At 38.5% G+C, this 57671-nt stretch carries 48 protein-coding genes and 2 tRNA genes (2 of these 50 running past the window's edge); 22 read left to right on the forward strand and 28 right to left on the reverse strand.

Annotated features, from left to right (window positions below):
* A protein-coding gene (locus CZ225_RS21370; RefSeq protein ID WP_077155422.1) for a porin family protein crosses the window boundary here: on the forward strand, nucleotides 1-726 show its 3' portion. Its footprint begins 63 nt before the window's first position; only the last 726 of its 789 coding nucleotides appear in the window; its start codon lies beyond the left edge, outside the window; its stop codon occupies nucleotides 724-726.
* Nucleotides 727-1347: 621 nt separating this feature from the next.
* On the opposite strand, the gene CZ225_RS21375 is transcribed toward CZ225_RS21370, so the two are convergent.
* The 4 genes from CZ225_RS21375 to CZ225_RS21390 form a co-directional block, all read right to left on the reverse strand.
* Entirely contained in the window at nucleotides 1348-2706 is a 1359-nt protein-coding gene (locus CZ225_RS21375) for a transposase (RefSeq protein WP_077155210.1), read from the reverse strand.
* Nucleotides 2707-3216: 510 nt separating this feature from the next.
* Entirely contained in the window at nucleotides 3217-4752 is a 1536-nt protein-coding gene (locus CZ225_RS21380) for a PCMD domain-containing protein (RefSeq protein ID WP_077155930.1), read from the reverse strand.
* A gap of 243 nt (nucleotides 4753-4995) precedes the next feature.
* Nucleotides 4996-6354, reverse strand: a complete 1359-nt coding sequence (locus CZ225_RS21385) for a transposase (protein ID WP_077153452.1) — start codon at nucleotides 6352-6354, stop codon at nucleotides 4996-4998.
* A gap of 445 nt (nucleotides 6355-6799) precedes the next feature.
* Nucleotides 6800-8323, reverse strand: a complete 1524-nt coding sequence (locus CZ225_RS21390) for a PCMD domain-containing protein (protein ID WP_077155423.1) — start codon at nucleotides 8321-8323, stop codon at nucleotides 6800-6802.
* A 429-nt stretch (nucleotides 8324-8752) separates the two neighbouring features.
* Between CZ225_RS21390 and CZ225_RS21395 the strand changes: the two genes are divergently transcribed.
* Both CZ225_RS21395 and CZ225_RS21400 read left to right on the forward strand, forming a co-directional pair.
* Complete coding sequence (locus tag CZ225_RS21395; protein ID WP_077153107.1) at nucleotides 8753-9115, forward strand: ISAon1 family transposase N-terminal region protein; 363 nt, start codon at nucleotides 8753-8755, stop codon at nucleotides 9113-9115.
* Nucleotides 9116-9140: 25 nt separating this feature from the next.
* Nucleotides 9141-10094 (forward strand): ISAon1 family transposase, encoded by a 954-nt coding sequence (locus CZ225_RS21400; protein ID WP_449374845.1) that lies wholly within the window; start codon nucleotides 9141-9143, stop codon nucleotides 10092-10094.
* A gap of 132 nt (nucleotides 10095-10226) precedes the next feature.
* Here CZ225_RS21400 and CZ225_RS21405 read toward each other — a convergent pair.
* The 7 genes from CZ225_RS21405 to prmC all read right to left on the reverse strand — a co-directional run bounded on the left by CZ225_RS21405 (nucleotide 10227) and on the right by prmC (nucleotide 14398).
* Nucleotides 10227-10310: transfer RNA gene (locus tag CZ225_RS21405), tRNA-Leu, on the reverse strand.
* A 14-nt stretch (nucleotides 10311-10324) separates the two neighbouring features.
* A tRNA-Gly gene (locus CZ225_RS21410) sits at nucleotides 10325-10397 on the reverse strand.
* Nucleotides 10398-10489: 92 nt separating this feature from the next.
* Nucleotides 10490-11830: an argininosuccinate lyase gene (gene argH, locus CZ225_RS21415; RefSeq protein WP_077155424.1), complete on the reverse strand. Its 1341-nt coding sequence runs from the start codon at nucleotides 11828-11830 to the stop codon at nucleotides 10490-10492.
* A 23-nt stretch (nucleotides 11831-11853) separates the two neighbouring features.
* Nucleotides 11854-12264, reverse strand: coding sequence for a polyketide cyclase (locus tag CZ225_RS21420; protein WP_077155931.1), 411 nt, complete (start codon nucleotides 12262-12264; stop codon nucleotides 11854-11856).
* Nucleotides 12265-12364: 100 nt separating this feature from the next.
* A complete protein-coding gene (gene pyrE, locus CZ225_RS21425) occupies nucleotides 12365-13003 on the reverse strand; it encodes an orotate phosphoribosyltransferase (RefSeq protein ID WP_077155425.1) in 639 nt (212 codons plus the stop codon).
* 79 nt (nucleotides 13004-13082) lie between these two features.
* A complete protein-coding gene (locus tag CZ225_RS21430; RefSeq protein WP_077155426.1) occupies nucleotides 13083-13565 on the reverse strand; it encodes a regulatory protein RecX in 483 nt (160 codons plus the stop codon).
* Entirely contained in the window at nucleotides 13562-14398 is an 837-nt protein-coding gene (prmC, locus tag CZ225_RS21435; protein WP_077155427.1) for a peptide chain release factor N(5)-glutamine methyltransferase, read from the reverse strand. The genes CZ225_RS21430 and prmC overlap by 4 nt, the downstream gene beginning before the upstream one ends.
* A 51-nt stretch (nucleotides 14399-14449) precedes the next feature.
* Between prmC and ribD the strand changes: the two genes are divergently transcribed.
* The 8 genes from ribD (at nucleotide 14450) to CZ225_RS21475 (ending at nucleotide 22904) form a co-directional block, all read left to right on the forward strand.
* Nucleotides 14450-15496 (forward strand): bifunctional diaminohydroxyphosphoribosylaminopyrimidine deaminase/5-amino-6-(5-phosphoribosylamino)uracil reductase RibD, encoded by a 1047-nt coding sequence (ribD, locus tag CZ225_RS21440; RefSeq protein ID WP_077155428.1) that lies wholly within the window; start codon nucleotides 14450-14452, stop codon nucleotides 15494-15496.
* A 133-nt stretch (nucleotides 15497-15629) separates the two neighbouring features.
* Nucleotides 15630-17114, forward strand: coding sequence for a BamI family beta-barrel-assembly machinery protein (locus tag CZ225_RS21445; RefSeq protein ID WP_077155429.1), 1485 nt, complete (start codon nucleotides 15630-15632; stop codon nucleotides 17112-17114).
* 14 nt (nucleotides 17115-17128) lie between these two features.
* On the forward strand, nucleotides 17129-17863 hold the full coding sequence (locus CZ225_RS21450; protein ID WP_077155430.1) for an isoprenyl transferase: 735 nt from the start codon (nucleotides 17129-17131) through the stop codon (nucleotides 17861-17863).
* A gap of 30 nt (nucleotides 17864-17893) precedes the next feature.
* Nucleotides 17894-20536 (forward strand): BamA/OMP85 family outer membrane protein, encoded by a 2643-nt coding sequence (locus CZ225_RS21455; protein WP_077155431.1) that lies wholly within the window; start codon nucleotides 17894-17896, stop codon nucleotides 20534-20536.
* 25 nt (nucleotides 20537-20561) lie between these two features.
* Nucleotides 20562-21077 (forward strand): OmpH/Skp family outer membrane protein, encoded by a 516-nt coding sequence (locus CZ225_RS21460; RefSeq protein ID WP_077155432.1) that lies wholly within the window; start codon nucleotides 20562-20564, stop codon nucleotides 21075-21077.
* A gap of 56 nt (nucleotides 21078-21133) precedes the next feature.
* Nucleotides 21134-21649 carry an OmpH/Skp family outer membrane protein gene (locus CZ225_RS21465; RefSeq protein WP_077155433.1) on the forward strand — a complete coding sequence of 172 codons (516 nt, stop codon included), beginning with the start codon at nucleotides 21134-21136 and terminating at the stop codon, nucleotides 21647-21649.
* 104 nt (nucleotides 21650-21753) lie between these two features.
* Nucleotides 21754-22596 carry a glutamate racemase gene (gene murI, locus CZ225_RS21470; protein WP_077155932.1) on the forward strand — a complete coding sequence of 281 codons (843 nt, stop codon included), beginning with the start codon at nucleotides 21754-21756 and terminating at the stop codon, nucleotides 22594-22596.
* Between the two features lie 74 nt (nucleotides 22597-22670).
* Entirely contained in the window at nucleotides 22671-22904 is a 234-nt protein-coding gene (locus CZ225_RS21475; RefSeq protein ID WP_077155434.1) for a DUF2007-related protein, read from the forward strand.
* Here CZ225_RS21475 and CZ225_RS21480 read toward each other — a convergent pair.
* Nucleotides 22870-24024, reverse strand: coding sequence for a pyridoxal phosphate-dependent aminotransferase (locus tag CZ225_RS21480; RefSeq protein WP_077155933.1), 1155 nt, complete (start codon nucleotides 24022-24024; stop codon nucleotides 22870-22872). The genes CZ225_RS21475 and CZ225_RS21480 overlap by 35 nt on opposite strands.
* A 105-nt stretch (nucleotides 24025-24129) precedes the next feature.
* On the opposite strand from CZ225_RS21480, the gene proB reads away from it, so the two are divergent.
* The gene (gene proB, locus CZ225_RS21485) at nucleotides 24130-25212 is read left to right on the forward strand and encodes a glutamate 5-kinase (RefSeq protein ID WP_077155435.1); all 1083 of its coding nucleotides are present in this window, start codon (nucleotides 24130-24132) and stop codon (nucleotides 25210-25212) included.
* Between the two features lie 135 nt (nucleotides 25213-25347).
* On the opposite strand, the gene CZ225_RS21490 is transcribed toward proB, so the two are convergent.
* A complete protein-coding gene (locus tag CZ225_RS21490) occupies nucleotides 25348-26367 on the reverse strand; it encodes a YitT family protein (protein ID WP_234983089.1) in 1020 nt (339 codons plus the stop codon).
* A gap of 768 nt (nucleotides 26368-27135) precedes the next feature.
* Between CZ225_RS21490 and CZ225_RS21495 the strand changes: the two genes are divergently transcribed.
* The 4 genes from CZ225_RS21495 (at nucleotide 27136) to CZ225_RS21510 (ending at nucleotide 30993) form a co-directional block, all read left to right on the forward strand.
* Nucleotides 27136-27690, forward strand: coding sequence for a LemA family protein (locus CZ225_RS21495; RefSeq protein WP_077155436.1), 555 nt, complete (start codon nucleotides 27136-27138; stop codon nucleotides 27688-27690).
* A gap of 14 nt (nucleotides 27691-27704) precedes the next feature.
* Nucleotides 27705-28619: a DUF3137 domain-containing protein gene (locus tag CZ225_RS21500; protein ID WP_077155437.1), complete on the forward strand. Its 915-nt coding sequence runs from the start codon at nucleotides 27705-27707 to the stop codon at nucleotides 28617-28619.
* Nucleotides 28620-28714: 95 nt separating this feature from the next.
* Nucleotides 28715-29968: a glutamate-5-semialdehyde dehydrogenase gene (locus CZ225_RS21505; RefSeq protein ID WP_077155438.1), complete on the forward strand. Its 1254-nt coding sequence runs from the start codon at nucleotides 28715-28717 to the stop codon at nucleotides 29966-29968.
* A gap of 68 nt (nucleotides 29969-30036) precedes the next feature.
* A complete protein-coding gene (locus CZ225_RS21510) occupies nucleotides 30037-30993 on the forward strand; it encodes a Rossmann-fold NAD(P)-binding domain-containing protein (RefSeq protein ID WP_077155439.1) in 957 nt (318 codons plus the stop codon).
* Between the two features lie 142 nt (nucleotides 30994-31135).
* Here CZ225_RS21510 and CZ225_RS21515 read toward each other — a convergent pair whose 3' ends face one another.
* The 7 genes from CZ225_RS21515 to rpmH all read right to left on the reverse strand — a co-directional run bounded on the left by CZ225_RS21515 (nucleotide 31136) and on the right by rpmH (nucleotide 36723).
* Nucleotides 31136-31531, reverse strand: a complete 396-nt coding sequence (locus CZ225_RS21515) for a rhodanese-like domain-containing protein (RefSeq protein ID WP_077155440.1) — start codon at nucleotides 31529-31531, stop codon at nucleotides 31136-31138.
* Nucleotides 31532-31545: 14 nt separating this feature from the next.
* Nucleotides 31546-32262 (reverse strand): NigD1/NigD2 family lipoprotein, encoded by a 717-nt coding sequence (locus CZ225_RS21520; RefSeq protein WP_077155441.1) that lies wholly within the window; start codon nucleotides 32260-32262, stop codon nucleotides 31546-31548.
* Nucleotides 32259-33407: an acyltransferase gene (locus CZ225_RS21525; protein ID WP_077155442.1), complete on the reverse strand. Its 1149-nt coding sequence runs from the start codon at nucleotides 33405-33407 to the stop codon at nucleotides 32259-32261. The genes CZ225_RS21520 and CZ225_RS21525 overlap by 4 nt, the downstream gene beginning before the upstream one ends.
* Nucleotides 33408-33416: 9 nt before the next feature.
* Nucleotides 33417-34391: a D-alanine--D-alanine ligase gene (locus tag CZ225_RS21530; RefSeq protein WP_077155443.1), complete on the reverse strand. Its 975-nt coding sequence runs from the start codon at nucleotides 34389-34391 to the stop codon at nucleotides 33417-33419.
* Nucleotides 34388-35461 (reverse strand): RluA family pseudouridine synthase, encoded by a 1074-nt coding sequence (locus CZ225_RS21535; protein WP_129585844.1) that lies wholly within the window; start codon nucleotides 35459-35461, stop codon nucleotides 34388-34390. Before CZ225_RS21535 ends, CZ225_RS21530 begins: the two co-directional genes overlap by 4 nt.
* A gap of 25 nt (nucleotides 35462-35486) precedes the next feature.
* Complete coding sequence (locus CZ225_RS21540) at nucleotides 35487-36131, reverse strand: PASTA domain-containing protein (protein ID WP_077155936.1); 645 nt, start codon at nucleotides 36129-36131, stop codon at nucleotides 35487-35489.
* A 430-nt stretch (nucleotides 36132-36561) separates the two neighbouring features.
* A complete protein-coding gene (rpmH, locus tag CZ225_RS21545; protein WP_025073940.1) occupies nucleotides 36562-36723 on the reverse strand; it encodes a 50S ribosomal protein L34 in 162 nt (53 codons plus the stop codon).
* 193 nt (nucleotides 36724-36916) lie between these two features.
* Here rpmH and efp point away from each other — a divergent pair, with 193 nt between their 5' ends.
* The 3 genes from efp (at nucleotide 36917) to CZ225_RS21560 (ending at nucleotide 38655) form a co-directional block, all read left to right on the forward strand.
* Complete coding sequence (efp, locus tag CZ225_RS21550) at nucleotides 36917-37483, forward strand: elongation factor P (protein ID WP_025073941.1); 567 nt, start codon at nucleotides 36917-36919, stop codon at nucleotides 37481-37483.
* A gap of 85 nt (nucleotides 37484-37568) precedes the next feature.
* The gene (locus tag CZ225_RS21555; RefSeq protein ID WP_083714688.1) at nucleotides 37569-38096 is read left to right on the forward strand and encodes a hypothetical protein; all 528 of its coding nucleotides are present in this window, start codon (nucleotides 37569-37571) and stop codon (nucleotides 38094-38096) included.
* Nucleotides 38080-38655, forward strand: coding sequence for a PepSY-associated TM helix domain-containing protein (locus tag CZ225_RS21560; protein ID WP_077155444.1), 576 nt, complete (start codon nucleotides 38080-38082; stop codon nucleotides 38653-38655). The genes CZ225_RS21555 and CZ225_RS21560 overlap by 17 nt, the downstream gene beginning before the upstream one ends.
* A gap of 90 nt (nucleotides 38656-38745) precedes the next feature.
* Here the strand turns inward: CZ225_RS21560 and CZ225_RS21565 are convergent, their stop codons facing one another.
* The 6 genes from CZ225_RS21565 to CZ225_RS21590 are packed head-to-tail and all read right to left on the reverse strand — an operon-like array spanning nucleotide 38746 to nucleotide 49365.
* Nucleotides 38746-39813: a BACON domain-containing protein gene (locus tag CZ225_RS21565; protein ID WP_083714689.1), complete on the reverse strand. Its 1068-nt coding sequence runs from the start codon at nucleotides 39811-39813 to the stop codon at nucleotides 38746-38748.
* 35 nt (nucleotides 39814-39848) lie between these two features.
* Nucleotides 39849-42452, reverse strand: a complete 2604-nt coding sequence (locus CZ225_RS21570; protein ID WP_077155446.1) for a zinc-dependent metalloprotease — start codon at nucleotides 42450-42452, stop codon at nucleotides 39849-39851.
* A gap of 43 nt (nucleotides 42453-42495) precedes the next feature.
* Entirely contained in the window at nucleotides 42496-44037 is a 1542-nt protein-coding gene (locus tag CZ225_RS21575; protein ID WP_083714690.1) for a PKD-like family lipoprotein, read from the reverse strand.
* A gap of 10 nt (nucleotides 44038-44047) precedes the next feature.
* Nucleotides 44048-44848 (reverse strand): DUF4843 domain-containing protein, encoded by an 801-nt coding sequence (locus tag CZ225_RS21580; protein ID WP_077155448.1) that lies wholly within the window; start codon nucleotides 44846-44848, stop codon nucleotides 44048-44050.
* Nucleotides 44849-44860: 12 nt separating this feature from the next.
* Nucleotides 44861-46309 carry a RagB/SusD family nutrient uptake outer membrane protein gene (locus tag CZ225_RS21585; RefSeq protein WP_077155449.1) on the reverse strand — a complete coding sequence of 483 codons (1449 nt, stop codon included), beginning with the start codon at nucleotides 46307-46309 and terminating at the stop codon, nucleotides 44861-44863.
* A gap of 14 nt (nucleotides 46310-46323) precedes the next feature.
* Nucleotides 46324-49365 (reverse strand): SusC/RagA family TonB-linked outer membrane protein, encoded by a 3042-nt coding sequence (locus CZ225_RS21590; protein WP_234983102.1) that lies wholly within the window; start codon nucleotides 49363-49365, stop codon nucleotides 46324-46326.
* 296 nt (nucleotides 49366-49661) lie between these two features.
* On the opposite strand from CZ225_RS21590, the gene CZ225_RS21595 reads away from it, so the two are divergent.
* Nucleotides 49662-51062, forward strand: coding sequence for an alkaline phosphatase (locus CZ225_RS21595; protein ID WP_077155450.1), 1401 nt, complete (start codon nucleotides 49662-49664; stop codon nucleotides 51060-51062).
* A gap of 69 nt (nucleotides 51063-51131) precedes the next feature.
* On the opposite strand, the gene CZ225_RS21600 is transcribed toward CZ225_RS21595, so the two are convergent.
* Nucleotides 51132-52727 (reverse strand): DUF6377 domain-containing protein, encoded by a 1596-nt coding sequence (locus CZ225_RS21600; protein ID WP_077155451.1) that lies wholly within the window; start codon nucleotides 52725-52727, stop codon nucleotides 51132-51134.
* Between the two features lie 243 nt (nucleotides 52728-52970).
* Here CZ225_RS21600 and CZ225_RS21605 point away from each other — a divergent pair, with 243 nt between their 5' ends.
* Nucleotides 52971-54821 carry a glycoside hydrolase family 13 protein gene (locus CZ225_RS21605; protein WP_077155452.1) on the forward strand — a complete coding sequence of 617 codons (1851 nt, stop codon included), beginning with the start codon at nucleotides 52971-52973 and terminating at the stop codon, nucleotides 54819-54821.
* A 257-nt stretch (nucleotides 54822-55078) separates the two neighbouring features.
* The gene (locus CZ225_RS21610; protein WP_077155453.1) at nucleotides 55079-57286 is read left to right on the forward strand and encodes a glycoside hydrolase family 97 protein; all 2208 of its coding nucleotides are present in this window, start codon (nucleotides 55079-55081) and stop codon (nucleotides 57284-57286) included.
* A gap of 222 nt (nucleotides 57287-57508) precedes the next feature.
* Here the strand turns inward: CZ225_RS21610 and CZ225_RS21615 are convergent, their stop codons facing one another.
* Nucleotides 57509-57671, reverse strand: the final stretch of a protein-coding gene (locus CZ225_RS21615; RefSeq protein WP_073349188.1) for a UDP-2,3-diacylglucosamine diphosphatase. 602 nt of this gene lie beyond the right edge of the window; 163 of the gene's 765 nt are visible here — the last part of the coding sequence; its start codon lies beyond the right edge, outside the window; the stop codon is at nucleotides 57509-57511.

Genomic DNA, 57671 nt, shown 5'->3' on the forward strand with positions numbered 1-57671 from the left:
CAGGCACAAGAAGAAAGAACAAGAAGTCTTGTTTGGATGTATCTGCACGGATGGGAATATGAGATCAAAGCTGGTTTTAATATAGGTGGCACTTCTCCCCTTCCTTTGCCTAATGAAATCCGTAAAATAGACAGCTATGCTCCTGGCATTGCTATCTCCATCGAAGGGAATGCAACTAAATGGTTTGACGAAACAAAAAAATGGGGAATGACCGCCGGTATTCGTCTTGAGAATAAAAATATGACTACTGAAGCTACCGTAAAAAACTACGGTATGAAAATTATAAATACTAATGGCGGAGAGCTACAAGGACTATGGACCGGAGGAGTAAAAACGAAAGTTAAAAACTCATATCTGACTATTCCTGTTGTAGCCAATTATAGGATAAGTAAACGGTGGAAAGTATCGGCAGGTCCCTATGTCTCTTACCTTATTGAAGGCGATTTTTCCGGACATGTATACGAAGGACATCTTCGCACCCCAGACCAAACAGGTTCTAGGGTAGACTTTACAGGAGAAAGTATAGCTACTTATGACTTTTCTGAAAATCTGCGCAAATTTCAATGGGGTCTACAGCTAGGTGGTGAATGGAAAGCCTTCAAACATCTGAATGTATATGCTGATTTAACCTGGGGATTGAATGATATCTTTAAGAAGGACTTTGATACTATCACATTTGCAATGTATCCTATTTATCTGAATATAGGTTTCGGATATGCATTCTAACAGAAGATAACCTAAGACACCCCCAACAACATAAAGCCAACATGTGATTTCAAGGAACAGGTTGTACGATAGATATTAGATAAAGAATTACATTTGTCCCATGCATTGATAAAGTTCCGTATAAGCCGTACAACACCTGAAGGCTGGGTTCGTACGGTTCGTAAACATGGAAATGCGGGACTACATATATTCAGACGTAAAGGCAGACCTTCCCAAACTATGACAAGACCTAAAAAAAGTCATACAGAATTGGGTGGCGTCTCATGACAGAAATGCATATCAAATGCAAGATGCGTATGGTGCGTTGCCGTTCTTAATATGTTCAATGAGGAGATTGTTTCCCATAACATATCCAACAGCCCTATCTTGAACAGGTGTATGAAATGCTTAATAAAGCGGGATATTCAGTAAATGTCCCTCTTTCTTATAAATTAAGAGAACAGTTTTACTTTACGTGAGCTTTTCTCTTAATTTTTTTGTGTAAAGTCTCAAGTCTTGTATCTTTTTAATAGAATATTATTTACATATTCTTATTCTTTCTTCCCAACGGTACATTATGTATATGTCTTTTTAGGGGAAGTTAAAAACCTCTCCTCTTTTCTTCTTCTTCTTTTAGTCTGATTATGCAGCCGTTCTTTTTTTCTTTTCGACCTTTTCTATCATAGATACCGCATTGGCCGTATGTATTCCAAAGAAAATCCAAAGTATTTCCGTTTTCCTGTTTCTGGCTTTTATTCTGGCCAGTGAGTAATGTTGTTTCTGCGTTCCAAAACTTCCTTCCAGGCGGGTAGCCCTTTCACGGCTGAGTTCCGACCGTAAGATTTTCCGAAGTGGCTCATCTTTGGCAGCTCTTCCCTTACGCTTAAAGGAAGTACTTATATGATATTTAGTACAAAATTTCCGGTTGGCATTATTAGCATAGATTGAATCCGCTGCAAGCGCCTTAACCCTGACCTTGGTCAGTTGTTGTTGCAAATGAATACAGTCTTTCAAACGTACTCCTTCGTTAAAAGCCTTAAAGGAGATATGTTCTATGAAGGAGATTCCATCTATCTGTATATTGTTGACCTTGGCTCCGAACTCAACGGATTTGGTTTCCTTGCCCCTGACAATGGGGCGAAGGTAATGCCGGTCGATACTCACGATACGGTTGGACACTTTTTTGCCTGCAAATAAATTCTTCCCTTGCTCAAGGACCGTCTGTATGACCGAGAAACGCCTTTGGTAATCAGAGGATAGTGTAAGCCTGTGCCTGTAGGATGAATGAAGCTGCTCCAGCTGGTCCAGTAGCTTTTCCAATAACTGAAGTAGCCTGCGTTTAATCATACGGGTCTGTGATTTCCTGCGTTTACGCAGTTTACTGTAAGCAAGGTAGGCACGGCTTACATCAAGATACTTGTTACGGGGACGTTGTATGTGCAATGTACGGCAATGTTTGCACAGATGGCGATGAAGCCATACAATACCTTCCCATAAGAGTTTGACATCAGTAGGAAAGCGCAAATGACTTTCATAACAGGTGGCATCGGTCATACAGACATGAAGGTTCTCAAGATAAGGTTTCCAATGCTCAGCCAGAATAAGCTGGAGGGACTCAATATCAAGGCGGTCCGCTACTTCCTGACGAATCGCACTGACGATTTTAGGATTGGTCAGTGGATGAAGAGGATCAATCTGAACACCACAAAATAACTGGTAATGAATATTACCGTTTAAATGCTCAATCAGTTGTGCATCGGAAAAGTTGGTATAGGACTTCAGGACCATCAAGGCTATTTTACCTTCGGGAGAAAAATAACTTTTACGACCCAAAGCAGAGGACTTCAAATGCATTTGCCGGGCCAGTTCCGAGAAAGGAAACAGAGCATGGAGGCGACCTAATTCGCTCGTTGCAAAACTTTGACGATATTTTTTTAGCATATCGAACTCGGTAAAACCTAAACAAGGTTCGATTTCGGATATTTTTTGTATCTTTACCATGTCTTTTTAGTTTAGATTACCCCCGTTTTGGCCGTCAAACCGTTTTTTGGGGGGAATGCTTAAAGATACAAAAAAGGCAACTAACTCGCAATGAATTAGTTGCCTTAAATTTTATTATTTTACGAATATCCCTAAAGCATTCCATAAGTGTGACAACCTTGACGGACTCATACTTCGTTCTGACCAAAGTTGGCAACACCAACACTTCGGATATCGGAAAAAGCTTGTAGAGAATCATATAATCCAAAGCATGTCGAGCAAGAGAAATTGTCTGGATAACTCTATAATGGAGATTTTTTCGGAATTATGAAATCAGAACTTCTTTATTCGCTAAAAAATCCGAGTCTCTGGAGAATTTTAAAAGGCTTTGAAATAATATATAGATATTATAATAAAATGAATCAAGTCACGGTTAAAAGAAAAGAGTCCGGTCCAATACCGAACTCTTTCTATAACTGGATAATGTTTCAACAGTCCAATTTTTGGGGGCACTTTATTTTTATCTGAAAATCATTCTCCTACAATTTCTAATTCATCAAGAAACAAAGTACTTCCACCTGCACCCTTAAATACATCCCCCTCCTTGCTTGAAGAACAAACAATAGCTAACTTATATTCTTTATTTGTATCATAAGCCTTTCCTTCAAAGAATGTAAAGCTAATATCAAAATGAGTATATTCTACCTTCTCTGTGCCATCTGCTAATGCTGCTATTGCTACACGATATTCAGAAGTATTTATATCATGACCAGTTAAAGTTATTTCATTACCTTCCGCATCTTTTGCCTCATACAATATTGCAGCAATAGAACATTCATCCTTTTTATCAGGTATTTCTTCAACTTCTTCAGGAGTTGTAGCGCCTTCACCATCAAGGAATTTAGCACCAGAAATATATTTATACCATCCACGGAAAGAGACAGGGCGTTTGGCATAAGGAATTCCAAAGTGAGTACATCCAATACGGTCCTGCATCATATGACTGAGATTAGTATCAAAAGAACCAGTAAAGAATGAACCTGACGTAATAGCAGGCACTAATGTATTCGTTTTCGCACTAGTATCCATTGTTACCAATTTTATAGCAGACATTCCTTCTTTTGCATCATCTGTTTGATAAGCAGGCAAACCTGAAACTCCATATAGCTTAAGATAAGCTGCGCCAGGTGCACTTGTAGCCAGTTCATCAGTAGGCAAAGGTTTAAAATATTCATTATTTAAGACTCCTCCTGCTACTTTTTCCCATTCTTCAAATGAATATTTCATCAAGCTTTGTTTGCCTGCTATAGAAGCCACATAAACCTTTATAGTACCGTCCTCAGCTACTACTGTGTAAGTGACACTTTTCCCATTAGAGAAATCTTGTGCCACTCCGCTCGCAGGGTTAACGACAGCTTTATCTGAAACAGTAATAGTAGGAACTAAAACAGCCAAATCTCCGTTAGCTGCTTCATCCAGCACTTTGAAAACGATAGTACCTTCACTCTCGTTTATAACTGGTGCTTCTGTTACAATTTCATTATCAATAGTGAAATTAATTATTTTTGCTTCTTTACTTTCATTGCCATTCAGACGAGTCCCCTTATATGTAACATTTACATCTTGACTCTGACCATCAAGATTTGCTTTGATATCCATATTAATATCAACTGTACCATTCTTAATGGTTCCAGTAGCGTTAATTGTACAAGCAAGTGTTCCTACATTTAATGATTGAACCCCTGTAAATTTATAAATATCACCATTTTGGGTAAGTTTGCAATCGCTGAGTTTAATTTCAGGAATAACGATCAATCCTGGTATACTAAAGTTTTTCAGAGATAAATCGATAGAAGTATCACTTGCTTTTGAAATAGTAATATTCTGAGGCATAGGATCCCCAAAAGGTTCATTGAAAAGCTTAATATTCAATATTCCTTTATAATTTCCCACCATCTCTCCATCTATTGCAGCAGAGTAATTAGGATCATCGTCATCATCACTACAACCTGTAAAAAGACTGACAGAACAAATAAACATTAATAAATAGAATAAACTCTTTTTCATAATCTTCATACTTTAATTAGGGATATTCAGTAAATGTCCCTCTTTCTTATAAATTAAGAGAACAGTTTTACTTTACGTGAGCTTTTCTCTTAATTTTTTTGTGTAAAGTCTCAAGTCTTGTATCTTTTTAATAGAATATTATTTACATATTCTTATTCTTTCTTCCCAACGGTACATTATGTATATGTCTTTTTAGGGGAAGTTAAAAACCTCTCCTCTTTTCTTCTTCTTCTTTTAGTCTGATTATGCAGCCGTTCTTTTTTTCTTTTCGACCTTTTCTATCATAGATACCGCATTGGCCGTATGTATTCCAAAGAAAATCCAAAGTATTTCCGTTTTCCTGTTTCTGGCTTTTATTCTGGCCAGTGAGTAATGTTGTTTCTGCGTTCCAAAACTTCCTTCCAGGCGGGTAGCCCTTTCACGGCTGAGTTCCGACCGTAAGATTTTCCGAAGTGGCTCATCTTTGGCAGCTCTTCCCTTACGCTTAAAGGAAGTACTTATATGATATTTAGTACAAAATTTCCGGTTGGCATTATTAGCATAGATTGAATCCGCTGCAAGCGCCTTAACCCTGACCTTGGTCAGTTGTTGTTGCAAATGAATACAGTCTTTCAAACGTACTCCTTCGTTAAAAGCCTTAAAGGAGATATGTTCTATGAAGGAGATTCCATCTATCTGTATATTGTTGACCTTGGCTCCGAACTCAACGGATTTGGTTTCCTTGCCTCTGATAATGGGGCGAAGGTAATGCCGGTCGATACTCACGATACGGTTGGACACTTTTTTGCCTGCAAATAAATTCTTCCCTTGCTCAAGGACCGTCTGTATGACCGAGAAACGCCTTTGGTAATCAGAGGATAGTGTAAGCCTGTGCCTGTAGGATGAATGAAGCTGCTCCAGCTGGTCCAGTAGCTTTTCCAATAACTGAAGTAGCCTGCGTTTAATCATACGGGTCTGTGATTTCCTGCGTTTACGCAGTTTACTGTAAGCAAGGTAGGCACGGCTTACATCAAGATACTTGTTACGGGGACGTTGTATGTGCAATGTACGGCAATGTTTGCACAGATGGCGATGAAGCCATACAATACCTTCCCATAAGAGTTTGACATCAGTAGGAAAGCGCAAATGACTTTCATAACAGGTGGCATCGGTCATACAGACATGAAGGTTCTCAAGATAAGGTTTCCAATGCTCAGCCAGAATAAGCTGGAGGGACTCAATATCAAGGCGGTCCGCTACTTCCTGACGAATCGCACTGACGATTTTAGGATTGGTCAGTGGATGAAGAGGATCAATCTGAACACCACAAAATAACTGGTAATGAATATTACCGTTTAAATGCTCAATCAGTTGTGCATCGGAAAAGTTGGTATAGGACTTCAGGACCATCAAGGCTATTTTACCTTCGGGAGAAAAATAACTTTTACGACCCAAAGCAGAGGACTTCAAATGCATTTGCCGGGCCAGTTCCGAGAAAGGAAACAGAGCATGGAGGCGACCTAATTCGCTCGTTGCAAAACTTTGACGATATTTTTTTAGCATATCGAACTCGGTAAAACCTAAACAAGGTTCGATTTCGGATATTTTTTGTATCTTTACCATGTCTTTTTAGTTTAGATTACCCCCGTTTTGGCCGTCAAACCGTTTTTTGGGGGGAATGCTTAAAGATACAAAAAAGGCAACTAACTCGCAATGAATTAGTTGCCTTAAATTTTATTATTTTACGAATATCCCTAATTATAAATATAACACAAAAAATCGATGCAAAGAAACACATTAAATCTATTATTTACAAGGTCTATTTTCTACATTTTGTGTTCTATTCTTAATACAAGAAAAGAAGAATAAGAGAAAATATTTTATTTAATAGTAACCATAATTCCTGAGCATTTGTTTCCCAATATAATTTTAATTGTAAATATAGCTATTTAGCATTTGTTCTTAAGGAGTATATCATTTACAAGCACTCCCCAAACAAGTAGCATCAATACAACAAATAAGGGACGCCATTAGACGTCCCTTATTAATTATCATAAAATCAATCACGTCATCTAGGAGTAACTTTAAAATTATCAACAATTAAAGTACTTCCCGGGGCACCTTGATAAAAATCTCCTTCTGCACTTGAAGCACAAACAACAGCTATATAATAGTTCTTAGAAGGATCATAGGTTTTACCTTCCAGAAGCTTGAAAGGTATAGAAAAATCAGTCCAATCATCTTTCGGTCCGTCATATTCTAAAGCCGCACGCATTATTATACGTGGTGATGTACCAATATAAACATTCTCATCATTATAATCTCCTGTTAATGGTATATTATTATTATTTTCATCTAAAGCTTCTTCATACAACACTGCATAAATAGAGAACTCGTCAGTTTTATCTGTTATAACCTTATTTTTATTATCATAATAAATATCACCAGGAGTATATTTATACGATCCAGAAAGTGTAGCAGGTTCTCCTACAAAAGGAACACCAAATTTAGTACTATTCAAAGGATTCAACATATCCGTTTTGAAAGAGCCAGTAAACAGAGAACCAGAAGTGACGTAAGGGATCATACCTCCAAAAGCCTCGTTAAAGTCCATATCATTTTGATAGATAAAGGTATAAATAGTTTTAACCTGAGCTGCTTTTCCTTCTTTTCCCTCTACTGGAATGACAGGATAATCAAATGTAACACCAATCTGACCAAACATATCATTAATTTGCATTAATCCCGGATTGCTAGTGCCATACTTACCTATAGGAGTTTGAAAAGATTCATTAGAACCACTTGTCTCAGTATTTACTGTTGTCCATTCATCTAGTTTTATATTAATCTCCTTTCCACCAACTGATACAGTATACTGCTTCTTAAAAATACCATCTTCAGATGTAACTGTATAAATAACAGGACTTGTGAAATCTTGCGCAACACCACTCGGTTTATCAACAACAGCACCTTTTGAAATTGTAAACGTAGGAATCAATGTACTCAATTGCTCATCTGTAATATCATCCGAAACAATAAAAGTAATATCAGTACCATCAATTACAGGTTGATTAATAACTAAATCATTATCAAATGAGTAAGTCAATATATTAGCTTCAGAGCTTTTATCAGTAGCCAATTTTGTACCTGTAAAATTAACATCAACATTCAAAACAGCAACTAATACATTAATATTCATTGTCAATTTTCCATCATTGATTAACCCTGAAACGCTCAAATTACAATCGCCAACTAATAATTTCACGACTCCAGCACCTGTAAAAGAACAACTATTTCCTTCTTTTACTACTTTAATCCCATCTAATTTTATATCACCTAATTCTCCAATACCTGGATAAGAGAACTTCTTTAATTCCATTTTTATTTGGTTCTCACCAGTCTTTGAAATATAAATCTTCTGGGGAATATCACTTTCTTTGCCCAGATCACCAGCATCGACATCAAGTGTACCTAAATATACACCATCAAATTCACCATCTTGAATATATTGCGTTTTATCATCATCACTACATGCAGTAAATGACATGGCTAAGCACAATAATACAAATAAATAAAACAAATTTCTCTTCATAATCTTTATATTTAGTTATTAAGCTATTTTTAACACAGGAAATGGGTACAAAATAAACAAATTAATAAATCCTTTACAAGGTCTGTTTTTTACATTTTATGTTCCATCTTTAATATTTTAAAGACAAACAATCATTTCCCCCTATTTTATTGACTATTTATTCATATTCAATAAAATGGCTTTCAATGCTTTACGAATCATTTAAACCCAAGAATCTGTAACAAAGATCTCTACATAACATTACATTTTCAGTTTACAACTTGGTTCACTTAAATAGAATTTTCTGGTTTACATCTTGGTTTACATAAGTCGCATAAATCAAGCCAAAAACCAGCTTAATCAGGGTCAGTCCAAAAATCCTGTGGGTATGTTATGTTAATACGCGAAAGTAATCTATCTTTGCGGTTAGATTTTAACAACAACAATCCAATGAATTCTAGTCGCACCCTACATAAGTTACTACGAGTCATCTTCCCCGAAGTTTTAATGGAGTATTTTGAGATTTCCGGTTGGCATGACGACTCTGCCAAAATCGAAGTTTGGCTTGATGAAAAGAACTACCTGGAACGTTCCGATTACAAGAGTGGAACTGTGATTTCACATGGTTTTACAGATGAGAAAGTTATCCAGGACTTTCCTCTTCGTGGCAAACCGGTTTATCTCCACGTAAGACGTCGCCGCTGGTATGACAAGGCTAGCGGGGAAACGTTTTCCTATACCTACGATGATCTTACTGCCGAAGGGACGAAACTCACTCCTGAGTTCGTTGCTTTTTTAAAAGAAGAAGATTGAAACTACGGCGGCCAGTATAAGCTCCATAGCAGATGCTTATGGGGTAAACGGTAAACAGCTAGCTTCACAGTACAAGGAGTTTATCAGCGCATACAGAGAGTGGGACCAGTTGGACCATGCCACAGACTATGTCCTGTTCAAGCAGAACCTGGGTCCCAGCCTTTGTATTGACGAGACTTCCTTGAGCTGCGGAGAATTATATACTGTTGTCACTAACCGTGCGGGGCGTGGTGGCAGAGGCACCCTTGTGGCCATGATACGTGGCACGAAGTCTGAAGACGTCATCAAGGTACTTGAAATGATTCATGTCTCCAAGCGCAAGACGGTCAAGGAGGTCACTTTGGACCTTTCGCCGACCATGATGCGGATTGTCCGAACGGCTTTTCCCAACGCCACTATGACCAATGACCGGTTTCATGTACAGAAGCTCTTTTATGAGGCAATTGATGAACTCAGGATTACTTATCGCTGGATGGCACGGGATCTGGAGAACGATGAAATTCAGCGGTGCAGGGAGCAGGGTATAGACTATGTTCCGTTTCGATATGCCAATGGCGATACCCGTAAGCAGCTGCTGGCAAGGGCTAAGCATGTACTTGTCAAGCATTTTAGCAAATGGACTGAATCCCAAAGAATACGTGCGGAAATCATATTCAAACATTATCCGGAACTGAAATCAGTTTACGACTTGGCTATAGAGTTGACCAATATATACAATAAGCACTATGACAAGGATGTGGCACGTGGAAAGCTTGCCTTGTGGTACAATAAGATAGAAAAGCTTGGATACGGATGTTTCAGAACCGTAACGAATACCATGCAGAACTATTATGAAACAATACTAAACTATTTCGTTAACAGGGAAACGAATGCATTTGCAGAATCATTCAATGCAAAAATCAAAGCCTTCAGAGCACAGTTTAGGGGAGTCGGAGATATACCTTTCTTTATTTTTAGATTATGCAAACTAACTGTATAGATTTAACATACCCACAGGATTTTCGGACTGACCCCTTAATCAGCACTAGAGACAGGATAGCTCCATGACAGGCATATAAACAAAAAGCTCCGTAAATCAATGATTTACAGAGCTTTTAATCAAGAATACTCGTACTCGAAGCGGGACTTGAACCCGCACAGCCGCAATGGCCAAAGGATTTTAAGTCCTTCGTGTCTACCATTCCACCATTCGAGCATCCTTTCAAAGAGAGCGGAAAACGAGACTCGAACTCGCGACCCTAACCTTGGCAAGGTTATGCTCTACCAACTGAGCTATTTCCGCGTTTTTTCAACGGGTGCAAAGATAAGGAGATTTGTTCTTTCTGCCAAATCTTTTCGGAGGAAAGTTTAAAAACAATCCTCCAAATTCTCATTTTATCGACCAAGAAGAGCTTTTTCGGCAGCTTCCATACCAAAAAAATTAAAATCTTCGACTACTTGTTGCATCAAAGCAGAAATTTCAGCATTACAAAGATTGCCAATACTGCCTTCATGCGTATGATGAACTTCTTTACTGTGAGTAAACTTACCAGCCTCAATATCCAAACCTACTTTTTTATATGCATCACGAAAAGGCACTCCTTCCCGAGCCAATCGGTTCACTTCTTCAACACTAAAAATCAAAAGATATTTATCATCATCCAATATATGCTCATTGACCTTAATTTCCTCCATAATATATGTCGTCATTTGCAAACAATCTTTCAGTTCTTGGAAAGCAGGTAAAAAGACTTCCTTGATAATCTGCAAATCACGAAAATAACCGGAAGGTAAATTATTGGCAATCATCATTATCTGCTGAGGTAGTGATTGCAGCTTATTACATTTGGCACGAGTCAGTTCAAATACATCCGGATTCTTTTTATGAGGCATTATACTAGAACCTGTCGTACATTCGTCCGGCAATTTCACAAAACCGAAGTTTTGGCTATTGAACATACAGGCATCAAATGCAAGTTTGGAAATAGTTCCGGCAATAGATGCTAAGGCAAATGCCACATTACGTTCCATTTTACCACGCCCCATTTGGGCATATACTACATTATAATTCAAAGAATCAAAACCGAGTAATTGAGTTGTCATCGTACGGTTCAATGGAAACGAAGAACCGTATCCGGCAGCAGAACCTAACGGATTGCGATTACACATCTTAAATGCAGCTTGTAAGAAAAGCATATCATCTACCAAACTCTCAGCATATGCACCAAACCATAAGCCAAATGATGACGGCATTGCAATCTGCAAATGGGTATATCCCGGCATCAGTACATTCTTATAGCGTTCACTTTGACGAATCAACACATGGAAAAGTTGCTCTACAGATTCTGCTATCTCTTTAATCTGAGTGCGTGTAAAGAGTTTCAGATCAAGCAAAACCTGGTCATTGCGAGAACGGCCACTATGAATTTTTTTTCCAACATCCCCCAAACGCCTCGTTAACATCAATTCAACTTGCGAATGTACATCTTCTACTCCTTCTTCAATCACAAAATCACCTTTTTCAGCAGAAGCATAGATATTTTTTAGTTCAGCAAGCAACTGAGCCAATTCTTCCTTTGTCAACAGACCGATGCTCTCAAGCATCGTTATATGTGCCATCGAGCCCAACACATCATGTTTAGCAAGATAGAGGTCCATTTCACGATCACGTCCCACCGTGAACTGTTCAATATCCTTATTCACCTGAACGGATTTTTCCCAAAGTTTCTGTGCCATATATTTAAGAAGGTGTTTCTTTATTAATAATTAATGAGGGACAACATCTCAACCATCTTTTCCAATCCTTCCTGAAGAGGTTTCTGTACCATCGCTTTCATAAAAGGATTAATTTCCATACTAATGGCTATTTTAATATTACACTCCTCTTCACTTGTCGACATCAATTGAATTACAAGACTGAAAGGAAGTGGAGAATTAGTGGTTTCTAACTTAATGTAGTTACATGGTTCACGCTCCACAATCTTCAATATCAGTTGTCCTACAGGAGTCACACTGAAACTAAGTGTATCAGTATCGAAGCTGATATCTTTCACTTTATCCTCCGGCAAACGATCTTTAATCTTCTCTAAATTACTGAGATCGGAAAGTTTCTCATACACACGTTCCTGACTACAGGGAATGATCTTCACACTACTCTCAAAATTAGCCATATATACTTGATTTATAAAAAACAAAAAAAGAACGATCCGAATTAAAAACTACCCGGATGGTTCTTTCTTACATTATACATATTTTTATCAAAAAGATACTCTATTTTCCAGCATCCCAATGAGCCGGATCTTTACGCCACTCATTCAGCGTTACAATATCTTCTTCTTCGATATAACCTGTACGAAGTGCTACATCAAGCACAGCTTCATAATTGGTCAAAGTCACCAAAGGAACTCTTGCATCTTTAAATGCCTGTTCCGCAACAGGGAAACCATAAGTATAAGCAGCAACCATACCAATTACTTCACAACCGTCACGACGAATAGCCTCTACAGCTTTCAGACTACTACCTCCGGTAGAAATCAAATCTTCTATAACTACAACTTTCATACCCGGACGAAGTTCTCCCTCAATTAGATTCTCCAATCCATGGTCTTTAGGAGTAGAACGAACATATACAAACGGAAGATTCAATGCATCGGCAACCAAGGCTCCCTGAGGAATAGCACCTGTTGCCACACCTGCAATCGCATCTACTTGTCCAAATCGTTCTAATACCAAACGTGTAATTTCAACCTTCACAAAATTACGAAGAGAAGGATAAGACAGAGTTTTACGGTTGTCGCAGTAAAAGGGGGATTTCCATCCAGAAGCCCATGTGAAAGGGTTGGCTGGTTGAAGTTTAATTGCTTTAATCTTCAGTAATTTCTCCGCGAACAGTCTCTCTAAGTTTTTCATAACTAAACTAACTATTAATTATTCGCTGCAAAATTACAGAAATAGAATGGAATTAAAAAGAAGAAAATCGTTTATTTTTTCATTCTTCGTATATATCCTCTTCCGATACTTCTATGCAACGTTTGATATCTTTTATCTCAAATCCACGACTTATAGCAAAGCGAATGAGTTTTTGGGTCAGCTCGTATTCATTCTGCGCATGAATACTCTTACGTTTGGATGCTAACAATCCTTTTAATATCGTAAGATATTCTTCTTCATCAATCTCATTCAAATAACGCCAAGCTGTATCTGAGGGAATCTTCTTCATATAAAGTCCTTGGGCTATTTTTATTTTACCCCACTTTGCCAACCGAAATTTATCTTTGACAAAAGCACGACAATACCGTTCATCATCAATATATTTTTCGGTTTCCAACTGACCAAGGATGCGGGCGATAGCTTCATAAGCGATTCCCCATCGTTGTAATTTATCATTTATTTCTGCCCGGCAATGTTCGGCAGAAGAGCAATAGGAAGCAACCTTATTTAAAGCTTCCTCTTCAGTTATTTGTGCACTCATCGATTAGCTGTAACTATTCTATCATTTTCAAAAAGATCCTTTATAACACGTATATTATGATAATGGTTCATTTCCAATAAGCGAACCATTTCCGCCCCATAAGCCTGATTGATTTCGAAATAGAGTTTTCCTCCTTGGTTTAGTAGTTTTTGGGCCAGCACTACGATATGGCGATAAAAGAGTAACGGATCATCATCTGGTACAAACAAAGCCAGGTCCGGTTCCCATTCCAGCACATTCGGATCCATATCAGCTTTCTCTTTTTCCGTCACATACGGAGGGTTACTTACTATCACATCATACCGTTGTGTTTCTGATCCACTATCAGACAACACATCCTGCTTCTCAAATATCACCCGTCCAGACAAACGTTCATTATTCCAACGTGCAATTTCTAATGCTTCTTCAGATATATCCCATGCCGTAACCATAGCGTCCGGCAACTCTTTTGAGAGAGAGATTGAGATGCAACCGCTTCCTGTTCCTATATCTAATATGCTTTTAGCTTCGGGATTTTCCTTTATAATCAAATCAACAAGTTCACTCGTTTCCGGCCGAGGGACTAATACCCCTGGAGCTACTCGAAACTGCCTTCCATAAAACTCAGCAATTCCACGAATGTATTGTATCGGCTCATTTTTCTGCAAACGGAATATAATGTTTTCTAATTCACGCTGTTTGCATTCGGATAAAGTTATATCTTTGCCCATGTAAATATCAAGTGCATCGAATCCTAATATATCACAACAAATTAGCATCGTGAGAGCTCTTACCTCTTCCGGTGGATAAATATCTTTTAATGATAGACGGATGTATGCAGTGATATGGTTCATGATTACATTTTTGGGAGTGCAAAATTAAGAATAATAAATCGAAGACCATCAATGGAAGAAGAAAAATATATAAAACGCTGCATTCAATTAGCAAAAAATGGTTTGTGTAATGTAGCACCAAACCCAATGGTAGGTGCCGTCATTGTGTGCGATGGGCGTATTATCGGTGAAGGGTATCACATACGTTACGGAGAAGCTCATGCCGAAGTCAATGCTATACGTTCCGTAAAAGACACCTCCTTATTAAAGCGGTCGACTATTTACGTCAGCCTAGAACCCTGTTCACATTATGGGAAAACACCCCCATGTGCAGATTTGATCATTGAAAAACAAATACCACGTATTGTTATCGGCTGCCAAGACCCTTTTTCGGAAGTATCCGGGCGTGGGATTAAAAAGTTACGCGAAGCAGGGCGAGAAGTCATCGTGGGAGTACTAGAGCAAGAATGCAAACAACTGATTCGTCGTTTTATTACATTTAATACACTTCATCGCCCTTATATCACACTCAAATGGGCCGAATCTGTCGATCACTTTATTGACAGGGAACGAACAGACGGAATTCCAGTTGCACTTTCCTCCCCCCTTTCGACTATGCTGGTACATAAAAAAAGAGCAGAAAACAACGCTATAATGGTAGGCAGACGAACTGCAATGTTGGATGACCCTTCATTAACTGTCCGCAATTGGTATGGGAAAAACCCAGTACGAATCGTTTTAGATCGCACACTGTCCCTACCCACTTCTCTCCACATATTTGACAGAAGTGTAGCAACTCTCATTTTCACAGAAAAGGAACACCCAAGCCTGCACAATCTTACGTATATCAAAATTGATTTTACACAAGACATTCTACCACAAATGATGCGTATCCTGTTCCAACATAAGATACAATCGTTGCTGGTAGAAGGGGGAAGACAACTATTGCAAACGTTTATCAACTCCCATCTTTGGGATGAAATTTTTGTTGAACAGTGTCCTCACATACTTTGTTCCGGTGTTAAAGCACCTGAAATAAGCAATAATTTTAGTTATTCAATAGAAAAGCATTTCGACAGGACGATTATGCATTATATCCAAGAGAATAAGCTAAGATAGTCCTATTCAAGGAGTTTTAGGTCGATAAAATCAATGTTATTATCTATAATTTTATATAAAACTTGCCTAGAATGTTCTTTATCGGGAAAAATGTTTCTATTTTTGCAACTTGTAAATAAACACAATCTTTCAAATGAGAATAAAGTTTTTATCAATCATTGCGAGTCTTTTCATGGTGTCATTCGTTATAACGTCTTGCTTTGGCGACGATAACGATATAGAATATAGTCCGGATGCAACTATACATGCGTTTGAACTCGACACTATTTATGGCATCAACTATAAATTCACAATAGACCAGCAAAAGGGTGAAATCTATAATGAAGACTCACTACCTGTACACGCTGACACTATTATCGATAGAATACTTATCAAGACTTTGACCACTGCGTCGGGAATCATAACGATGAAGAACAAAGATGATCTGGATTCCATCATTATTATGGACGGCAATCAAGTTATGGATTCAATGGACTTAAGGAAGCCTGTTACCATAAAAGTATACGCTCCAAATTATCAGCAGACTAAGACATATACCATTGATGTACGGGTACATAAATATGATCCCGACTCTTTGAGTTGGAACTATATGGGAGGAATTGACAATACGATCACCGGAGAGCAAAAAGCTGTTATTCTAGGTGATGATATTCTCAACTATACGATATTTAATAAAAAATTAAATGTATTTCGGAGACAAATCGGAAGCAAATCTTCATGGACTTCAGCTTTAGTAGAAGGTGATATGTTCAATAGCACCCTTCCAACGTCCATATTATCTTACGATGGAAAGTTGTATGCTACTTCAAGTACCAATGATGGAATTGTTTATGAATCTACCAATGGAACGACATGGACTGCTTCTGAACTTTTTAGCAATAGATCTGTGAACCTGCTCCTTGCTCCGTTAAGCAATAAAATAACATTTATTGAATCGATCAACGGCAAAAAGTATTTCAATTCAACAATTGAAATAAAAAAGGCCAAAACCACAGATGAAGAACAACTGCAAGAAGTTCCTAAAGACTTCCCAATTGGAAATATATCTTATACGACTTATTCTACAGCAACAAATCGTGAAGGAGTTATGCTTATTGGAAAATGTGAGAATCAGCCTACGGTAGGAGATAGCAACACAAAAACAATCGTCCCATGGGGATACATGGGAGATATTTGGGTATCTTTTGCTCCCAATAATATTACCAGTAGTTGCCCGGAAATAGAAAACCCATCTATTATTTACTATAACGATCAGTTCTATATTTTTGGAGATGAGTTTAAGTCATTCTACGTTTCTAAATCAGGACTTGTATGGAAAAAAGCTACTAAGTTTTCTTTCCCCAATTATAACTGGAATGCAAGTGGCGTTATTCTCCGACCTTCTATTGATGATCCGGAGTTCAGAGGCAGAAAGAACTATACAACTATACAAGACACTAAGAATGAATATATATATATTCTTTTCGGCAATGAAACTAGCGTAACATTTTCAGAGAACATAAAAGTTGCAGGAAATAATACACTAGTAGATAGAGGTCCATACAATCATGATTCAGAAGTATGGCGCGGTCGTTTAAACCAACTTTGGTTCGACCTAGCTAAATCTCCCAAACAATAATTTAGACGTTTGCCATGTCCTATATAGAGCAAATAGACAAAACTCGGATACCCAAACACGTAGCTATCATTATGGATGGTAACGGACGATGGGCTAAGCAACAGGGGAAAGAACGTACTTTCGGTCACCAAGCAGGTGCAGAAACCGTACAGAACATCACCGAGGAAGCAGCTCGTTTAGGAGTCAAGTATCTGACTTTATACACCTTCTCTACCGAAAATTGGAATCGCCCGCAAGACGAAATTGCAGCTTTGATGAATCTATTATTGAACTCAATCGAAGAGGAAACACTAATGAAAAACAACATTTGTTTCCGCGTCATTGGCGACTTTGAGAAATTACCAACAGAGGTACAAGATAGTTTATCTGCCTGCATAGAACACACAAGTAAAAATACAGGAATGTGCCTGGTTCTCGCTCTTAGTTATTCTTCCCGCTGGGAAATTTCTGAGGCAGTCCGGCAAATTGCAATACAAGTAAAAAACGGCGAGATTACTCCCGAACAAATAACGGATGGGTATATTAGTTCCCATCTAACAACTAGTTTTATGCCTGATCCGGATCTACTGATCCGAACAGGGGGGGAAATCCGGTTGAGCAACTACCTGTTATGGCAATGTGCTTACTCGGAGTTTTACTTTTGTGATACTTTTTGGCCTGATTTTAATAATGAAGAATTCAGGAAAGCTATTTATGAGTACCAACAAAGAGAACGTCGTTTCGGCAAGACAAGTGAACAAATCAGCTAACATAAATTGAAACATCAAATTATAAAATAAATGCATTATCGTATTTCCTTTATATTCGTAACGTTTATCTGCCTGTTCTGCTTTGCAGCAACAGGTTTTGCGCAGAATGCCAACACAGAAGAAGACTCTAAACCGGTTATCTTATACTCCGGAACCCCTAAGAAGTATGAAATAGCAGACATCAAAGTCGAAGGCGTGAAGAATTATGAAGACTATGTATTGATTGGTTTGTCCGGTCTTTCAGTCGGGCAAGTAATCTCTGTTCCTGGTGATGAAATAACAGGTGCCATCAAAAACTATTGGAAACATGGTTTATTCTCGGACGTTCAGATCACCGCCGAAAAAATTGAGGGTAACAAAATCTGGTTAAAAATCAAACTGACACAACGCCCCCGTATTTCTGATATACGCTATAACGGAGTGAAGAAGTCCGAACGTTCCGATCTGGAAGCCAAAGTGGGCATGGCAAAGGGTATGCAGATTACTCCGAATACTATAGACCGTGTCAAAATATTAATTAAACGTTACTTTGACGACAAAGGATTTAAAAACGCTGAAGTAATCATCAACCAAAAGGATGACCCAGCCAATGAGAATCAAGTGATTGTGGACGTAAATATCGACAAGAAAGAAAAAGTGAAAGTGCACGAAATTCAAATTGTTGGTAACAACGCTATCAAGACATCCAAACTAAAACGGGTTATGAAGAAAACGAATGAAAAAGGTAAACTTCACAACCTGTTCCGCACCAAGAAATTTGTACCGGAAAACTATGAAGCTGATAAGCAGTTAATCATAGACAAATATAACGAATTGGGATATCGTGATGCTATGATTGTAAAAGATAGCATTTCTCAATTTGACAACAAGACCATTAATATTTATATGGAAATAGACGAAGGTCAAAAATACTACCTTCGCAATGTAACATGGGTGGGTAACACTCTTTATGCATCTGAAGTTTTAAATGAACTGCTTCGTATGAAGAAGGGCGATGTATACAACCAGAAATTATTGAACGAACGTATAATTTCCGATGACGATGCTATCGGTAATCTGTATTATAATAATGGTTACCTGTTTTATAGCCTTGACCCAGTTGAAGTAAACATTGTAGGTGACTCGATCGACCTTGAAATGAGAATTTATGAAGGTCGCCAAGCAACCATCAATAAAGTAAAGATTAGTGGTAACGACCGTTTATATGAGAATGTAGTTCGCCGTGAACTTCGTGTCCGCCCGGGACAGTTATTCAGTAAAGAAGACTTAATGCGTTCTTTGCGTGAAATTCAGCAAATGGGACATTTTGACCCTGAAAATCTACAACCGGATATTCAGCCGGATCCAGTAAACGGAACTGTAGACATAGGTTTACCATTGACTTCTAAGGCCAATGACCAGGTAGAATTCTCTGCTGGTTGGGGACAAACCGGTATTATCGGTAAATTGAGTTTGAAGTTCACAAACTTCTCAGTTGCCAACTTATTGCATCCAGGAGAAAACTATCGCGGGATTTTGCCTCAAGGTGATGGTCAGACATTGACTATCAGTGGACAAACGAATGCTAAATACTATCAATCTTATAGTGTTTCGTTCTTCGATCCATGGTTTGGTGGCAAACGTCCGAATTCATTCTCTTTATCAGCCTTCTTCTCTATACAGACTGATATCAGTGACCGTTATTACAACTCTAGCTATTTCAATAACTATTACAATTACATGTCTTATGGCGGTTACGGTTACAATTACAATAACTACAACAGTTATGAAAATTATTACGACCCGGATAAATCCATTAAGATGTGGGGACTTTCTGCCGGTTGGGGTAAACGTTTGAACTGGCCGGATGACTTCTTCACCCTTTCTGCAGAGTTAGCTTACCAACGTTATACTTTGAAGGATTGGAGATATTTCATCGTACAGAATGGTAAATGTAATGACCTTAGCCTCAACTTAACATTAGCCCGTAGCTCTTATGATAGTCCTATTTTCCCACGTAGCGGTTCGGATTTCTCATTATCAGTTCAATTAACACCTCCGTATTCATTGTTTAGCGGAAAAGACTATAAGAGTTACTATAATGAAAGTGGCTCGGTTAGCTCTCAGGAGAATGCTGATAAACTCTATAAGTGGGTAGAATATCACAAATGGAAGTTCAAAGCTAAAACCTATACTTCATTAATGGATTACCAGAAATACAAAAAGCCTCTGGTATTGATGACACGTACAGAATTCGGTTTGGTAGGCCACTATAATAAATATAAGAAATCTCCATTCGGAACATTCGACGTAGGTGGTGACGGTATGACGGGTTATTCAAGCTATGCAACAGAAAGTATTGCTTTGCGTGGTTACGAAAACAGTTCATTGACTCCATGGGGAGAAGAAGGTTATGCCTATGCCCGTTTAGGCCTTGAATTAAGATATCCGCTTATGCTGGAAACAAGTACTAACATTTATGTGTTAGGGTTCTTAGAAGCTGGTAATGCATGGCACGACGTCAAGAAGTTCAATCCGTTCGACTTGAAACGTTCTGCCGGTTTCGGTGTACGTATCTTCCTGCCAATGGTTGGTATGATGGGTATCGACTGGGGGTATGGCTTCGACAAGATTAATGGTTCCAGAGAATACGGTGGAAGCCAATTCCACTTTATTTTAGGACAAGAGTTCTAAATTATATCATAAAAAACTAAACGTTATGAGAAAGTCTATTCTATCTATCATGCTACTGTTTGCCATCAGTATGGCAGCCAGTGCACAAAAGTTTGCACTGATTGATACGGAATATATTCTCAAGAATATTCCGGCCTATCAAAGTGCTAATGAGCAATTGCAAGAAGTTACGAAAAAATATCAAGCAGAGGTAGAAGCCATAGTCAAAGAAGCGCAAAAGATGTTTCAGGATTATCAGGCAAAAGCTGCGACTCTCTCTGCCGATCAAAAGACTAAAAAAGAAGATGAGATCGTAGCGAAAGAAAAAGCAGCAGCTGAATTGAGACGTACTTATTTCGGTCCGGAAGGTGAACTTGTAAAGATGAGAGAGGAGCTAATTGCCCCTATTGAAGATGACATTTATGATGTTGTGAAAGAGCTTTCACAGTTGCATGGATATGATCTTGTGATGGACAGAGCCTCTGCAACAGGTATCATTTTTGCAAACCCACGAATAGATATAAGCGATGAAGTGTTGAGAAAATTAGGATATTCAAATTAATTTCATACATTTGTATCGGAAATAACTAAAAAATCATTCAAATAAATAATAGAACTATGCTAAAAAAAATTGCACTTGTAATGTTGCTTGCACTTCCAATGGGTGTATTTGCACAAAATTTGAAATTCGGTCATATTAATGCTCAAGAGATTATTACCGTGATGCCTGAATTTACTCAAGCTCAGACTGAGCTCCAAACATTAGAAAAACAACTCTCTGACGAATTACAAAGATCTAGCGAAGAATTCAGCAAGAAGTATCAGGAATTCCAACAAGCAATGGCTAAAGATTCACTTCCTGCCAACATTGCTGAAAGAAGACAGAATGAATTGCAAGACATGAGTCAAAAGATTGACCAATTTCGTCAAAAAGCAATGCAAGACATGGAAAAAGCACAGAGCGACAAGATGGCTCCAATCTATAAAAAGTTAGATGATGCCATTAAAGCTGTTGGTGCTGCTGAAGGTGTGATCTACATTTTCGATCTTGCCAGAACTGCTATACCTTATATTAATGAAGCACAAAGTATTAATCTTACCTCGAAGGTAAAAGCACAATTGGGCATTAAATAAGCAATAAGCTAAAAAATACCAAAAGGGAAAGGGAAAAGAAGTATATACTTCTTTTCCCTTTCCCTTTTTTCATGTACATTTGCGTATATAAATTGCAGTTTGTCATGAAAGAACATCTATCTCATACACCAGGTCCAATCGGAATATTCGACTCCGGATACGGTGGTCTTACTATCCTTAACAAAATAAGAGAGGTTCTACCTGAATATGATTATATTTATTTAGGAGATAATGCACGTGCTCCCTATGGCAGCCGTTCTTTTGAGATTGTATATGAATTTACGTTACAGGCCGTTAATAAACTATTTGAGATGGGATGCCATTTGGTTATATTAGCTTGTAATACAGCCTCTGCTAAAGCCCTTCGAAGTATACAAATAAATGATCTTCCGAACATTGATACAGAACGGCGTGTTCTGGGGGTAATCCGACCGACAGCAGAATGTATAGGCAATATTACTCAAAGCCGACATATCGGTATACTGGCGACAGCAGGTACTATAAAATCCGAATCTTATCCATTAGAGATACACAAACTATTTCCGGATATCCATGTAAACGGACTGGCTTGCCCCATGTGGGTACCACTGGTTGAAAACAATGAAGCGCAAGATGTAGGAGCAGACTATTTTATCCAAAAATATATAGATCAACTATTGCAAAAGGATTCCCAGATCGATACTATAATTCTAGGTTGTACCCATTATCCAATTTTATTTCCCAAAATACGGAAGTATGTGCCCGAACAGATTCATGTAATCCCTCAAGGAGAATATGTAGCCAGCAGTCTCAAGGATTATTTAAAAAGACACCCGGAAATGGATGCAAAATGCACCCAAAACGGTAACTGCCGGTTTTATACAACAGAAGCAGAAGAGAAATTTATCGAATCGGCTACCACCTTCCTGAACCGTCCTATCGAGGTTCAACGAATTTCATTAGAATAAACAAGTAAAAATAAATCCATTCATTCATCTTTTTTGTTATATTTGTAAGACAGTAACACTTAATACTCACAATTATGAAAGAAGAAGATTACAGCAAGTCAGTAGAAGTATTCTCTGGTTCTCCTTGGGAAGCTGAAATTATCAAAGGTCTATTGGAAAGCAATGATATTCGTTGCGTTGTTAAGGACGGTATTATGGGAACATTGGCTCCTTATATAGCTCCTGCTGTTTCAGTTCTTGTTACTGAAGACGAATATGAAGCAGCTACAGAGCTTATAAAGAATCGTGACGAGCAAGGTACCGACTAATTCGATCCAAACCTTCTTTGATATTCTCCAATGAATTTGCATAGGAGAAACGTACATATCCTTCACCTCCCGTACCAAAATCAACACCGGGGGTAATGCCGACGTGTGCAGACTCAAGAACATCGAAAGCAAAACGATATGAGTCTGTCGTAAATTTACGTGCATCGGCAAAAACATAAAAAGCACCCTGAGGCTCAACCTTTATTTCAAAGCCTATTTCACGCAGACGGGAAATCATGTATCGGCGACGCTCATCATAAATCTCCTTCATCCGTTCTACATCCGGTTCAGCCTGCCTCAATGCTGCTATTCCAGCTTGTTGAGCGACACTGGAGGCACATATAAATAAATTTTGCTGCAATTTCTGTAAAGCAGGCATACAGGATTTTGGTGCTATCAAATAACCCAACCTTAGGCCTGTCATTGCAAATCGTTTTGAGAATCCATTTAAGACAAAAGCCTGATCGGTATATTCAAGAATACTATGTGCACGTCCTTCATATACCAACCCATGATAGATCTCGTCAGAAATTACAGGAATTCCCAATGCTGCAATTTTTCTCATAAAACTTTCGTCCAGCAACATCCCTGTCGGATTCATTGGAGAATTTATAAATATTGCCGCAGTACGTGAACTCACACATTTACGGATAGCCTCTATGTCATATTGCAATCCTTTTTCTTCAGACAACGGGACCAATACCGGATTTGCCTGAGCTGCTAAAACAAAATTACGATAACATGCGTATCCCGGATTGGAAAGTATGACCTCACTATCTGTATCACAAAGTAGCATTAGTGCCAAAAGAATAGACGGCGAAGAACCAGAAGTTACAACGATACAATCAGGATCGACTGTCACCCCATATTCCCGTCGATAAAAAGCTGCTATTTCCTGACGTAATACGGGATCCCCTAAAGAATGCGTGTAGTGAGTGAGATGTTGATCATAAGCAGTCTTTGCAGCTTCAGCTACACAAGATGGTACATCAAAATCAGGTTCTCCTACTTCAAGGTGAATAATATCAATGCCTTGTTTTTGTAATTCATTTGCTCTCTCCAATACATCCATTACAATAAAGGAGGTCATTTGTTCTACTTGAGGATTGAAATGTTTCATTGTGATTCTTTTGTCTTTTGAGCGACAAAGATAATTCTTTCCAGCCTGTTTTCGTAACATATCGGCAAAAAGTTCTATATTTGTGCTTTCAAAACGTTAGTTAGGATGAAACAAGAATTTGCACGGATTGCAGTAAAAGTAGGTAGTAATGTATTGGCACGTCGGGATGGGACATTAGATGTTACCCGCATGTCGGCTCTTGTCGATCAGATTGCAGAATTACATAAAGCCGGGGTAGAGATTATTCTCATTTCTTCGGGAGCAGTAGCCTCAGGACGAAGTGAAATACATCCTCAAAAGAAGCTCGATAGTGTAGATCAACGACAGCTATTCTCAGCTGTAGGTCAGGCAAAGCTAATCAACCGTTACTACGAACTCTTTCGGGAACATGGCATTCCTGTTGGTCAGGTATTGACCACCAAAGAAAGTTTTGGTACTCGCCGCCATTACCTGAACCAAAAAAACTGTATGACAGTGATGCTCGAGAATGGCGTAATCCCAATTGTCAATGAGAATGATACCATTTCGGTAAGCGAGCTTATGTTCACTGACAATGACGAATTATCAGGGCTGATTGCTTCTATGATGAACACGCAAGCACTTATCATCCTCAGTAATATTGACGGAATTTATAATGGCTCTCCGGCAGATCCCCAATCATCCGTCATCCGCGAGATAGGTCATGGCAAAGATCTATCCAACTATATCCAGACCTCTAAATCCAATTTTGGAAGAGGGGGCATGCTAACTAAAACGAACATCGCCCGGAAAGTAGCTGATGAAGGAATTACAGTAATCATTGCTAATGGAAAGCGTGACAATATTCTAGTAGACCTGCTCCAACATCCTGACGAGACACTTTGTACACGCTTTGTTCCCTCCGGCGAACCGGTATCCAGTGTCAAAAAGTGGATCGCACATAGCGAAGGATTCGCAAAAGGAGAAATCCATATTAATGACTGTGCGACAAAAGTACTGAACTCAGAGAAAGCTGTCAGCATTCTTCCTGTAGGCATCACACGCATTGAAGGAGAATTTGAAAGAGACGACATTGTGCGTATCCTTGATAACCAAGGAAAACAAATAGGGGTTGGAAAAGCAAATTGCGATTCCACGCAGGCACGGGAGGCTATTGGAAAACATGGGAAAAAGGCAGTAGTACATTATGACTACTTATATATAGAGTAGCTCATCATAATCAAGATTCATAGTACCAGCTATCCAATAAATTGAGTTGCCGGCGAACCATCTATTTCAAAAGCATCCTATTTTTTCATGTTCACACTTTTCATTCATTTCACTCCAATCAGCAGACTTCCACATTTATTCCGGTTGCAGCTCATCCTTTGAAGGAAGTTGTTTCCAACCTTCACCAAACGTATCATAAGCGTCGGTCACTACAACAAAAGCACGCGGATCGGCTTCTTTGATTTTATGCTTCACACTGGTTACTTCTTTATGGCTAACGACCAAAAAAAGCATTTCTTTTTCTGCCCCAGTGTAGAGCCCGCTACTTTTAATACAAGTAGCTGTACGATCCAGATCTTTGAGAATGAAACGATGCAATTCGGTCATTTCTTTGTCACTGATAACAAACAACAGTTTATCATCTTTTGCACCATTAATGACATAAGCCACCACTCTTGAGATAACAAAAATGGAAATCAGCGAATAGAGAGACAAATACCATGAAGGCTGGCTCGTATCATCTGCATTACCCACACCAAACCCGATAACCAACAGACCGAAACAAACAACTACAGCATCAACGAACAGGATGGCATTTGAGAAACGGATATGAAAATATTTCTGTAATATCATCGCAATAATATCACTTCCCCCAGTGGTTGCCTGGTTGCGTACAACAAGACCACTACCGACGCCAATAATCGCCGCGCCGATAATACAAGTCAGCATCAGATGACTTGTCATATCCATAGCACCACCAAGGAGTTTCGTCGGATCAAGTTGTTGGAGTGCCTCTTGTGTGGGATAAGCCCAACGAGACATTACATTCATCAGTAAAGGGGTAATCAATGCAGCAACCAATGTACGGGAACCCAACTTAGCCCCCAACAGTATGACCGAGAGAATTAAAAGCGGTACATCGAACATATAGCCGAATGTTCCCACCTGAATGGAGGGAAATAAATTGTGAAGAACGATACTAGCTCCATACACCCCTCCCGGCACAATGTTATAAGGATTGATAAAAAACACAAAACCTGCCGCCAAAATAGTACAGCCTATCAAAACACCTGCCCACGAAACCCACCAGTCAAAGTGAGTAGCAGGCTTACAATATTGCTTCAATTTATAAGATAATTTTTCCATATCCATCATTCAGTTTCTATTTTTATGCAGCAAATATACGAAAAACTTTACTAACCATCCTTTCTTTACCATTGCTTTGTAAGTTATCTCTTATTTTTCGGAGGTGCAACCTAGATAATCAGGCAGTCTATCAGAAAGATACCTTGCTCAACTACTTTTCATATATTTCCGCATCATTTTAAATCACCTCATAACAAAAAAACATCATTTTCTCTATCAACCTATCACCAATCTTCTGTATCCCCCTATTCATCGCACTTTCAAGAGGTGATAGGTCGAGAATCAACCTATCACCTTCTCTATCACCTATCACCTTTGCCGATTCCTGCCATTATCCTCTTCGTTTGATGGCTGGCAGATAATTTTTAAACCCCTTAATAGCAAACATACATTTCACTACTAACAAACTTTTTGTTCTTTAATACCTAACTTCTTTTCCTCCGATAGAGAAATTATTCTTTATTAGAAATAAACTATAAACGGAAGTTGCGTTTATATAAATGAAACTTGCATTCATATAAACAGAACTTGCGTTTGTATAAATGCAAGTTCTGTTTATAGATTATAATCAATAAAAAACAACTTTACTATTAAAGAGAATAAAGTTTGTTATAGGAAAAGAAGAACTAATCTATTGCAAGAAACAGATTAATCCCTTACACCCCTCTGTTTTATCAATCAATTACTTTATCTTTGCGTTCAGAGTAGAGGAAACATACTTCTATTCTACATCAAATAATTAATCTAATTGTCGAATTCACAAAGTACACACTATTTATGGTTATCTTAGGAATCATTGTAGCCATCTGTCTACTATTTATAATTGGCGTTTATAACACATTGGTCAGAAAACGGAATAGTATTGAAAATGCCTTCGGAAGCATTGATGTAATGCTAAAAAAAAGATTTGATTTAATCCCCAATATCGTTGCCACAGTGAAGCAATATGCCAAACACGAAGAGACCATTTTCGCACGCATAGCCGAGCTGCGTTCTAAAGGATATGAACAGCTGAACAATGACGACAAAGCAAACTTCGACGAAGTTTTTACACAAGCAAGCCACCGTTTCATTGCCGTAGCCGAAAGCTATCCGGAGTTGAAGGCTTCTGACAACTTTATGCATCTGCAACGTACACTGAACGAAGTCGAAGAACAACTGTCGGCTGCAAGAAGAACTTACAATGCCAACGTAACAGACTTTAATAACACAGTGATGACTTTCCCGTCCAATATGATTGCCGGGATGTTCGGATTCACACCCAGAACTCTTTTTTCCATACCGGCAGAAGAACGGGCAAATCCCACCATCGGAAACACATTTCAATCTTAATTTAATCGTCAACTATGGCAATTTCATTCAATACAGTCTATAGCCAGCTAGAACCACACATCGTTACTTTTGAAACCAAACGCAAAATACTAAAATCAAAAGGAATCCGAAATGGAGGTATAACAGCCGGAATTATCCTAGCCATCGGACTTTTATTCCTCCCCTCATTGGGAAATATGTTTTGGATCATCGCGGTCATTGCTTTAATTATCGGAGGAGTAATAGCCAATGCACAATCGAAAGAACTTACCGGATACTATAAAAAAGAGATCGTTCCACTTATTCTTGAAAATGTGCTTCCCGGTGCACATTATGAACCGGACATGGGAATATCAGAAGAAACATTTCGTTCCTGTAAGCTCTTTCCCACACCGGATCGTTATTCAGCTGAAGATTTCATCTCAGGACGGGTAGACAAAACAGATATATGTTTTTCTGAAGTACACGCAGAGGAAAGACATGTACAAACATCTAAAAATGGAACAAAAGAGTATTGGACTGATATTTTCAAAGGCTTTTTATTTATCGCCGACTTTCATAAAGACTTTGCCGGACAAACGATACTTTACCGGAATTCATGGTTCAAGTTCCGCTTTGGCAGTGAGAAGCGGGTAAAACTAGAGAACAACGAATTTGAACATTGCTTCGACACCTACTCTACCGACGAGATTGAAGCACGTTACATCTTGTCTACTTCAATGATGGAGCGTTTAGTAACGATGAATCGGCGATTGGGGGATGGAATAACTATCAGTTTCCGGAATTCCAATGTATATATCGCTATCCCAGACTCCCAAAATCATTTCGAAACCAGCCTATGGAGCCCATTAACCCGCGAGAACCTGGAATCGGAATTCCAGACTGTCAGCGAACTGGTACAGATTGTAGACGAGTTGAATCTGAATCTCAGAATCTGGACAAAAGAATAAAGTGATACATTTATTTCAAATTTCAGCAAGTTTTATTCACATGATTCACTATATTTGCACTATTTATCTTTCTATTTAACGCAAAAAGGGAGCAAATGACTACAAATTTAAACAAGACCTTTGCTGCTGTACAAGCAGCCAGTCGGGAATTGGCCTTACTGAGTGATGAGAAAATCAACCAGATATTAAATGCAGTAGCGGATGCAGCAATAAGTGAAACATCGTTGATTCTGGCTGAAAATGAAAAGGACCTGGCACGCATGGACGTGAAAGATCCCAAATATGATCGACTGAAGCTGACAGAAGAACGTTTGAAAAGCATTGCTACCGACATACGTAATGTGGCGACTCTTCCCTCTCCTCTAGGAAGGATACTGAAAGAAACAATTCGCCCTAATGGAATGAAACTATCTAAAGTGAGCGTCCCTTTCGGAGTAATAGGAATTATTTATGAAGCTCGTCCAAATGTTAGTTTCGACGTTTTCTCTCTTTGTTTGAAAAGTGGAAATGCTTGTATACTAAAAGGAGGAAGTGATGCTGATTATTCTAACCGGGCTATTATCAGCGTCATCCACAAAGTATTGAAGAAATTCAATATCAATCCCCATATCGTAGAATTGCTTCCTGCCGACAGGGAGGCAACAAGTGAACTGCTACATGCAGTGGGGTATGTGGATCTGATTATACCCAGAGGTAGCAGTAGCTTAATCAATTTTGTCCGTACCAATGCAAGCATTCCTGTCATCGAAACCGGTGCAGGCATTTGCCATACTTATTTTGATGAATTCGGAGACACAAGCAAAGGAGCAGCTATCATCCATAATGCAAAAACCCGCCGCGTCAGTGTATGTAATGCGTTGGACTGTCTTATTATACATAAAAACAGACTTGCAGACTTGCCACTTTTATGTGAGAAGTTAAAAGACAGCCAAGTAATTATCTATGCAGACCCGCAAGCCTATCAGGCACTGGCAAATCATTATCCGGCTGAACTTTTGCAAGCTGCGACCCATGAAAGCTTTGGCACCGAATTTCTGGATTATAAATTAGCCATAAAGACTGTTGATAGTTTTGAAAATGCATTAGGACATATCCAAGAATATAGTTCTAAACATAGCGAATGCATCGTGACGGAAAACAAAGAACGAGCCACCTTGTTTACCCGAATAGTAGATGCTGCTTGCGTATATAGGAATGTATCGACTGCTTTCACTGATGGTGGACAATTCGGATTAGGAGCAGAGATCGGCATCAGTACTCAAAAGCTACATGCCCGCGGCCCGATGGGATTAGAAGAAATCACCTCTTATAAATGGATCATTGAAGGAGAGGGACAAACCAGATGGTGAAACGCCCCTATAAATGGATATATACTATAAGAGAACAATGGAACAATAACGATTAATTATAGAGAAACATGAAGAAATTTACTTGTGTACAGGACATCGGCGATTTAAAATCCGCTCTTGCAGAAGCATTCGAAATCAAAAAAGACCGTTTCAAATATGTAGAATTGGGGCGTAATAAAACATTGATGATGATCTTCTTCAACTCTAGTTTACGCACCCGGCTCAGCACACAGAAAGCTGCCCTCAATCTAGGAATGAATGTTATGGTGCTGGATATCAACCAGGGGGCGTGGAAACTGGAAACAGAACGCGGCGTGATCATGGATGGCGACAAGCCTGAACATCTTTTAGAAGCTATTCCTGTAATGGGATGCTACTGTGATCTGATCGGAGTAAGATCTTTCGCACGTTTCGAAGACCGTGACTTTGATTATAAAGAAACGATTCTCAACCAGTTCATCCAATACTCCGGTCGTCCGGTATTCTCGATGGAAGCTGCGACTCGCCACCCACTTCAGAGTTTCGCCGATTTGATTACTATCGAAGAATACAAAAAGACAGCGCGACCTAAAGTGGTTATGACATGGGCACCTCATCCACGCCCACTGCCACAGGCTGTTCCCAACTCTTTCGCAGAGTGGATGAACGCAACTGACTATGATTTTGTGATTACTCACCCGGAAGGATATGAACTCGACCCTGCATTTGTAGGAAATGCAAAAGTAGAATACGACCAGATGAAAGCTTTCGAAGGAGCTGACTTTGTATATGCCAAAAACTGGGCGGCATATACAGGTGATAATTATGGGCAGATTTTAAGCAAAGACCGTGCATGGACAGTTAGTGACCGACAAATGGCAGTTACCAACAATGCTTACTTCATGCATTGCCTTCCTGTTCGCAGAAATATGATTGTTACGGATGATGTGATTGAGAGCCCTCAATCTATTGTTATTCCAGAAGCTGCCAATCGGGAAATTTCAGCAACTGTTGTCTTAAAGAGACTGTTAGAAGGATTGAAATAAATATCATCAATAAGATGTCAAACGGTGGATAATGAATGTTCCGGACCTTTATTGTTCACCGTTTACTATTTATAAGCTATTCAGGTCACATACTCTTTGCATCGAACCTATAAAACTTCAATATTCACAATTTTCTATTTTCTTATTGTTCTATATTTTTTCCCGCATCTTGCCAAGCATTGAATCCTTTATATAAATCAAAAACTTTATATCCTTTTTTGCTAAGTATCTTTGCAGCCTTTCTACTCCGCTTGCCACTACGGCAATATAATGCTACCGGTTTATCTTTTTGAAGTAAGGAATCAGCCATGGTGGCAAAAGAATCATCAAGGACATTAATATTGATAGTTTTAGCAATATGTCCTTCGGAATACTCTGCCAAGGTACGGACATCTAAACGCTGCACATTTTCATCCTGAATGCATGCATCAAACTCATCCACATTCATTGACTTGAAATCTCCTCTCTGTTGCTGACAGGAGAAAAGAGAAGAAAGAAACAACAAAATTCCCACAACTAATTGATTCGCTTTTAACATAGATATTTCATTACTCAATTTGAACTCGGAATGTATTCAAATCCTTCAAAATCCGGATTACAATATTTGTCCGATTCGATCATATTACCATCTTTATCAGAGGTATAATATTTAAACTTTATACGGACTATTTGATCTGGTTTTCCAACCAACTTGGTTAGAGGAACTGAAATATAAGCTCTCCGGTTATAATATTGCGCATCTCCCTGCGCATCATGATATAGAGATAATACAACAACCTGCTCGCCATTTTCCGACTCTTCTTGTATTTCCCCTAAAAGATCAAAAACATGCTTCGCATCTCCTTTTACTTTCAGACTCAGAATCATATTCAGATAGTCTCTTCCCATCCAAATACTCACTACATCTACCGGATCCGTTTTTGTAAGTTCTCCATAACCCTGTTCTCCTTTCAACTTAGGTGTCAAGGTTATCAGAGATTGCAAAGAATATATGGTGGCAGAAGAAATACCATTGGAAGAAAACACTTCATAATTAGCCAATACACGCTTCGAATCATTAGGAGACATGGTAGAGTTGGTACGGTCTTTTGATACAAGCATTTCATCCCCTTTATCTGGAAGAAGTGTTTGCAATTTACCATCCGTCCCTGATTTCACTGTGACAAACTCCAACTTCACAGAAGGATAATAATATTCGTCATCTCCACAAGCAGCTACTAACAAAAGCAGTCCCATCAACCAAATAGAATGTAGTTTGTTTCTTTTCATTGGCGTGCAGCTAAATAGTTTATTAAAGGATTAGCATACATTAATAACAACTTTTCACGCAAAAAGTCCACATCTTTATTAGGAATCTTTATTTTTTCCAATTGTTGCTCAACGTAATCAATGAAATGCTGCTTTTCTTCTTGTGTATAATTTTGCTCAAACTCTGCCTTACCCTTCAACCAGTCATAAGCTATATAATTGCCTGGATACATCCGATAATTAGAATGAATCCGCTGATCAATGCAAGCAGAAACTCTAGCAAACAAATCCGGTTTAGGCAATGAGCGATCCAACTGTTCCAACTTGTCGTTAATACAAGGTGCCATCTGGAAATGTACTCTTCCTTTATATCCGAAAAGTCCTGTTTCCATATTAATCAGATCATCTTGTGTCGTTTTCTTATATCCTTCTACATCTCTCTTCAGTTGAAATTCCTGAGCTTTAAGAAAGTCGCAAGGATCGTATTCGTAGGAAATAGCAAGAGGTGCAATATTCATTTCCATCAGACGTTCTACCAAATCACCTTCTCCTCCCATCGCCAACATTTTCAACACACTATCTTGTGTACGGTCATTTGAATCTTTGGCACGCCCTTCACGTTGAGCTATCCAAATAGACTGGTTTTTCTCAGCAATAGTATAGTGCATATAACGAGACATACGGGCTGAGGACTCCAACATTTGACGCATAGTTAATGCGCGTTGTACAATAAATGATTTATTAACCCGCACCAACTTCTTAATCCAAGGATAAATGAGCAAATTATCTCCAATAGCTATCTCAACCGTATCCATTCCTTCATCGACCAGCAAGATAGAAAGAAAACCGGAATCCAGAATTATATCCCGATGATTGGACATATAAGTGTAAGCCTTTTCTTTATTCGGCAAAGCCGTATGATCTAAAGTCAGACTATCAGTATGTTCCTGAGCTATCTTCCACAAAATACCATAACAAAATGTTTTCTGGAAATCCAGTTTGGTCTTGCATGTACGTATTTTTTGTGCCAGAAGTTCAAAAGGAACATTCGGAATTGCGCTACAGGCTGCTTTCTGAAAAGCTTGATCAGCAATCAGTTCCTCCAGAATTTGAGGAAGTTCCTCATCATAATAAGGACGAATCTCATTAAACTCTGTTATATCCATAGCAAGGAATTAAAATTTATTTTCGATAATATCAGTCATCACATCTTTTATTTCCAGACCGGCAGCACGTACTTGCTGGGGAATAAAACTGGTAGCAGTCATTCCCGGAGTCGTATTTACCTCCAGAAGATTAATTTTTTCTCCGGCAGTTACGATATAATCCACACGAATAATACCGGAACAACCTAATATATCATAAATAGCCGAGGTGAGCAACTGCACCCGATTCGTCAATTCATCCGAAATGCGTGCCGGAGTTATTTCATCCACTTGACCATTGTATTTCGCATCATAATCAAAAAACTCGTTATGAGTTACAACCTCTGTGGGCGGAAAGACTACTGTTTTGTCTTTTGTTTTATAACAACCGCATGTCAGTTCCGTTCCGTCCATAAAAGCTTCCACTAAAACTTCCTGAGCCTCTTCAAAAGCTTTAGCTATGGCAGGTTGTATTTGTTCTTTAGTCTTCACCTTCGTTACTCCGAAACTTGATCCTCCCAAACTCGGTTTAATAAAACAAGGTAAGCCGATCTTATCCAATACATCTTCATCGGAAATGGATTGTCCCATACGTAAAAGCAATGATTCGGCGATACGTACGCCAAATGCTTTCAGATACTGACCACATGTGAACTTATCATAAGTGATAGCAGCAGCCAATACTCCACAACAGGAATATGGAATGTGCAGCATATCAAAATATCCCTGAAGACGTCCATCCTCTCCCGGAGTTCCATGAATAGTTATATAGGCAAAATCAAATTTTATCTTTTCCATCCCTAGCATAAAACTGAAATCATTGCGGTCTACAGGTACTTTCGTACCATCCGGCAACTGGACTTCCCAACGGAGTCCTTGCATCTCAACGATATACAGTGTATACTTTTCCTTATCAATAAAGGAATAGATTCCCTGTGCACTACGCAGGGATACATGAAATTCGGAGGTATCTCCTCCGGCTACGATAGCAATTGTGCGTTTCATTCTATATCTCTATTACTTATATAGCTTCTCCACTTATCGATAAGTTGAGTCATGTCATCCGGAAGTTCAGAAGTAAAAAACAGTTCTTTACCTGTGACGGGATGAACAAACCCCAACGTCATTGCATGCAAAGCTTGTCGGGGACAAGTGTCAAAGCAATTATTTACAAATTGTTTGTACTTACTAAAGTGAGTACCTTTTAATATCTCGTGACCGCCATAGCGTTCGTCATTAAATAAAACATGCCCTATATGCTTCATATGGACACGAATCTGATGTGTACGCCCTGTCTCAAGCACACATTCTACTAAAGTTACATATCCCAACCGCTCCAACACACGATAATGAGTTACCGCATGTTTCCCCACAGCGGGATCGGACATTACAGCCATCTGCATCCGGTCTTTCGGATTACGGGCAATATTACCGACAATCGTTCCTTCATCTTTTTCGACATTTCCCCATACCAACGCACGATACTTGCGTTTGGTCGTTTTATTATAGAATTGAAGACCCAAATTTGTTTTAGCATCCGGTGTTTTGGCAATGACCAATAAGCCGGAAGTATTTTTGTCAATTCGGTGAACCAATCCGACATGCGGATCATTGGCATCATAGTCAGGCACATCTTTCAAGTGCCATGCCAATGCATTCACCAAAGTGCCATGGTAATTTCCGTGCCCGGGGTGTACAACCAAACCGGCAGGCTTATTTACCACCATGACATAGGGATCTTCATAAACAATAGTAAGGGGAATATCTTCTGGAATAATCTCATTCTCATAACGCGGACGATCCATCATCACAGTGATGACATCAAGAGGCTTCACTTTATAGCTACTCTTTACCGGTTTACCGTTAGCCATGACAAATCCGTTTTCGGCAGCTTTCTGAATACGGTTACGCGAAGCATTGACAATACGTTCGAACAGATATTTATCTACTCTTACCATCGCCTGTCCCTTATCTACGACCACACGAAAGTGCTCATAAAGTTGGGCCTCATCACCGACTGGTTCTATATCATCCAAGTCATTCTCCAATCCATCCGGAAGTTCTTCCTCTATCATGCGAGCTTATTTCAGTTGTTTACATTCAAAACCAGCTATCATCCTGAGTAGATGACGATTCTGACGTAACAGGTTCTGTTACATCACTTTCCAATGAGTCATCTTCCAATATATCCTCCGTTCCGTTTCCTACCATCAACGTCAAAGAAGCACCTAAAGGTATTTCTTCTCCTGCGGACAACAAACGACCCTTATATTTTACACCATAAACCCAATCTTTTTCACCACTCATCATTTCCGGTTCATTCAACTTAAAACCAGAAGCTAATACTTTAGCCTGAGCTTGGCGAAGAGAACTATTATCTGCCACATTCGGAACTGGACGCAGCGGAATATTAAGAGTATTAATAGTTAAATAGATTATACGTCCTTCTTTTACTTTCTGTCCGACTCCCGGATTTAGCTCAAGAATGATACCAGCAGGCTTGTTTTTCACATAAGTAGAGTCCGACACAACGCATACCAACCCATTGTTACGGAACATCTTTGATGCCTCCTCTACAGTCATTCCTTTCACATCCGGAACAACAACAGCCTCACCGTGGCGTGTATAAGTATCGAGCCACTTCATCACACCCAATAATAGCAATATCACTACCACAACCATGCCAATGATATTCAGCCAGAAGTATTTATTTGTTTTAAAAGAAAAGAATTCTTTAATTGTCATACGCATTGCTGTTAATCTGCGCCAAAGATACGACAAATAAGTTGAATTTTTAAAAAGAAAGCGATGAAAATGTCCTTCCTCGAAACGCAAGGACACTTATCACCGCCACAATTGTTGCAACTATAATCCCCACTCCTATAGATTTCAACAACCCTAAATTCCTTTATATAGTTTCCTGATATCTTTTTAAGATTATCAGATCACTTTGTATCACTCTATATTTTTTGCAAAGGAAGGTAAAAAGAAAGATATTTAAAACAGAATAATGCTTTTTAACATAGTAAATTAAGCAAGAAAAAGCCTGAGTTTACATTCACATTCTTCCGTAAACTCCCTTTTCATAGGAGTTACAAGACTTATAAAAAAAAGCAAGAAAGGCAGAGTTTTAATCAACTCTGCCTTTCTTGCTTCCTTAAATGGCTGACAATTATTATTTCTTCTGGCCATTGTACTCGTCAGAAACAGTCAGTTTCTTTCTGCCTTTCGCACGACGAGCAGCTAAAACTCTACGACCATTAGCCGATTCCATTCTCTCACGGAAACCGTGTTTGTTTTTTCTCTTTCTGTTAGAGGGTTGAAATGTTCTCTTCATTACTGTATCTTGTTTTTATGTTATTATTCCACGTAATCGGGCTGCAAAAATAGACACTTTTTTTAAATTAACCAAGAGATAACTCATTTTTGCTCAAAAGTTTTTGTGTTTTTTACTGATTTAGATTACTTTTGCACTCGAATTAGGATAGCGACAACTAAATAACAATAATATAATAAAAGAAAACAGCAGTATGATTAATGCTCAAGACATCAAAAACGGAACTTGTATCCGTATGGACGGAAAGCTCTATTTCTGTATCGAATTCCTACATGTAAAACCGGGTAAAGGTAACACTTTCATGCGTACCAAACTGAAAGACGTAGTTAGCGGATACGTTCTCGAACGCCGTTTCAACATCGGTGAAAAACTGGAAGACGTACGTGTAGAACGTCGTCCTTACCAATTCTTATATAAAGAAGGAGAAGACTATATCTTCATGAATCAAGAAACATACGACCAACATCCTATTGCTCATGATTTGATCAACGGAGTTGATTTCTTGCTTGAAGGTGCAGTATTGGAAGTTGTTTCCGATGCTTCAACTGAGACTGTACTTTACGCAGATATGCCAATTAAGGTTCAGATGAAGGTTACTTATACTGAGCCGGGTATAAAAGGAGATACAGCAACTAACACGCTGAAACCTGCAACTGTAGAATCTGGTGCAACTGTACGTGTTCCTTTATTTATTAATGAAGGCGAAACAATTGAAATCGATACACGTGACGGCTCTTATGTAGGCCGCGTTAAGGCTTAATATACATATATTAAAAGAGCAAAAAGCCTTGACTTGAAAGTCGGACTTTTTGCTCTTTTTATTTTCTAATACAAAAAACAGACTTATGAAAATCTTAAATGTCACTGTCTTGCTATTATGTTTGATCTCTATTATTGCCTGTAAACCTTCTTCTCCCAAGGAAGCCGCTCAAGAAATTTACTCTGTTGATAGCATATTAACCATACAAGACGCTCTTATCGGAGACACTTTTATGTTAGAGGGTTTTTGTGTAGATGTATGTGGACATGGAAGTAATCATATCACTTTGTTAGGTAGTGATACTACCCGGTTTGTAAATGTAGAAGCTAACACAGAACTGGTCTCATTCGACAAAGGGGTGCTAAACAATAATGTTTGTGTGAAAGCTACTATAGCGGAAGAACGTGTAGACGAGGCTTTCCTGTCGAATTGGGAGCAACGATTGGATGAAAGTCTAAAAGCTCCTGATGGAGGTAACCCGGAAGCAGTAGCTATGCTTAAGAAACAGATTGAACAAATCAGAGCTGAAATTGCAGAACGTACAAAGAAAGAAAATAAGAACTACTATAGCCAGTACCATATTATTGCTTCTGAGTATGAAATCGAAAAATAGCTTGCCTACAACAATACGTAAATGGTTCCGGATTATCCACCGGGACCTTTCGTTTTTATTTACTGGTGTAATCATTGTATATGCCGTATCGGGTATTGCGTTGAATCATAAGCGAACGTTCAATGCTGACTATAAAATTACTAAAACTGAGCTACAAATTCAGGGTAATTTCCCGCAAACAGAAAAGGTCAGTAAGGAACAGACACTTGGCTTCCTTAAAATGATCAACGAAGAAAATGCTTATATGAAACATTACTACTCTGGTGAACAACAATTAAAGGTTTTCTTAAAAGGTGGTTCTTCTTTAGTAGTAGATATGAATACTGGAAAAGCTATTTATGAATCAGTAAAAAAACGGCCGATACTTAGCTGGTTTAGCCGTCTACATTATAATCCGGCTCGTTGGTGGACTTGGTTCTCTGATATTTTTGCCGTATCACTACTTATCATTGCTCTCACCGGATTGTTTATGAACAAAGGTAAAAATGGCATTATTGGACGTGGGGGCATTGAGTTGATTATAGGAATATTGATACCTATGATTTTCTTGTTCATATAACTAGAAGCACGTCAAATTCATCTCTAAATAGAAAAACGGTTATCTTGATTCAAGATAACCGTTTTTCTATTTAAAAGCAATTTACAATGTTTATTTTGCTTTTTGGGTCACAGGAATACGGAATAGTTCTGCATCCCAATCTGAATCGAGAATCACTACATCCAATGTGCGTTCTGCACCTGTAGTATTATCCTCCTTCACATTAATAAGTAGATGGTCTAAGTCACCACCTGCACCTAACCATGAATCTTCATCCTCAACTTCATTATCGGTACCTGTTTCACATATAAGTGCAATATAGCCTCCATCCGTTTCTACATAAAGTGTTTTAATGCGTTCTTTTGATTCAGTAGCATAGGTAGCCTCTAAACTTAAAGCGGTTCCATTGGCAAATGCCTGGGTCTTCTTATCGTCCGTGAAAAGTTTATAAGAAGTTGCCGGAGCCATACCCATCTGATTAATATTGATAACAATTTCTTCCGCATCACCGGCAGAAATAGTAATTGTTCCGGATTGTACATCACCAGCTACATTAGGTGCTAAAGAGAATTCCATCGTTTCTCCGTTCTTACCACGTGGATTCTTGATCTGAATCCAATCTGAACCATCACCTTCTCCCATCATATCAGCAGTCACTGCTTTCCAACGGCTAGCGGTTGTATTTATCTTCAAAGAAATAGTTTTCCCGGAATTATCACCCATATACATATACATACCATATTGCTCATCAATATCACTCGATTCTATTGATAAGGTACATCCTGTAGAGTTCTTTCCTGCCTGAGTAACAGAGAATGTAACAGAAGATGCACCAGCTACTAACTTAAATTTAGCTTCACGGTCTGTTGTATTTGGATTAGCTCCTGCTTTCACAGTAATCTCGGTTGTGCTTTTCACGCTGGCAGTACACCATGACTGCTCATTTACCTTTTCCAAGCTCAAATCTTTCTGTGCAGCATTCGTCTGAATCTTGATTACCTGCTCAGACAAAGCCTCCGGATCAACATCCAACTTAGCATCAGCCTGATTAACAATCTTCAATTCATAAGTAACAGGGGCATTTTCTTCTTCATCGTCATCACTAGAACAACTACTAACTCCCATTGTTAATGTTACTGCCATTGCAGCAATCATCCAATAATTCATAATTTTTTTCATAACTCTACTTCTAATATTTAATTAAACTCAATCAATTATTTCTTATACAACATGTTTATAATTGTTACCTGATAATCATAAAATGCACGTGTACGTGCATCACCTGATCCAAGTCTTGACTTATACAAATTCTGGACCTTCTTCAGTGTATTAGTAATAACCGGACGTCCTACACCAGCTGACAACTTAGCAGGAGTCATATTATGACGCGCATACGAAGTTTCCGCATCCAAGTGTTCATGTTTACATGAAGTCACATTGCAAAACTGATTGGACTGCTCCGTTACTTTAGCTACCATATCTTTCCAAGCTGCTTCCGGATCAGCCAATCCACCCGGTGCTCCCCCACCTAATCCTTTATTCATAGAAGGATCTAAATTAGAATACTTCATCAAGGCAGCTACAGCCGCACTTTGCAAGTTCATATCTTCCTGGGTCAATGATTTCCCACTGATTGTATTAGCAAAGATCACCTGATAAACATCGTTGAAATAACTATCCAATGTATAGATATTCTCTTGTCCAGAGCGTTCACCTTCATAAATCATTCCCATAGTAGCCGGACTAAGAATCTTACCAACAATAGAATATTGGAAATTATCAAATGCACTAGACTCCATCCCGTTTATACGCATAATACTTTCCGGTAACAACCACTTACGACAATTTAATGCCTGATCCACCAACCAGACCATCGCTTTCTTCTGTTTATCTTTTGTAATATAACGGGTATCATATTTCTGGCTTCCGTCTTGCACCAAATCAGTAAATTCCACTCCACCAAGATATGGCATCACATGAGTCAAATAACGCATATACTGACTTACACATGCCATATACATTTCATGAATATCGTTATAAGTGGTATTCTCTTTCTTCAACCATTCTTCAATATTAGCAATAATATACTGCAAATTCTTAATGCCATAGTTACTAGCCTTAATATGATCATTACCTAAATCTTCAGTCTGATCTGTCGGATCTTCAGTTAAGAAAAGTTGTTGTGCACCAAATTGATACATTGGATCATCCTTCTTCTCCTCGATCATCGCATTCAGATATTTATATTCTGATTCCGGTGTCGGTGTATCCTTAAACACACGATATCCCCAATTAATAGCATATTTATCATATACGCCAATCAATGGCGGAACCATACGTACCCCTTTTTCAAGGTCACCCGGCTGTGCTACATAGTTATTACGTGCATAGTCCATGATACTAGGCGTAGTACCATATTTTTGTGTAAACGAAGGACTACGTAACGAATCTACAGGAAAAGCATAGCTAGCTCCCATATTATGCTCCAATCCTAAAGTATGCCCTATTTCATGAGAAGCCACATAACGCAAAGACTCACTCATCACATCATCATCAAACACCAATTTGCGAACACGCGGATCAACTGCACCAGTCTGTGCAAATCGCCAATTATGAACTAAAGAAATCACATTATGGTACCACATTACCTCTCCAACCAAAATTTCTCCGGAACGAGGATCAATATAACTCGGTCCTGCAGCATTGGCAACATTGTTCGTCATATAACGCACACAGTTGTAGCGAATATCATCCGGATCGAATGTCGGGTCATCGGTCGGATAATCCTTTGCTACAACTACATTTTTAAATCCGGCAGCCTCAAAAGCTTTATTCCAATCTTCAATACCATCTTTAACAGCTTTTCTCCATTTGGTAGGGAAAGCAGAATCAACATAAAATACAATCTGTTTCTTAGGTTCTACTAATTCTCCATTAAAATATTTCTCCAGATCTTCCTCTTTAGGTTCCACTCTCCATCTATGCACAAATTCTTTTGTTGGAATCTTATCTTTGTCAGAAGTATAGTAGTAATAGAACGTACTGAAAAATCCTACACGATTATCTTGTAAGCGCATTTTCATAGGCTCTTTCGGCAGCTCCACAATAGAACGCCGCATATTCACCGTATACGCTCCAGATTCTGAAGTGTAATTCAATCGGCTGGTAATCTCCACATTTTTCTCAAACCCTTTTACTCCCAGAAGCATAGAAGCCGAAGAGTCAAAAGAAGCGGGTTTTGTGGCACGCGTACGTACACTTTGTTGAAGAGGAGTAATACACTTCTCATTCGACACAAAGAAAGAGGTCATATCGATCAATAAAGTATCCTTACGTGAAGCTTTTATCTTGAACGTCTTCATGATAGGATCAGAGAAGTTTTTCTTAAAAGAAGATTCAATAGGATCCCCAGGTCTCACCCGTTCAAATGACTGTACTGTATGCATATACACATTAGCAGTATCAGCAGATAAACGGAACATAAATGGATCTCCGATCATCTCTCCGGCTGTAAAGTTTGAACTCTCACTAATAGAAGACACACGATTAGCAAGTAAGTAAAGCTTGTCTAGGTTATCCTTATGAATCTCAAATAGAAGTTCATTTTTAGGAGTTATCCATGTTTTAATTGTTCCTTCATACGGAGTAGCCTTATCAATAGCCTTATCAAATTTATCCTTCGGCTTTATTGAGTCGGTCTGTTCCGTTTTGTTTTTGTTTTTCTTCTTTCTCCACTTTTTAAAGATGTCACTCTCTGCGTGTACACCTGAACATAAGGTTGCTAATGCAACCCATAAAATCAGCGTTTTGTTCTTCATACTTTTTGTCCTATTTATTTTTAGTTAGTTAAATGTAAACTCTTTAAAATTGCTTGTAGCAGAGGCTGACTACACGCGGAAATCCTTTCCACACTAATTCTTCAGTAATATTAATTTGTTCAGGAGTATCCACAACCGAATATTTCCGTACAGAACCACCTCGTCCTTCTTCCGTTCCCTTTTTATATGTCGCAATATAGAAATTGTCTTCCATCTGCTGTTCGGAGATAATATCATTATTGATGGCCGTTATTTCTTCATCTGGAAAAGTGGCAAGTACTACCGGATGATTGTTTTTACGAAAATCATATCCGTAAAGTGTATTATCAACTGCATAAATTAAATATCCTTGGCGGGTAGTCATAGAAAATAGAGTCGACTCTCCAAATCCGGTTGCATCTGCGGGAATCTCATATCGTCCCCCTTTTGTCACAGCACCTCCCTGACGAGTAATCGCATAGGTGTAAATATAATATTTTCCATTACTTAAATTTCTAAGTATAGTGGCTGACTGCCCGCTACTAAACAACGAATTGATAGTTGTTACATATTCCAATCCGTTAGGAGCAAAATCTTTAGTTGTATCCCAACTATAAGGTTCCTCCGAATCCTTATCCAAAAGATCATACATATTTTTAGCCAATGGTCGTAAATAACAGAATTTTTTACCTGACGTATTATATAAAACATATTGATCAATGGCTGCTGCTGAAGTTATTTCGCCAGTACGATTGCAGGCAATCTTATCCCCTATTGAAAAATATTCATATCCCACATCTGTCAGATAATAATTATTAGGACTTCCAAATTCCCCTTCATTCAAAGTAGTATTTACATAGGCATATCCATCACACAGAAACATTGTACGTTTCTCCTTTACACGCTGAATATCAGATGTTACAATGTTATTTCTATATCCTTTGGAATCCGGATCAAAGATTTGCAATTCTTCCGCTGTGTCCAATCCTTCACGATCGTATCTATAGGTATGATGCTTTGTACATACATAAACATATTCATCATAAGAATCAGGACTATTGTCTACCCATACAAATGTTGGATCGAGATGAGTAATACCAGCTTTCAATATATCTTTTAGATGCAACGTATCTCTACTAATTGACATCATATCCAACACCAGTTTTCCCGCATCGTCATTTCCGACAATCATCCAACCTCTGGTATAAGAACCATTAACCGTTAGAGATACATCATTGCTAAACACAAGACCTGTATTCGTATCCGTAACCTTAAAGAATAAATCATATTCATCTGCCGGAAGTTTTACATCATAATTCAATATCCGGTCAGTACTTAGCGTATATCGTGTACTAGGGGATTTCAAAGTACTGACAGCCACCCATTCATATGTGTAATTTTCGTTGAGATTCGGATCTGTAGTACTGATAATTACAGGTTCAATATTCAGTTTATCTACATCCGTTCGAACAGTATAAGGTTCACTAAAACCTTCTTCTCCTATTTCGATATCATTAATAACCGAATAGCTATAGTTTCCTTTATCGTTGAAACAGGAAGAAAACATCAAGCATATCGATAGAGTCGTTATATATATCTTTTTCATAATTGTACTTTTAATAATCTATCCCTTTCCCGACAGTCATTTTCACAGGCTTACCTTCTCCATCCAGATAATCCTCATATACAGGATCGCCTTTAGCTTCTTGTTCTTTCAGATACTGATCCAACTTAACTGCCAATGTTCTGCATTTTACAATAGACATCGCTTTCTCAAAATCCTTCAGAGTCAGATTAAACAACTCGCACATCAACCGGTTTTTTTTCTCCGAATAAGTTCCGAAATAATACTCATTAAATCCCGGCAATTTAATCCACTTATCACTAATAGTAATTGTATGATGCAACACATCAATTCCTTTTTTATCAGAACTTCCCGGTCGTAACCATTCTGCCATTGGCGTATCAAAATCTTTATTTGGCAACAACTCTAGTTTCAGTATACGTTCCTTATCTTTTAAATCACTTTTCTTATAAAAGTGAATAGGGATATTGGCATATACCTCATTGGCTTTTACATAATAAGTATCAAGTAATGGTTCAAAATCACTCCCCTCTATAGCTTCAGTTTCCGAATCTTCCTGCGGTACGATTCTAATAGATACTGCACGATCGTGCCCAACTACTTCACCAATGATTTTGGCACGAACCAATAAGACGGTATCCTCACGCTCGTCTACAGCAAAAGGAATATCGGAAATGCTGGTATAATCTTCTTCACTATCGTTCCAACCTCCATATTTAGCAGACATAGCAAAGTAAATACCTGCAATACCTGAATACTCTTCAATATTCTCACGGCATCCTGTTTGCAAAATGCCTAACAGAACCAAACAAGTGATATATATAGTTTTCATAATTTACTATTTTTATTGCCGGCGTTTTTGTTCTTCATCCGGCAAATCAAACTGATAATTCGATATCTTAATTTCCATATCATCCAAACTAGGATTGTACAATCGGCGAAGTGTAGTAACTCCCTTACGTTTGTAATACCAGAACAACTGCCCTTCTCCTATAAACTCTCGTACATATTCATCTTCAATATAAGCATCCAATCCTGCTGTTGAATGCAACTGAGATATCTTTCTTGCAGCACGAAGTTCATCCAGACGATTTACCTTCCGGTCACACTCCGCTGCAATTAAATACATTTCTGAGATTCTCACTATCGGCATAAGATTGGCATATTCATAACCTAAATCCGTTACTTCACCGTATTTCACAAAAAAGCGACCGTCATTCGCTTCGATATCACGCATCGATTGCCACTGGCAAGTACGAAGGTCACCTTCTTCATCATATAATTGAGCAACTCCCGCATCAGTCATCTTCAAGACATTTTTCGGCTCTAGTTTGTTAGAGAATAACTTATCAAATGTGTCTGTCAGCCGCTTAGAATTATACAATCCAAATAAAATTTCGGGTGAAAATATACGGTTCTCAGAACTTTGGCTCACAGCTCCCGAAGCAGCTTGCCCATTTACTTGCTCACGGGTTGCAAAAGGAAAGAATTTTGCAGCCTCATCAATCACCTGATTCGCATATATACCTGCATTCTCGGTATCATCAATATAAAGATATACGCGCGCCATCAAAGCTTTCACTGCAAAGTAATTCAATCGCTGCCCTCTATAACGAAACCTATTATCTCCTTTATCATTAATCACATTGCCTTCTGTTATGACTGGATCAAATCCTGTCAACAAGTCTAATGCATCTTTCAGGTCATTCAAAATATAATCAGCAATCGTTGTAGCAGCAAGCAACGGTTTCACTTCTTTTTCCGTATCGTTACTATAAGGTATACACTCTTTACCCGGTTCATATTTATACACAGGTCCGAAAATACGGAGCACTTCAAAATGAAGCATTGCTCTCAATGCCAAAGCTTCTCCTTTTATTAAATGATAACCTTTTTCGGACAACACAACCCGGTTTGTTTCGCAATGTTCCAAGATTGTATTCAGATTTCCTATCATTGCATATGCCTGAGTCCAAATATCTTTCACTGCATCTTTCGTTGTCTGATAATCAAAATTTGTCAAATTGCGATAGACATGAGTATTCAGCGGTTTAGAGGTATCATAATATTGAGCCAGAATATCAAAAGTACTTGTTGTTAATTTCTGACCGTAAAGATTAGTATTCAATAATCCGATATATACACCATTCAGTGCTGTATTAAAACCTTCTTCATTACTAAACAAAGCATCTTCCATAATCCGGTCTTCCGAATCAGTCCTCAACCATTCTTTACAGGACGAAGTACCAAGTAAAAGAAGAAAAAGAGAAAATATAATTGCATATTGTTTCATAATCCTATTCTTTTTTAGAATCTAATATCTACTGACAATGACACACTTCTGGAAAAAGGATACTCAAGACCTCGCTCTTCCTTGAAAGAAGCAAGCCGGAATATATCGTTCATATACAATCGGATAGAAGCACCTGATGCTCTAATACTACGTAACCATTTCGCAGCAGTTTCGTATCCCAGACTAATTGATTCACCGCTAATCACATTATCATTCACTACAAAACGGGATGACATAGGTGTACTTTCAAAGTTGTCAATAGCTTTAAACCGAGCTACATCTCCTGGTTCTTTCCAGCGGTCATACAATGCACGCTTATCCAGATTATAATACATGCCGTCTTCCGTAATATTTTCTACCTTATTATATAAAGCAGAAGCAAATACCTTTCTTCCCAACACATAACGCAAATTGATACTGGCAGAAAATTGCTTATAATACATGGATACTCCGAATACTCCCTCCAACTTACTGGCGGTAGATCCTACAACTACTTCATCATTCGCGTCGTATTGGAAAGTATATGTACCATCTTTCTTTATAAATATCTCCCGTCCGGTGGCCGGGTCAATTCCTGCCGAACGGACTGCCCAAATATCATCAGGACTACCTCCATCATAATAACGACGATATGAATTACCACTACCCTTCTCATTCATAAAATCAAGTTTATCACCTATATTACGATATTCGGTTGTACCATGACGAAAGTTTAAATTCAAATTCAAACGCATATCACTACGTTTTATGGCATTGAACATTACACTTCCATTAAATCCTTTGGATACCTGACCGCCAAAATTGGTATAAATATTACTAAGACCTACAGAAGGAGGCATCGCAACAGAAACCAGCAACGGGTCTGTCACTTTATGATAATAATCTCCTGATAAACGTAAGCGGCTATCAAAGAATTCAAAGTCAAGACCAAAGTTCTTATCGATTGTTTTCTGCCAAGCTAAGTTCCTATTAGCAAACTTTTCAATAATAGCACTTGTTCCAAAATGGTTGGTATAATCCGAATTATAGATATAAGTACCCGAAGAAAGATAAGCATCAAAATTCTGATTACCCGGATTACCGATAGAAAAACGAAGTTTCAACAAATCAATCCATTCGGCACGAAACCAACGTTCGCTATTAATATTCCATCCCAAACCAATGGCCCATGTACCTGTAAACATTTTCTGTGCTCCAAATACTGAGGAACCATCCCAACGCAGATTGGCATCCAGCATATATCGGTTACGAAATGAATAATTACCATTCATATAAAAACTGGTCGAACGACTGACCGTATTACGATATGTTGGTTTATCTCCTTGATTAAAACCAGCCGAAAACTGTGGATTCTGGTGTAAATCACTAGTAAATCCTGATACCATAAAGCCATTTTCTTGTGTTTGTTTCTGACTGAAGGTCCAACCACCGACGAGGTTTACTAAATGTACATCCTTAAATACTTTACCATATGTCAATGTAAAATCACCGTTATAAGAGAAGTTATCATTATCCTCACGACTATAAGTTCCTTTACGAGTTTCACTCAAAAAATCAGGATGACTGGGTGACTTGAACATCTCATTTTTAGCAATACTTTTATTAACTCCTATCCTACTACGTAATTGAAAAGCATCCCAAAAACGCCATACAATACTGAAATTATTTCTCAACGTCATTTCACCAGTCTTGTTAGTATTAACAATATTATATAAGTAAAGGGGGTTATAAATGGTATTTTTAGCAACATCCATAGATTCCAATAACTCAGGAACTGTGCCGTCATCATTATATTTACGATAATAAGGATTCGCTTGTGCAAAATAGGAGAAATCTACAGGTTCACGATCCCAATTAGTCACATCAATATTAAAATCATTCGTGAAAATCAATGATTTAGCCCGGTAACTTAATTTGAGATTACCACTCATCGTTTCTCTATCCGAGCCTTTCATCACACCATCTTCATTACTATAAGAAACTCCCACACCATACACCATAGCCTCATCACCGCCATCAATGTATAAATTATGAGAATGATTCAAAACAGCCCGCAAAGGTTCAGATAACCAATAAGTATCCACCCCACGTCTAACCTCCTTCAAACGACTATAATATTGTGCATCCAACTCATCTTGGCTATCATAAATTGTCTTTGCTGTATAGCGTCCTGCCAACCGTTCGAATTCCAGCTTCTCGGAAGCATTCATAAGATTATAATCCGTCAAGTCAGGTGTTTGATAAGTAAAGTTCCCCGAATATGAGACACGCAGACGTCCCGGTTCAGGTCGTACGGTTTCTACAACGATAACTCCATTAGCGGATTTAGAACCATAAATAGCAGTAGAAGCAGCATCTTTCAACACTGTAACACTGGCAATACGGTCAATCGGAAGTTTCATTATGTCATCAATATCCACTTCTACTCCGTCCAAGATAAATAAAGGTTGATTGGCAGTATTATCATAGTCTGAAGACAATTCTCCCACAATACTGGTTTTTCCACGTATTTCCATGTCCGGCATACGGTTCGGGTCCGAGCCCCAACTAGTATTTTCAATAACATTTAAAGCCGGTTCAAGCGTTTTTAAACTCTGAATCAGATTCTTTGTTCCGATCTTCTTCAAATCATCTTTAGAATAAGTAGTAGCCGAACCGGTAAAACTATTCTTTTTACGTACGTATATTCCTGTCACAACTACATCTTGAACTTCTGTAACTTTCTCTTGGAGAATTACAAGTACAGATTTTTGTCCGGTATAAGTAATTTCCTTCCCTTCCATTCCAATACAAGAAATAAGAATAGTTTGTTTACCTGCAGGAATATTTTTCAGGACAAAATTACCATACAGATCGGTAGCAGCACCAATTTGCATAGCTCCTTTTACATAAACCGTCGCTCCCGGCAACGGTTCACCAGAGGCTTCTTTAACCACCCCCATTAATGTGCGCTCTTGTGCTTGTTTATCTTCTTTCTCTTTTGCACTATTGTCTTGGGCAAACATAGAAGCAGTCACAAACATAACCACACACAATAAATTTACAACTCTCAACATGTACAACTCTCTTCTAAATTAATGGACTTATTTTCATTCTATATTCTTTTTAATAGTAAACTCAACTCTTTAAGTTTATATTTCTTTTACACATAGAGCATTATTTAACGTTTTATTCAATAAAAAGCGCATAAAGATACTTATTCTGACATAAAAAGCAAAAAAAACAGCAAAAAAACCCAAAATAAGTATATAAAATACCTAGAAATAGTGATTTTATTCGCAGAATATTCTTATCCTATTTTCAATTTTTCACTATTTTTGCACAATCACTAACTCAATATTAAATATTCAAAATGAAAAAGCTAATCTATACGTTATTTTTCGTCCTCATTTCCGTTGTAGCTAACGGACAGGCCAAATACGTATTCTATTTCATCGGGGATGGAATGGGAGTCAATCAAGTAAATGGTACCGAAATGTATTATGCCGAATTACAAAATGGACGAATCGGTGTTGAGCCGTTGTTATTCACTCAATTTCCTGTAGCCACTATGGCAACCACCTTTTCTGCAACCAACTCGGTTACAGATTCTGCAGCTGCGGGTACAGCCCTATCCACCGGCAAGAAAACCTATAATCATGCAATTTCTGTAGGAGAAGATAAAAAACCGATGGAAACTATAGCCGAGAAAGCCAAAAAAGCTGGGAAAAAAGTAGGTGTAGCTACTTCCGTTAGCGTGGACCATGCAACTCCGGCTGCATTTTACGCACACCAGCCTGATAGAAATATGTATTATGAGATAGCCTTAGATCTTCCTAAAGCTAACTTCGATTTTTATGCAGGAGGTGGCTTCCAGAAACCGACAAAAACTCATGATAAGAAAGATGCGCCTAGTATCTTCCCTATTTTCGAAGAAGCAGGATATACCGTAGCACGCGGTTATAATGATTACAAAGCCAAAGCGGATAAAGCTCAAAAAATGATTCTGATACAAGAAGAGGGTAAAAATCCGGGCTGTTTACCTTACGCTATTGATCGAGAGGAAGATGACCTGACATTAGCACAAATAACAGAAAGTGCAATTGACTTTTTGAAGAAAGGAAAAGACAAAGGATTCTTCCTCATGGTTGAAGGAGGAAAAATTGACTGGGCTACGCACAGTAATGATGCAGCAACAGTATTCAATGAAATAAAAGATATGGATGCAGCCGTGAAAGTGGCCTATGAATTTTACAAGAAACATCCGAAAGAAACCCTGATTGTTATTACTGCAGACCACGAGACAGGTGGAATCGTATTAGGAAGCGGAAGATATGACCTGAATCTGAAAGTTCTTCAGTACCAGAAAAAGTCTACGGATGGACTTTCAAAACGTATCAGCGAACTGAGAAAGTCAAAAAATAATAAGGTAACTTGGGAAGAAATGAAAGAATTTCTTGGTCAAGAAATGGGATTCTGGAAAGAAGTACCCATTTCATGGAAACAAGAAAGAGAATTGCGTGATGAGTTCGAAGAGTCATTCGTAAAGAATAAAGTAGTATTTGCAGAAAGTATGTATTCAAAAAGCGAACCAATAGCTGCTCGTGCTAAGGAGATAATAAATGATATTGCTATGATAGATTGGGCAAACGGCGGACATTCTGCCGGGTATGTTCCAGTATTTGCTATTGGTGCCGGTTCTCATTTGTTCGGTAACAAAATCGACAATACAGAAATACCTCAAAGAATAGCTAAAGCGGCAGGATATAAATAATAGAAATTATATCAATCATGAACATGCCAATTACTACACAATTTATATCTGTAAGTAATTGGCATGTTTTTACAAATTCATAACATCTTGTTCGAATTGCTCTTTGTCTCCGACAGCTTTATTACGCATTCTGCTACGATAATTGTAGATAGTTGCTAAAGAATAACCCAAGAAATGCGCAATTCGATTACTATCTACTACTCCCAGACGGATAAGAGCAAAAATACGGAGTTCGGTGGTCAATAATTCATCCGATTTGGGATATACCCTTCCTTCTTCTACCAATAATTTATTAAAGGAAGAAATAAAGTTTGGGAACAGCTTCAGAAATGCCTTATCGAATTCATTATAAAATTCACTCCGTTCATCCCGTATAAACTGCTCGGACTTAATAGCTTTATACAAATCTTCTACGCGGGATGCCATTGCCAATTTTGCTAACGAACGACGGTAAGCTTCCAGCTTATCCAGATAGTTCACACATCTATCCAAATAACGGGCAATATATACTTCTTTTATTTTACCAGTCTGTTCCAGCTCTTTATTCACCGCTAACATTTGTTCGTTTGCCAAACTCAGGTCACGACGCATAGCAGACAGTTTTCTCATCCAACGATACAAGAAAAAAACGGCAATAAGAAGAAATAAAGAAAGCAGACTCACACTAACCAACATAATACGGGAAACTGCGCGTTCTTTTTCTTCCTTCAATTTGTAGGCTTTGTCTATGATGGGAAAAAACTCTGTCACTTCAATAAACCTCAGGCGAGCATTACACGCAACAGCGTCTTCCATCGAACGATTCAAATATTTGTAGGCGCGATCAATATCTCCCTGTTCATACATTAAATATGCCAGCTTTTGCAGTGAGGCATATTCCCTAACAGAAGATTCCAAATCAGCAATAGCAGTCAGTATCAGATAGTAAATCTCTTTTTCCGTATCCTTTTTCATATGATACGCTTCGGACATTGTATAATAAATAAAGGCTTTCTGACGTTCATTAACGACCTCTTTCAACGCATCGGTCAACATAATCAAAGCTGTATCAGCCCTTCCGTTAACAATACACTTTTCTGCAGCAACAATGGTTCTGTTTGTTTCCGGAGACATCACACTGATAATAGAGTCTCGGTATAATTCCGTTTTCAACAGATATTTCTTTTTCTCTTCTTTACTAGTAGTATAGTCGGCAAGCCATCCATAGCAAGTACGATAGGTTTGATAATAAGATAACAAAGTTTCTTTATTCAATATCTTAGAATTAATCTTTTTCAACTGCTCTATAGCTTCCATATACATACCCATCACTCCCATGACTGTTGCCCGGTCGAGCCTAATTTCATCTTCCAGTTCAGGGCGGTTCAATTGAGGTAGGATATCCATTCTTTCATAGACATAATGGAGTGCAGAATCGGCCTGGTAATGAACATAGGCATCAAAAAGAGCATCATATAACCGATACTTATCAAAAGGATCGGTAGCATGAGCTAATTGTACCTTTAAGCTATCTACTTTCCTTTCTTTTAAATTTTGAAATATTTCTTTTCTGCTTATGACATTGTCCAGCCTTTTAAGTATTGCCTTCTTATCCGTATGTTCTGCAAAAGACAAAAACGGATAAACTAATAAGAAAAAGAGAATATAACAGGGCACATTTCTCATAAAGAACTTTTTAAAGATGTCACAAATATAATGAATATAGTAATGATAATGAAATATATATGAATAACTATTTTCATTATCACTTATATTTTCCAGCTCTCAACAAACAGATAACGCCATAATTATCAATATAATAAATAAATCAGAGTCTTATATTTATATTCCAATCCCAATTTACCATTCTTCAACCCTTTACATTTGTCATATCGGTTTTCCGAGCGAACATTTAAAATCTATACTACCATGAAACGGAATTTTTTATTTGCAATCTTGCTTGTACTATTTAGTTGTCATCAGACATTTGCTACATCGATCGTTAAGAAAGTAGCTCCTACTTTCTGGTGGGCGGGAATGAAAAACCCCGAACTACAAGTCTTATTATACGGTGATAATATATCATCTGCAGAAGTCAGTATCTCTTCCAAGGATATCACTCTACAAGAAGTGGTAAAACTGGAAAATCCCAATTATCTACTTTTATATCTGGACCTTTCGGAAGCTACTCCACAAAACTTTTCTATTACCCTGAAAGAAGGGGAAAAAAGTACTGAGATTCCTTATGAACTAAAAGAAAGAAAATCAAAAGCTTCTGAAGTAGAAGGTTTCAACTCCGGAGATGTACTTTATCTCATCATGCCAGACCGTTTTGCCAACGGTGATTCTTCCAACGATATCATACCCGGAATGTTGGAAGCAAGAGCTGATCGTAATGATCCTTATGCCCGCCATGGTGGTGACCTGAAGGGAATAGAGAACCATTTAGACTATATTGCAGAATTAGGAGCAACAAGTATATGGCTCAATCCGGTTCAGGAGAATGACATGCAAGGAGGTTCGTATCATGGTTATGCCATTACTGACTATTATCAGATAGACCGCCGCTTCGGAAGTAATGAAGGATTTTGTAATCTAGTGGCAAAAGCTCATGATAAAGGTTTAAAAGTCGTAATGGATATGATCTTCAATCATTGTGGAGATGAAAACTATCTTTTCAAAGACATGCCATCCAAAGATTGGTTCAATTTCAAAGGAAACTATGTGCAGACTACTTTCAAAACAGCTACTCCATCAGATCCTTATGCCTCGGAAGATGCAAAGAAAACAGTCGTAGATGGATGGTTTACCCAATGTATGCCGGACTTCAACCAACGCAACCGTCATGTAGCTGCCTATTTAATACAAAGTAGTATCTGGTGGATCGAGTATGCGGGTATCAACGGCATCCGTCAAGATACACATCCTTATGCTGATTTTGATATGATGTCCAACTGGTGCAAAGCTGTTACTAATGAATATCCGGATTTCAATATCGTTGGAGAAACCTGGATAGGCAGCAATGTACTTGTTTCTTATTGGCAAAAAGACAGCAAAGTCTCTGCTCCTAAAAATTCAAACTTACGTACCGTCATGGATTTTCCATTGATGGACCAGATGAATAGTGCATTCGATGAAGAAACAACAGACTGGAACGGAGGCCTTTGCCGCCTTTATGATTATTTGACGCAAGACATCGTATATGCCGATCCAATGAATCTGCTTACTTTCCTTGATAATCACGATACATCGCGTTTCTATCGTTCGGACGAAGCTACCAAGAATTTAGACCGATACAAACAGGCATTGACTTTCTTACTGACAACGCGTGGTATCCCTCAGATATATTACGGAACTGAAATCCTGATGACTGGGGATAAATCAAATGGTGACGGGCTCCTCCGTTGTGATTTCCCCGGTGGTTGGAAAGGTGACACAACCAACTGTTTTAATGCGACTGACCGTACACCACAACAGAACGAAGCTTTCTCCTTTTTACAGAAATTGCTTCAATGGAGAAAAGGGAATGAAGTGATTGCTAAAGGCAAACTTAAACATTTTACTCCTCATAAAGGAATCTACGTATATGAACGTAAATATGGAAACAAATCGGTAGTTGTATTCATGAATGGAAACAATCGGGAACAAACAATAGATTTAGCAAATTACAAGGAAATACTGCCCGCTTCTTCCGCTTACAGTGTACTAACTGATGAAAACGTAAAACTAGGAGAAAAACTTACTCTTCAAAGTCGGGGGATATGGGTATTTTCGTTCTGAAAAAGTTCATAAGGACTTATATTTACTAGGGAGTAATAAAATATAATACATTATATATCAAAGAATTAATTCTTATACATACTTATATATTCTCTCTAGTCATTTCTAACAGAAAAGATACCATCTATATTTGCGTTTAAGAATACAAATAATCAAGATGTAGACCATTGAATCTCAATAAGCGGGCTAGAAACGTCCTGCAGGTCCTTATAAAACGATCTTTGAGGGTTGAATGATAATTTAATACCATAAATAAAATGAAGAAGAATTTATTAACTATTGCCTTACTCTGTATTTCGTTTATTGCGAATGCACAACAGAAACTGACTTCACCGGATGGAAATCTGGTAATGACCTTCCAATTAGATAAAGAAGGTGCCCCAACGTACGAATTGACTTACAATGAAAAGACAGTTATCAAACCAAGTAAATTAGGTTTGGAACTGAAAAAAGAGAATGCGACTAAAACAGACTTCGACTGGGTAGACCGTAGGGATATGAACACACTCGATTCAAAGACAAACCTTTATAACGGATTTGAATTGAAAGATACCCAAACTTCCACTTTCGACGAAACCTGGCAACCAGTTTGGGGTGAAGAAAAAGAAATACGCAATCACTACAATGAGCTGACAGTAACCCTGTATCAACCAGCCAATGACCGCTCCATGCTTCTACGTTTCCGTTTGTTCAATGACGGATTAGGTTTCCGCTATGAATTTCCGCAGCAGAAGTCACTGAACTATTTCGTGATAAAAGAAGAACATTCTCAATTCGCAATGGCAGGTGACCATACCGCTTATTGGATACCGGGCGACTATGACACACAAGAGTATGATTATACTATTTCCCGCCTATCTGAAATCAGAGGTTTGATGAAACAAGCCATTACTCCCAACACATCGCAAACCCCATTCTCACCAACAGGCGTACAAACTGCATTGATGATGAAAACAGACGATGGGCTATACATCAATCTTCATGAAGCTGCACTAATTGATTACTCTTGTATGCATCTGAATCTGGATGATAAGAACATGATATTCGAATCATGGCTGACACCCGATGCACAAGGAGACAAAGGTTATATGCAGACTCCCTGCAACACTCCCTGGCGTACCATTATCGTCAGCAATGATGCACGCAACATCCTCGCTTCCCGAATCACATTAAACCTGAATGAACCTTGCAAGATTGAAGATACATCCTGGGTAAAACCGGTTAAATACGTCGGTGTATGGTGGGACATGATCACCGGAAAAGGTTCATGGGCTTATACTGACGAACTGACCAGCGTGAAACTGGGTGAAACAGATTATTCAAAAACTAAACCGAATGGCAAACACTCAGCCAATACAGCCAATGTTAAACGTTACATCGACTTTGCAGCAACTCATGGATTCGATGCAGTACTGGTAGAAGGATGGAATGAAGGATGGGAAGACTGGTTTGGCAACAGCAAAGACTATGTTTTCGACTTCGTTACTCCCTACCCTGACTTCGACGTACAGGAAATTCAACGTTATGCCGCAAGTAAAGGTATCAAGATGATGATGCACCACGAAACCTCCGCATCTGTCCGCAACTACGAACGTCACATGGATCAAGCTTATCAGTTTATGGTAGACAATGGATACAACTCTGTAAAAAGCGGTTATGTCGGTAACATGATCCCTCGTGGAGAACACCATTACGGACAGTGGATGAACAATCACTACCTATATGCAGTAACCAAAGCTGCCGACTACAAAATTATGGTGAATGCACACGAAGCAACTCGTCCTACAGGCATCTGCCGCACTTATCCCAATCTGATCGGCAACGAATCGGCACGTGGAACCGAATATGAATCATTCGGAGGGAATAAAGTATATCATACTACCATCCTACCTTTCACACGATTGATTGGCGGTCCGATGGATTATACTCCCGGTATTTTCGAAACTCATTGTAACAAGATGAACCCGGACAATAATTCCCAGGTACGTTCAACACTGGCTCGCCAGCTGGCTTTGTACGTCACTATGTACAGCCCTTTGCAAATGGCAGCTGATATTCCCGAAAACTACGAACGTTTTATGGACGCTTTCCAATTTATAAAAGATGTTGCTATGGACTGGGATGAAAGCAAATATCTGGAAGCAGAACCGGGAGAATACATCACTATCGCTCGTAAAGCAAAAGATACTGACGATTGGTATGTCGGTTGTACAGCGGGTGAAAACGGTCATATCTCTGAACTAGTCTTCGACTTCCTGACTCCGGGTAAACAGTACATCGCCACAGTTTATGCAGATGCCAAAGACGCTGACTGGAAAGAAAACCCGCAGGCATACACCATCAAAAAAGGAATCCTGACAAGTAAGAGCAAACTGAACTTGCGTGCCGCTAACGGTGGAGGATATGCAATCAGTATTAAAGAGGTAAAAGATCATTCAGAGAGCAAAGCACTAAGAAAATTATAATAAATAGAACTCTTCAACAAGATACGTTTTCAATAGGTATTTATAACAAAATCTTTTTAAGGATATGCACCATCAAATTATACTTTAATAAAGTGAAAGTCAAAGTGATGGTATCCAAGAAATAAATTACGGTCAAGTCCCGTTAGATGATAGAAAATGTGCCAATTGTTACGCGGTAAAATCCGTCAAACGATTGGCACATCCTATATTAATCAGTAAAAATCAAACTTGCGTTTCCCCTTCTATATATTCTTCCAAGAAGAGATTCTCACCATCGAACACTGCATAAGAAAAATAATTGATCCAATCTCCCAAAATCAACACACGCGAAGTCACACTTAGCATTAAATCCAATTCAATATGTCGGTGCCCGTAAATAAAGAAA

The sequence above is a fragment of the Bacteroides bouchesdurhonensis genome, assembly GCF_900155865.1.
GTDB classification, from domain to species: Bacteria; Bacteroidota; Bacteroidia; order Bacteroidales; family Bacteroidaceae; genus Bacteroides; species Bacteroides bouchesdurhonensis.

Bases quoted from the DNA above. Each gene is read 5' to 3' on its own strand.
- CZ225_RS21385 (WP_077153452.1), bottom strand. From the start codon at position 6,354: ATGGTAAAGATACAAAAAATATCCGAAATCGAACCTTGTTTAGGTTTT.
- CZ225_RS21430 (WP_077155426.1), bottom strand. From the start codon at position 13,565: ATGAGTGCACAAATAACTGAAGAGGAAGCTTTAAATAAGGTTGCTTCC.
- CZ225_RS21515 (WP_077155440.1), bottom strand. From the start codon at position 31,531: ATGTTAAAAGCGAATCAATTAGTTGTGGGAATTTTGTTGTTTCTTTCT.
- CZ225_RS21510 (WP_077155439.1), top strand. From the start codon at position 30,037: ATGAAGAAATTTACTTGTGTACAGGACATCGGCGATTTAAAATCCGCT.
- CZ225_RS21475 (WP_077155434.1), top strand. From the start codon at position 22,671: ATGAAAGAAGAAGATTACAGCAAGTCAGTAGAAGTATTCTCTGGTTCT.
- CZ225_RS21540 (WP_077155936.1), bottom strand. From the start codon at position 36,131: ATGACAATTAAAGAATTCTTTTCTTTTAAAACAAATAAATACTTCTGG.
- CZ225_RS21525 (WP_077155442.1), bottom strand. From the start codon at position 33,407: ATGGATATAACAGAGTTTAATGAGATTCGTCCTTATTATGATGAGGAA.
- CZ225_RS21585 (WP_077155449.1), bottom strand. From the start codon at position 46,309: ATGAAACAATATGCAATTATATTTTCTCTTTTTCTTCTTTTACTTGGT.
- CZ225_RS21495 (WP_077155436.1), top strand. From the start codon at position 27,136: ATGGTTATCTTAGGAATCATTGTAGCCATCTGTCTACTATTTATAATT.
- CZ225_RS21605 (WP_077155452.1), top strand. From the start codon at position 52,971: ATGAAACGGAATTTTTTATTTGCAATCTTGCTTGTACTATTTAGTTGT.
- CZ225_RS21570 (WP_077155446.1), bottom strand. From the start codon at position 42,452: ATGAAGAACAAAACGCTGATTTTATGGGTTGCATTAGCAACCTTATGT.
- CZ225_RS21530 (WP_077155443.1), bottom strand. From the start codon at position 34,391: ATGAAACGCACAATTGCTATCGTAGCCGGAGGAGATACCTCCGAATTT.
- CZ225_RS21380 (WP_077155930.1), bottom strand. From the start codon at position 4,752: ATGAAAAAGAGTTTATTCTATTTATTAATGTTTATTTGTTCTGTCAGT.
- CZ225_RS21445 (WP_077155429.1), top strand. From the start codon at position 15,630: ATGAGAATAAAGTTTTTATCAATCATTGCGAGTCTTTTCATGGTGTCA.
- CZ225_RS21505 (WP_077155438.1), top strand. From the start codon at position 28,715: ATGACTACAAATTTAAACAAGACCTTTGCTGCTGTACAAGCAGCCAGT.
- CZ225_RS21460 (WP_077155432.1), top strand. From the start codon at position 20,562: ATGAGAAAGTCTATTCTATCTATCATGCTACTGTTTGCCATCAGTATG.
- CZ225_RS21560 (WP_077155444.1), top strand. From the start codon at position 38,080: ATGAAATCGAAAAATAGCTTGCCTACAACAATACGTAAATGGTTCCGG.
- CZ225_RS21465 (WP_077155433.1), top strand. From the start codon at position 21,134: ATGCTAAAAAAAATTGCACTTGTAATGTTGCTTGCACTTCCAATGGGT.
- rpmH (WP_025073940.1), bottom strand. From the start codon at position 36,723: ATGAAGAGAACATTTCAACCCTCTAACAGAAAGAGAAAAAACAAACAC.
- CZ225_RS21395 (WP_077153107.1), top strand. From the start codon at position 8,753: ATGAATTCTAGTCGCACCCTACATAAGTTACTACGAGTCATCTTCCCC.
- CZ225_RS21390 (WP_077155423.1), bottom strand. From the start codon at position 8,323: ATGAAGAGAAATTTGTTTTATTTATTTGTATTATTGTGCTTAGCCATG.
- CZ225_RS21420 (WP_077155931.1), bottom strand. From the start codon at position 12,264: ATGGCTAATTTTGAGAGTAGTGTGAAGATCATTCCCTGTAGTCAGGAA.
- CZ225_RS21575 (WP_083714690.1), bottom strand. From the start codon at position 44,037: ATGAAAAAGATATATATAACGACTCTATCGATATGCTTGATGTTTTCT.
- CZ225_RS21520 (WP_077155441.1), bottom strand. From the start codon at position 32,262: ATGAAAAGAAACAAACTACATTCTATTTGGTTGATGGGACTGCTTTTG.
- CZ225_RS21535 (WP_129585844.1), bottom strand. From the start codon at position 35,461: ATGATAGAGGAAGAACTTCCGGATGGATTGGAGAATGACTTGGATGAT.
- CZ225_RS21555 (WP_083714688.1), top strand. From the start codon at position 37,569: ATGAAAATCTTAAATGTCACTGTCTTGCTATTATGTTTGATCTCTATT.
- murI (WP_077155932.1), top strand. From the start codon at position 21,754: ATGAAAGAACATCTATCTCATACACCAGGTCCAATCGGAATATTCGAC.
- efp (WP_025073941.1), top strand. From the start codon at position 36,917: ATGATTAATGCTCAAGACATCAAAAACGGAACTTGTATCCGTATGGAC.
- CZ225_RS21500 (WP_077155437.1), top strand. From the start codon at position 27,705: ATGGCAATTTCATTCAATACAGTCTATAGCCAGCTAGAACCACACATC.
- CZ225_RS21455 (WP_077155431.1), top strand. From the start codon at position 17,894: ATGCATTATCGTATTTCCTTTATATTCGTAACGTTTATCTGCCTGTTC.
- prmC (WP_077155427.1), bottom strand. From the start codon at position 14,398: ATGAACCATATCACTGCATACATCCGTCTATCATTAAAAGATATTTAT.
- CZ225_RS21600 (WP_077155451.1), bottom strand. From the start codon at position 52,727: ATGAGAAATGTGCCCTGTTATATTCTCTTTTTCTTATTAGTTTATCCG.
- CZ225_RS21450 (WP_077155430.1), top strand. From the start codon at position 17,129: ATGTCCTATATAGAGCAAATAGACAAAACTCGGATACCCAAACACGTA.
- CZ225_RS21610 (WP_077155453.1), top strand. From the start codon at position 55,079: ATGAAGAAGAATTTATTAACTATTGCCTTACTCTGTATTTCGTTTATT.
- CZ225_RS21590 (WP_234983102.1), bottom strand. From the start codon at position 49,365: ATGTTGAGAGTTGTAAATTTATTGTGTGTGGTTATGTTTGTGACTGCT.
- ribD (WP_077155428.1), top strand. From the start codon at position 14,450: ATGGAAGAAGAAAAATATATAAAACGCTGCATTCAATTAGCAAAAAAT.
- CZ225_RS21580 (WP_077155448.1), bottom strand. From the start codon at position 44,848: ATGAAAACTATATATATCACTTGTTTGGTTCTGTTAGGCATTTTGCAA.
- CZ225_RS21565 (WP_083714689.1), bottom strand. From the start codon at position 39,813: ATGAAAAAAATTATGAATTATTGGATGATTGCTGCAATGGCAGTAACA.
- CZ225_RS21595 (WP_077155450.1), top strand. From the start codon at position 49,662: ATGAAAAAGCTAATCTATACGTTATTTTTCGTCCTCATTTCCGTTGTA.
- CZ225_RS21480 (WP_077155933.1), bottom strand. From the start codon at position 24,024: ATGAAACATTTCAATCCTCAAGTAGAACAAATGACCTCCTTTATTGTA.
- CZ225_RS21490 (WP_234983089.1), bottom strand. From the start codon at position 26,367: ATGATGGATATGGAAAAATTATCTTATAAATTGAAGCAATATTGTAAG.
- argH (WP_077155424.1), bottom strand. From the start codon at position 11,830: ATGGCACAGAAACTTTGGGAAAAATCCGTTCAGGTGAATAAGGATATT.
- pyrE (WP_077155425.1), bottom strand. From the start codon at position 13,003: ATGAAAAACTTAGAGAGACTGTTCGCGGAGAAATTACTGAAGATTAAA.
- CZ225_RS21375 (WP_077155210.1), bottom strand. From the start codon at position 2,706: ATGGTAAAGATACAAAAAATATCCGAAATCGAACCTTGTTTAGGTTTT.
- proB (WP_077155435.1), top strand. From the start codon at position 24,130: ATGAAACAAGAATTTGCACGGATTGCAGTAAAAGTAGGTAGTAATGTA.